Annotated in this window: 51 protein-coding genes (2 of these 51 cut by a window edge); 23 read left to right on the top strand and 28 right to left on the bottom strand. The window is 66.5% G+C overall.

The features are described 5' to 3' along the window. Both argH and P8R42_22725 read left to right on the top strand, forming a co-directional pair. A protein-coding gene (gene argH, locus P8R42_22720) for an argininosuccinate lyase (protein ID MDG2307411.1) crosses the window boundary here: on the top strand, window positions 1–393 show its 3' end. 1,059 nt of this gene lie to the left of the window's left edge; only the last 393 of its 1,452 coding nucleotides appear in the window; the start codon falls outside the window, past its left edge; its stop codon occupies window positions 391–393. After that, a complete protein-coding gene (locus P8R42_22725) occupies window positions 390–845 on the top strand; it encodes a hypothetical protein (protein MDG2307412.1) in 456 nt (151 codons plus the stop codon). The genes argH and P8R42_22725 overlap by 4 nt, the downstream gene beginning before the upstream one ends. On the opposite strand, the gene P8R42_22730 is transcribed toward P8R42_22725, so the two are convergent. Further along, window positions 835–2,130, bottom strand: coding sequence for a diaminopimelate decarboxylase (locus P8R42_22730; protein ID MDG2307413.1), 1,296 nt, complete (start codon window positions 2,128–2,130; stop codon window positions 835–837). The two genes, P8R42_22725 and P8R42_22730, sit on opposite strands and share 11 nt — an antisense overlap. 110 nt (window positions 2,131–2,240) lie before the next feature. Here P8R42_22730 and dapF point away from each other — a divergent pair, with 110 nt between their 5' ends. From dapF to folK, 4 genes are all read left to right on the top strand, one after another. Continuing rightward, the gene (dapF, locus tag P8R42_22735; GenBank protein MDG2307414.1) at window positions 2,241–3,086 is read left to right on the top strand and encodes a diaminopimelate epimerase; all 846 of its coding nucleotides are present in this window, start codon (window positions 2,241–2,243) and stop codon (window positions 3,084–3,086) included. After that, window positions 3,083–3,991 (top strand): 4-hydroxy-tetrahydrodipicolinate synthase, encoded by a 909-nt coding sequence (dapA, locus tag P8R42_22740; protein MDG2307415.1) that lies wholly within the window; start codon window positions 3,083–3,085, stop codon window positions 3,989–3,991. Before dapF ends, dapA begins: the two co-directional genes overlap by 4 nt. Next, window positions 3,988–4,809, top strand: a complete 822-nt coding sequence (gene dapB, locus P8R42_22745; GenBank protein MDG2307416.1) for a 4-hydroxy-tetrahydrodipicolinate reductase — start codon at window positions 3,988–3,990, stop codon at window positions 4,807–4,809. Before dapA ends, dapB begins: the two co-directional genes overlap by 4 nt. Window positions 4,810–4,965: 156 nt before the next feature. Next, window positions 4,966–5,466 (top strand): 2-amino-4-hydroxy-6-hydroxymethyldihydropteridine diphosphokinase, encoded by a 501-nt coding sequence (gene folK / locus P8R42_22750; GenBank protein ID MDG2307417.1) that lies wholly within the window; start codon window positions 4,966–4,968, stop codon window positions 5,464–5,466. Between the two features lie 32 nt (window positions 5,467–5,498). Here the strand turns inward: folK and P8R42_22755 are convergent, their stop codons facing one another. Continuing rightward, entirely contained in the window at window positions 5,499–5,924 is a 426-nt protein-coding gene (locus P8R42_22755; GenBank protein ID MDG2307418.1) for a hypothetical protein, read from the bottom strand. A gap of 35 nt (window positions 5,925–5,959) precedes the next feature. On the opposite strand from P8R42_22755, the gene P8R42_22760 reads away from it, so the two are divergent. From P8R42_22760 to P8R42_22770, 3 genes are read left to right on the top strand one after another with little or no spacing between them, the layout of a single operon-like run. Next, window positions 5,960–7,060, top strand: coding sequence for a response regulator (locus P8R42_22760; GenBank protein ID MDG2307419.1), 1,101 nt, complete (start codon window positions 5,960–5,962; stop codon window positions 7,058–7,060). A 13-nt stretch (window positions 7,061–7,073) separates the two neighbouring features. Beyond that, on the top strand, window positions 7,074–7,859 hold the full coding sequence (locus P8R42_22765) for a cob(I)yrinic acid a,c-diamide adenosyltransferase (GenBank protein MDG2307420.1): 786 nt from the start codon (window positions 7,074–7,076) through the stop codon (window positions 7,857–7,859). Then, window positions 7,856–8,542 (top strand): MBL fold metallo-hydrolase, encoded by a 687-nt coding sequence (locus P8R42_22770; GenBank protein MDG2307421.1) that lies wholly within the window; start codon window positions 7,856–7,858, stop codon window positions 8,540–8,542. Before P8R42_22765 ends, P8R42_22770 begins: the two co-directional genes overlap by 4 nt. Before the next feature lie 15 nt (window positions 8,543–8,557). Here P8R42_22770 and P8R42_22775 read toward each other — a convergent pair whose 3' ends face one another. The 11 genes from P8R42_22775 to P8R42_22825 form a co-directional block, all read right to left on the bottom strand. After that, complete coding sequence (locus P8R42_22775; protein ID MDG2307422.1) at window positions 8,558–9,724, bottom strand: RNA polymerase factor sigma-32; 1,167 nt, start codon at window positions 9,722–9,724, stop codon at window positions 8,558–8,560. Window positions 9,725–9,755: 31 nt separating this feature from the next. After that, on the bottom strand, window positions 9,756–9,956 hold the full coding sequence (gene rpoZ / locus P8R42_22780; protein MDG2307423.1) for a DNA-directed RNA polymerase subunit omega: 201 nt from the start codon (window positions 9,954–9,956) through the stop codon (window positions 9,756–9,758). Window positions 9,957–10,061: 105 nt separating this feature from the next. After that, entirely contained in the window at window positions 10,062–10,505 is a 444-nt protein-coding gene (locus tag P8R42_22785) for a hypothetical protein (GenBank protein MDG2307424.1), read from the bottom strand. A gap of 24 nt (window positions 10,506–10,529) precedes the next feature. Then, window positions 10,530–11,267: a TlyA family RNA methyltransferase gene (locus P8R42_22790; GenBank protein MDG2307425.1), complete on the bottom strand. Its 738-nt coding sequence runs from the start codon at window positions 11,265–11,267 to the stop codon at window positions 10,530–10,532. Further along, a complete protein-coding gene (locus tag P8R42_22795) occupies window positions 11,245–12,144 on the bottom strand; it encodes a polyprenyl synthetase family protein (GenBank protein ID MDG2307426.1) in 900 nt (299 codons plus the stop codon). The genes P8R42_22790 and P8R42_22795 overlap by 23 nt, the downstream gene beginning before the upstream one ends. Next, window positions 12,141–12,392, bottom strand: a complete 252-nt coding sequence (xseB, locus tag P8R42_22800; GenBank protein MDG2307427.1) for an exodeoxyribonuclease VII small subunit — start codon at window positions 12,390–12,392, stop codon at window positions 12,141–12,143. The genes P8R42_22795 and xseB overlap by 4 nt, the downstream gene beginning before the upstream one ends. Before the next feature lies 1 nt (window position 12,393). Next, complete coding sequence (xseA, locus tag P8R42_22805; protein MDG2307428.1) at window positions 12,394–13,917, bottom strand: exodeoxyribonuclease VII large subunit; 1,524 nt, start codon at window positions 13,915–13,917, stop codon at window positions 12,394–12,396. Window positions 13,918–13,942: 25 nt separating this feature from the next. After that, complete coding sequence (locus tag P8R42_22810) at window positions 13,943–15,313, bottom strand: S41 family peptidase (protein ID MDG2307429.1); 1,371 nt, start codon at window positions 15,311–15,313, stop codon at window positions 13,943–13,945. A gap of 130 nt (window positions 15,314–15,443) precedes the next feature. Continuing rightward, complete coding sequence (locus P8R42_22815; protein MDG2307430.1) at window positions 15,444–16,997, bottom strand: peptidoglycan DD-metalloendopeptidase family protein; 1,554 nt, start codon at window positions 16,995–16,997, stop codon at window positions 15,444–15,446. A gap of 10 nt (window positions 16,998–17,007) precedes the next feature. Continuing rightward, entirely contained in the window at window positions 17,008–17,691 is a 684-nt protein-coding gene (locus P8R42_22820; protein MDG2307431.1) for an ATP-binding cassette domain-containing protein, read from the bottom strand. A gap of 179 nt (window positions 17,692–17,870) precedes the next feature. After that, window positions 17,871–19,136 carry a prolipoprotein diacylglyceryl transferase gene (locus P8R42_22825; GenBank protein ID MDG2307432.1) on the bottom strand — a complete coding sequence of 422 codons (1,266 nt, stop codon included), beginning with the start codon at window positions 19,134–19,136 and terminating at the stop codon, window positions 17,871–17,873. Window positions 19,137–19,340: 204 nt separating this feature from the next. Between P8R42_22825 and P8R42_22830 the strand changes: the two genes are divergently transcribed. Further along, window positions 19,341–19,811: a DUF1285 domain-containing protein gene (locus tag P8R42_22830; GenBank protein ID MDG2307433.1), complete on the top strand. Its 471-nt coding sequence runs from the start codon at window positions 19,341–19,343 to the stop codon at window positions 19,809–19,811. 4 nt (window positions 19,812–19,815) lie between these two features. Continuing rightward, the gene (locus tag P8R42_22835) at window positions 19,816–20,265 is read left to right on the top strand and encodes a tRNA (cytidine(34)-2'-O)-methyltransferase (GenBank protein ID MDG2307434.1); all 450 of its coding nucleotides are present in this window, start codon (window positions 19,816–19,818) and stop codon (window positions 20,263–20,265) included. Here P8R42_22835 and P8R42_22840 read toward each other — a convergent pair. The 7 genes from P8R42_22840 to P8R42_22870 form a co-directional block, all read right to left on the bottom strand. Next, window positions 20,247–21,518: an O-antigen ligase family protein gene (locus P8R42_22840; protein ID MDG2307435.1), complete on the bottom strand. Its 1,272-nt coding sequence runs from the start codon at window positions 21,516–21,518 to the stop codon at window positions 20,247–20,249. The two genes, P8R42_22835 and P8R42_22840, sit on opposite strands and share 19 nt — an antisense overlap. Before the next feature lie 94 nt (window positions 21,519–21,612). Further along, window positions 21,613–22,587 carry a glycosyltransferase family A protein gene (locus P8R42_22845; GenBank protein MDG2307436.1) on the bottom strand — a complete coding sequence of 325 codons (975 nt, stop codon included), beginning with the start codon at window positions 22,585–22,587 and terminating at the stop codon, window positions 21,613–21,615. Further along, window positions 22,562–22,846 (bottom strand): hypothetical protein, encoded by a 285-nt coding sequence (locus P8R42_22850; GenBank protein ID MDG2307437.1) that lies wholly within the window; start codon window positions 22,844–22,846, stop codon window positions 22,562–22,564. Before P8R42_22850 ends, P8R42_22845 begins: the two co-directional genes overlap by 26 nt. Window positions 22,847–22,907: 61 nt before the next feature. After that, window positions 22,908–24,338, bottom strand: a complete 1,431-nt coding sequence (locus P8R42_22855) for a hypothetical protein (protein ID MDG2307438.1) — start codon at window positions 24,336–24,338, stop codon at window positions 22,908–22,910. Between the two features lie 8 nt (window positions 24,339–24,346). Further along, window positions 24,347–25,360 carry an aminopeptidase gene (locus P8R42_22860; protein ID MDG2307439.1) on the bottom strand — a complete coding sequence of 338 codons (1,014 nt, stop codon included), beginning with the start codon at window positions 25,358–25,360 and terminating at the stop codon, window positions 24,347–24,349. A gap of 22 nt (window positions 25,361–25,382) precedes the next feature. Beyond that, window positions 25,383–27,248 carry an ABC transporter ATP-binding protein gene (locus tag P8R42_22865; GenBank protein MDG2307440.1) on the bottom strand — a complete coding sequence of 622 codons (1,866 nt, stop codon included), beginning with the start codon at window positions 27,246–27,248 and terminating at the stop codon, window positions 25,383–25,385. Next, entirely contained in the window at window positions 27,245–29,086 is a 1,842-nt protein-coding gene (locus P8R42_22870; protein ID MDG2307441.1) for an ABC transporter ATP-binding protein, read from the bottom strand. The genes P8R42_22865 and P8R42_22870 overlap by 4 nt, the downstream gene beginning before the upstream one ends. 128 nt (window positions 29,087–29,214) lie before the next feature. Between P8R42_22870 and P8R42_22875 the strand changes: the two genes are divergently transcribed. The 3 genes from P8R42_22875 to P8R42_22885 are packed head-to-tail and all read left to right on the top strand — an operon-like array spanning window position 29,215 to window position 33,362. Continuing rightward, window positions 29,215–30,105: a class I SAM-dependent methyltransferase gene (locus P8R42_22875; protein ID MDG2307442.1), complete on the top strand. Its 891-nt coding sequence runs from the start codon at window positions 29,215–29,217 to the stop codon at window positions 30,103–30,105. A 24-nt stretch (window positions 30,106–30,129) separates the two neighbouring features. Further along, on the top strand, window positions 30,130–31,218 hold the full coding sequence (locus P8R42_22880) for an SGNH/GDSL hydrolase family protein (protein MDG2307443.1): 1,089 nt from the start codon (window positions 30,130–30,132) through the stop codon (window positions 31,216–31,218). After that, window positions 31,215–33,362, top strand: a complete 2,148-nt coding sequence (locus tag P8R42_22885) for a hypothetical protein (GenBank protein MDG2307444.1) — start codon at window positions 31,215–31,217, stop codon at window positions 33,360–33,362. Before P8R42_22880 ends, P8R42_22885 begins: the two co-directional genes overlap by 4 nt. On the opposite strand, the gene P8R42_22890 is transcribed toward P8R42_22885, so the two are convergent. Both P8R42_22890 and P8R42_22895 read right to left on the bottom strand, forming a co-directional pair. Then, the gene (locus P8R42_22890) at window positions 33,311–35,698 is read right to left on the bottom strand and encodes a hypothetical protein (protein MDG2307445.1); all 2,388 of its coding nucleotides are present in this window, start codon (window positions 35,696–35,698) and stop codon (window positions 33,311–33,313) included. The genes P8R42_22885 and P8R42_22890 overlap by 52 nt on opposite strands. Window positions 35,699–35,713: 15 nt before the next feature. After that, the gene (locus P8R42_22895) at window positions 35,714–37,726 is read right to left on the bottom strand and encodes a hypothetical protein (GenBank protein MDG2307446.1); all 2,013 of its coding nucleotides are present in this window, start codon (window positions 37,724–37,726) and stop codon (window positions 35,714–35,716) included. Window positions 37,727–37,777: 51 nt separating this feature from the next. Between P8R42_22895 and P8R42_22900 the strand changes: the two genes are divergently transcribed. Genes P8R42_22900 through P8R42_22940 form a run of 9 tightly spaced genes read left to right on the top strand, consistent with a single transcriptional unit; the run spans window position 37,778 to window position 48,349 of the window. Beyond that, window positions 37,778–38,599 carry a glycosyltransferase family 2 protein gene (locus P8R42_22900; GenBank protein ID MDG2307447.1) on the top strand — a complete coding sequence of 274 codons (822 nt, stop codon included), beginning with the start codon at window positions 37,778–37,780 and terminating at the stop codon, window positions 38,597–38,599. Between the two features lie 9 nt (window positions 38,600–38,608). Next, complete coding sequence (locus tag P8R42_22905) at window positions 38,609–39,040, top strand: DUF2304 domain-containing protein (protein ID MDG2307448.1); 432 nt, start codon at window positions 38,609–38,611, stop codon at window positions 39,038–39,040. Beyond that, window positions 39,037–39,684 carry a class I SAM-dependent methyltransferase gene (locus P8R42_22910; GenBank protein ID MDG2307449.1) on the top strand — a complete coding sequence of 216 codons (648 nt, stop codon included), beginning with the start codon at window positions 39,037–39,039 and terminating at the stop codon, window positions 39,682–39,684. The genes P8R42_22905 and P8R42_22910 overlap by 4 nt, the downstream gene beginning before the upstream one ends. Continuing rightward, entirely contained in the window at window positions 39,681–42,167 is a 2,487-nt protein-coding gene (locus P8R42_22915; protein ID MDG2307450.1) for a hypothetical protein, read from the top strand. Before P8R42_22910 ends, P8R42_22915 begins: the two co-directional genes overlap by 4 nt. 53 nt (window positions 42,168–42,220) lie before the next feature. Then, entirely contained in the window at window positions 42,221–44,434 is a 2,214-nt protein-coding gene (locus tag P8R42_22920) for a sulfatase (protein ID MDG2307451.1), read from the top strand. A gap of 8 nt (window positions 44,435–44,442) precedes the next feature. Continuing rightward, window positions 44,443–45,483, top strand: a complete 1,041-nt coding sequence (locus P8R42_22925; protein ID MDG2307452.1) for a hypothetical protein — start codon at window positions 44,443–44,445, stop codon at window positions 45,481–45,483. Next, window positions 45,480–46,799, top strand: coding sequence for an MBOAT family O-acyltransferase (locus tag P8R42_22930; protein MDG2307453.1), 1,320 nt, complete (start codon window positions 45,480–45,482; stop codon window positions 46,797–46,799). Before P8R42_22925 ends, P8R42_22930 begins: the two co-directional genes overlap by 4 nt. 2 nt (window positions 46,800–46,801) lie before the next feature. After that, window positions 46,802–47,590: a class I SAM-dependent methyltransferase gene (locus tag P8R42_22935; protein MDG2307454.1), complete on the top strand. Its 789-nt coding sequence runs from the start codon at window positions 46,802–46,804 to the stop codon at window positions 47,588–47,590. A gap of 18 nt (window positions 47,591–47,608) precedes the next feature. After that, the gene (locus P8R42_22940; protein MDG2307455.1) at window positions 47,609–48,349 is read left to right on the top strand and encodes a polyprenol monophosphomannose synthase; all 741 of its coding nucleotides are present in this window, start codon (window positions 47,609–47,611) and stop codon (window positions 48,347–48,349) included. On the opposite strand, the gene P8R42_22945 is transcribed toward P8R42_22940, so the two are convergent. The 6 genes from P8R42_22945 to P8R42_22970 all read right to left on the bottom strand — a co-directional run. Beyond that, entirely contained in the window at window positions 48,350–50,404 is a 2,055-nt protein-coding gene (locus P8R42_22945) for a hypothetical protein (protein MDG2307456.1), read from the bottom strand. 9 nt (window positions 50,405–50,413) lie between these two features. Beyond that, complete coding sequence (locus P8R42_22950; GenBank protein ID MDG2307457.1) at window positions 50,414–51,175, bottom strand: class I SAM-dependent methyltransferase; 762 nt, start codon at window positions 51,173–51,175, stop codon at window positions 50,414–50,416. Between the two features lie 151 nt (window positions 51,176–51,326). After that, window positions 51,327–52,835 carry a glycosyltransferase gene (locus P8R42_22955; protein ID MDG2307458.1) on the bottom strand — a complete coding sequence of 503 codons (1,509 nt, stop codon included), beginning with the start codon at window positions 52,833–52,835 and terminating at the stop codon, window positions 51,327–51,329. Window positions 52,836–52,873: 38 nt separating this feature from the next. Beyond that, complete coding sequence (locus P8R42_22960) at window positions 52,874–53,716, bottom strand: methyltransferase domain-containing protein (protein ID MDG2307459.1); 843 nt, start codon at window positions 53,714–53,716, stop codon at window positions 52,874–52,876. Beyond that, a complete protein-coding gene (locus tag P8R42_22965) occupies window positions 53,713–56,718 on the bottom strand; it encodes a glycosyltransferase family 39 protein (protein MDG2307460.1) in 3,006 nt (1,001 codons plus the stop codon). Before P8R42_22965 ends, P8R42_22960 begins: the two co-directional genes overlap by 4 nt. After that, window positions 56,715–57,671, bottom strand: partial view of a glycosyltransferase family 4 protein gene (locus P8R42_22970; protein MDG2307461.1) — the 3' portion only. It continues 213 nt past the right edge of the window; only the last 957 of its 1,170 coding nucleotides appear in the window; its start codon lies off the right edge, out of view; the stop codon is at window positions 56,715–56,717. The genes P8R42_22965 and P8R42_22970 overlap by 4 nt, the downstream gene beginning before the upstream one ends.

Consider the following 57,671-nt stretch of genomic DNA (forward strand, 5'->3'; position numbering starts at 1 on the left):
TGCCTCGCAGTCCTCGCCAAGATGCTCCCGAAGCTGCGGGTCCAGAAGGCGCGAATGCGGGAGGCGGCCGGTGGTTTGGCCCTCGCGACGGAGCTTGCCGACTACCTCGTCGAGCGCGGACTCCCCTTCCGCGAAGGCCACTCGGTGGTGGGGCGAATCGTCGGATTCTGCGTCGAGAACGACCGCGATCTGTCCACCCTCACGACGGCCGAACTCCAGACGTTCTCGCCGGACTTCGGCGACGACGCGCGGAAGCGGCTCCGGATCGAGACGGCGCTCGCACGACGAAGCCTGGTCGGCGGCACCGCTCGAAGCAATGTCGAACGACGGATCGGGGAGTTGGAAACCTCCGTCGCCGGTCGCCGCCCGAAGCGCGCGCGGAAACGCCGATGAGAAGCGGCGCCGTAATCGCCGCGGCGCTCGCGGCGACTCTCGCGGCCGTCGCCGGGATCGGCTGTGGAAAGATGGGCCCACCTCGCCTGCCCCAGCTCGCGATCCCGCTCGAACCGCAGCCCGTTCAAGTGCGGAACGTCGCAGACGGAATCGCGGTGACGTTCCGCCGACCGCGCGAGTATCGCGACGGTGTTGCGCTAGACGACCTCGGCAACTTCGAGATCTCGAGATCGTGCGCGCACGCGCCGGGCCCGATTCCGGTCGCCAACATTCCGGTCGTCGACCACGGCCGCCTCCAGAAGCAGAGCCAGATCACGCTGGTCGACTTCGATCCTCAGCCCGGCCAAACCTGCACCTATCGCGTCGTCGCGGTGACGCTCGACGGCTACCGAAGCGCGCCCGCCGACAGCGAGCCCATCAAGCGCGAGATCCCTCTGGCCGTCACGCCGTAGTCGAGAGCGGCACTTCGCACTCGGCAGCCAGAATGTCCTCGAGAGTCTCTCGCCGCGACATCAGCACCGCGCGGCCATCGTCCCACCACACCTGCGGTGCGCGCCCCAGCGAATTGTAGTTCGAGGACATGGCCGCACCGTAGGCACCGGCGTCATGGACGAGCAGGAAGTCACCGGGCTCGGGCGTCGGAAGATCCCGGGGCTGGATCAGCTCGTTGTCGTCCCGTGTGAAGACGTCACCGGACTCGCACAGCGGACCCGCCACCGCCCACGGCTGAACGGGACCAAGGGAATCGCCGACGACGGTCATCCGGTGGAACGAGCCGTACATCGCGGGCCGCACGAGATCCACGAAGCCGGCATCGACCATCACGAAGTCTTGTCCGGAACCCTTCTCGTTGGTCTGCGTGCTCTTGCGGCCCGTGACGCGCGACACCAGCGTGGTCGACGGCGCGACGAAGAAGCGGCCCGGCTCGATCTCCACGCGGATCTGGCGACTTGCGCTTTCACTGAAAGAGGCCTGCGCATCGCGCAGAGTTCGCGCGAGGGGAGCGAGGTCAGGCACGAGGTCGGGATCCTGGTAGGAATGCGGCAGACCGCCGCCGAAGCTCACCGCACCGCAGTCGGGGAGATTCGGGAGGACATTTCCGAACAGAAACGCGAGCCGTCCGACGTTCGCATTGAACTCATCTTGCTGCGGCCCGCTACCGACGTGCGCGTGCAGCAAGGTCACCGGCAGGTGGTGCGCAGCCGCCGCTTCGATCGCCCCGGGGAGGTCGTCGATCCAGATGCCGTGCTTGGAACTCGGGCCACCGGTGTCACATGCCTGAACGTGACCGTGCCCGAACCCCGGGTTCACCCGCAGACCGACGGGCCCGCGGTACCCCGCCCCCGCGAGCGTGGCGAGCTGGCCAATCGATCCGATGTTCGGCAGCACCTTCTCTTGCTTGATGACCTCGATCGCATTGTCCCGAAACACATCGGCGGTCAGCATCGCGACCGGCGGCTCCGCTCCCATCGCAAATCCGGCCCGCTTCGCCCGCAGGATCTCGTTCCCCGAGACGGCGTCGATCCAGATTCCGCTACCCAGCATCTCCTTCAGGATCAGATGCGCCGAGGACGCCTTCATCGCGTATCGCGAGTTGAGCCCGGGCGCCGACGTCAGGTCCTTCACCACACCGATGCGCGCGCGGAGTACGTCGGCATCGCAGAAAAGGAACGGAGTACCGATCTCGTCGGCCAGTCGGCGAAGAAAGGCGGGATCCTGGAGCGGGTGATCAGCCATACCGCCTTCCTAGCGGCCGGCCCGGATGCGGTTCAAGGGCTCGGCACCCACCTTGGACGATCGTGGAGCTTGGATGACGTAGGCGGGTGGGGAATGGTAGGAACAGCGCGATGCGCCTCCCCTTCACCAAGATGCACGGGATAGGCAACGACTACGTCTACGTCGATGCCTTCCAGACGACCGTCGAGGACCCCCCTGCGGTCGCGCGGCAGGTCTCCCCGCGCAACACCGCCATCGGCTCGGATGGCCTGATCCTGATCGCCCCTTCGGACGTCGCCGACTGCCGAATGGAGATGTACAATGCCGACGGGAGCCGGGGCGAGATGTGCGGGAACGGCATCCGCTGTGTGGGCAAGTACGCCTACGACCACGGGATCGCGCCACGCAAGACCCTGCGGGTAGAGACGGATGCAGGTGTGAAAGAATTGACCCTCCGGGTGCGGGACGGACGGGTCTACGAGGTCACGGTGGACATGGGAGAGCCCGGCCTCGACCCGGCCACCCTCCCGATGAAGGCCGACGGCCAGGTGATCGACTCGCCGATAGAGATCGACGGGCGCCAGGTGAACCTCACGGCGGTTTCGATGGGCAACCCGCACGTCGTCACCTTCGTGGACTCCACCGAGGACGCGCCGGTGACGACCTTCGGCCCCGTGGTCGAACGCGACGCTCTTTTCCCGCGGGGCGTGAACATCGAGTTCGTCGAGCTTCTCGCCCCGGCACCGAGCGCCCGTCTGCGCATGCGGGTCTGGGAACGGGGCTCGGGAGAGACCGCGGCCTGTGGAACCGGCGCGTGCGCTGTTGCCGTGGCGGGCGTACTCACCGACCGGGGAACGAGAGACGTCGAGATCGAGCTCCTCGGCGGCAACCTACAGATCGAGTGGCGAGAGTCCGACGGACATGTCTACATGACCGGCCCGGCGGCCGAGGTATTCTCGGGGGAGATCGACGTATGACCAATTCCAACTGTCCTTTCACCGGGTCCTTCGTGGCCCTCGTCACACCCTTTCGCGACGGCAAGGTGGATCACGAGGCGCTGAAGGCGCTGGTCGATCGACAAATCGCCGCCGGGCAGAGCGGGCTCGTCCCGTGCGGCTCGACTGGCGAATCGGCGACGCTCGACCACGAAGAGCACGGTGCGGTCATCGAAACCGTGGTGAAGCACACCGCCGGCCGCGTCCCCGTCATCGCGGGCACCGGCTCGAACGCCACGGCCGAAGCCATCAGCCTCACGAAGGAGGCGGAAGCCGCCGGAGCCAACGGGGCCCTGCTGATCTCGCCGTACTACGTGAAGCCGACGCAGGAAGGTATCATCGACCACTACCGCGCTGTCGCCGAATCCACGTCGCTGCCGCTCATCGTCTACAACATCCCGGGCCGTACGGCCTCGACGATCGAGGTTCCGACGCTCGCCCGCCTCGCCGAGGTGGAAAACCTGGTCGCGGTAAAAGACTCGACCGGCTCCCTCGACAGCGTCATGGACACCATCGCCGCGTGCGGAGACAAGATGGCGGTGTTGTCCGGGGACGACTCCCTCTCCCTTCCGCTCATCGCAATGGGGGCGACCGGTTCGATCTCGGCCATGGCGAACGTGATTCCGAAGGAGATCGCGGACCTTACGTCCGCCGCCCTCGCCGGGCGCTGGGACGACGCTCGGAGGATCCACTACCGGATCCTTCCGCTGATCCGTGCCTGCTTCCTCGAGTCGAACCCCATCCCGATCAAGGCCGCCGTCGCCATGCTCGGGGGCTGTGAGAACTCCGTTCGGCTGCCGCTGCGCCCGCTCACCGACGGCGCACGAGAGAAGCTGACGGCGGCGATGAAGGACTTCGGACTCCCGACGAATGGAGCTGGGGTATGAGCACGACGACGGGCGTTCGCGTCTCGATCGCCGGAGCCGGCGGCCGCATGGGCCGTATGCTGCTCAACCTTGCGACCGCCCACCCCGACCTGTCCGTGGTCAGTGCCTTCGAGGTCGCGGGCCACCCCGTGGTCGGCGAAGACGTGGGAACACTTGCCGGAACCAACCCGAGCGGTGTCGCGGTCACGGATGACGCCGCGGCGGCCCTGGAGGCCGCCGACGTCGTGATCGAGTTCACACTCCCCGAGGCCTCGCTCGACCACATGCGGCTCGCCGCCGAGCGCGGCTGTGCCGTCGTCCTGGGCACGACCGGGTTCAGCCCCGAGCAACTGAGCGACATAGAGGGGCTCACCAAGCGGATCGCCCTCCTGCAAGCCTCCAACATGAGCGTCGGTGTGACGGTCCTGACGCAAGTGGTTGAAGACGTGGCACGGCGGCTCGGCTCCGCCTTCGACATCGAGCTCGTCGAGACCCACCACCGCAAGAAGAAGGACGCCCCCTCCGGGACCGCCCTGACCCTCGCCGAAGCGGCCGCGCGGGGACGCGACGCCGACCTCGAGAAGTGGGCCACGCACGGCCGCTCGGGCATCGTCGGCGAGCGCCCCGACGAAGAGATCGGCATCATGGCGCTGCGCGGCGGAGACGTCGTGGGGGACCACACGGTCTACTTCTACGGCACGGGGGAGCGGCTCGAACTCACCCACCGGGCTCAGAGCCGCGAAGCCTTCGCATCCGGCGCCCTGCGCGCCGCGGCCTGGATCGCCGGCCGGCCGGCCGGCTCCTACTCGATCCGGGACGTGCTTTTCGCGGCCTCGTAGGGCGGGCGGCCCCGCCCCGGGGGCTCAGGGGCGATTCACTTGTCGGGTCGCCCGCGATCCGCTATAAAATTCATCGGTAACTCGGTGGTGGAGCCGTCGCACACGACGCCGCATCCCACTGTGTATCGATGAGGAGTTTGGGGAGGAGCGCCTAGGATGCCGCACCGCGGGTTTGTCGGCGTCGGGTCGAATCTCGGCGACCGAACGGCGAATATCAACGAAGCGATCGACAAGCTGTTGGCGCTTCCAGACACACGAATCGTGCGTCTTTCGTCTTTCTACGAAAGCGAGCCTCACGGCGACGCGAAGACGTGGTTCGTCAACGCCGCCCTGGAGATCGAGACCGAGTTCAAGGCCACCGATTTCCTGAAGCAGCTCAAGGTGATCGAAGAGGCGATGGGCCGAAAGCGGGTCAAGGGAAAGAAATGGGGGTCGCGCATCATCGATCTCGACATTCTCTTCTTCGACCAGGAAATCGTGAATTCCCGGAATCTGAAGATCCCGCACCCCCGTCTGGCCGAGCGCCGATTCGTGCTCCTGCCGCTGGCCGAGGTCGCGCCCCAGCACAACCACCCCGTTCTGAGCCAGACGGTGTCCCAGATTCTGGCGACGTCCCAGGACACGAAGCGCGTTACCCTCCTGCCCCCCGGCGCATGAAGCCGTCTCGCACACGGGGAGGGCGCCCGGAGCTAGGAATCGGCCTCGCGCTGAAGCTCGATCCGCGTCGCCGCAATCGCCTTCTCGAGGGCACTACGGCGTCCTTCCAGTTCCTCCACCACACCCGCGCGGCCGAACATCGTCGGATCATCCACCAGGACCGCATAGCGCTCCAGCGCCACGCGGAACTCGGCCAGCGAGGTGCGGTCCGGGAAGCGCTGCGCGGCGATTCGGGCGAAGTCCTGTGCCCGCTCGAGCGGATAGACGAACTCGTTCCAATCGGCCATCGGCACTCCACCGTCGTTCTTGGCCAGGTAGACCAGCTTCCCCGAGAACTCATCGAGGAGGACCAGGTGGGTCTCCATCAACTCCGGATAGCGGCTCCAATAGCACCCGGCGAGAACGAGAAGCACGGCAAGGAGTCGGGTCCCCCGCGAGTTCAGCTTGACCCTCTCCATCCACGCTCTTAGCATACACTCTGTTCCCCGGGGCCATGTCCGCTCTACCGCCCATTTACTTCGAGCGCTTGCTCGAAGACTCTCCCGATATCATCGTCGCGGTCGATCGGCACGGACGCATCGCCTTCTTCAATGACGGCGCCCATACCGCGCTCGGCTACAAAGCCGCCGATGTCATGGGTCGCCCGGTGGAATTCATCTACCCCTCGACCGACGAAGCCCGCTCCGTGATGACGGCCATGCGCGACCCAGAGGTCGACTCTGCGGGCAAGGTGCAGAACTTCCAGACGACGTTCGTCACGAGCGAGGGCGAGAAGATCGCCGTCGCGATCTCCGGTGCCTTAATCTACGACTCGGAGGGGAACGCCTCGGGGTCGATCGGCTTCGCGAAGGACCTCCGGGAGATCCACCGACAAGATCAGCTCGCAACGCTCGAAGAGATCGCCATCAGCGTCGCGCACGAGATCAACAACCCACTCAGCGCAATCCTCAACAACTTGACGCTTCTGGGTGGGGAGATCCGCCAACTCGCCGGCGACAGCGATTGCGACGTCGAGCTCGAGCGCATCGACTCGATCGAAAACTCGGTGGGCAAGATCCAGACGATCGTGAACCAACTCGGCGCAATGGCCGGACAGCGGCGGTACGGCACCCGTGAGTACCTGCCGGGCACTCGAATGGCGGATCTCTCGTGGGAAGATCCCGGCACCGCGGAGGGCGCGCAAGCCCCGGCGGCCTCCAACGTCGAACAAGGATCACAGCTCGCCGGATTGCGGATCCTCGTCGTCGATGACGACCTCGCCGTGTGTCACTCCGTAGGCGATCTTCTTCGCGCACAGGAGTGCGACGTGACGACGGCGACGTCCGGCAGCGTCGCCCGCGACATCTTGCTGGAGCGCACGTTCGACCTCGTCTTGAGCGACGTCGTCATGCCCGACGTCGACGGGTACGATCTCTTCATGTTCATCCAGGAACGCTACCCAGAAACGCCGGTCATCCTGATGACCGCCTTCTTTTACGACCGCGATCACGTGATCAAACGATCGAAGCTGGAGGGACTCGAAGGAGTTCTCTTCAAGAAGCCGGTCGAGCCGGCGCGGCTGATCGAGATCGTACGCGAGCGCTGCGGTCGCTGAGGCTGCCCTCATCATGGCCATCCGAATCAATCGCGTTTACACGCGCACGGGCGACAAGGGACAGACCCGTCTCGTCGGCGGCGCGGCCGTTCGCAAGGACTCCACGCGCGTCGAGGCCTACGGAACCGTCGACGAACTGAACAGCGTCCTCGGGCTCGCCCGCACGTTCAACGAGGAGGCGCTGCAGGCACGGCCTGCGCCGAGTCGCCGGGCCCGCAAAGCGGCCCAGGAGCTCGACGAGATTCTAAAGCGACTTCAGAACGAGCTCTTCGACCTCGGAAGCGAGCTCGCCACGCCGCCGGGCGAAACCTACCCCGGCATGATGCTGGTCGGCGACGGCGAGATCCGTGCGCTCGAGGGGGCGATCGACCGCTGCCAGGAAGATCTCGACCCCCTGCCCTCGTTCATCCTACCGGGCGGAGGCCGCGTGTCCGCGTTCCTGCACCAGGCGCGCACCGTCTGCCGCCGCGCGGAGCGAGACGTGCTCCGCCTTACCTCCGAAGAGAACATCGAGAACGGCCCTCTGCGCTACCTGAACCGCCTGTCCGACCTCCTGTTCGTACAGGCGCGCTGGATCGCGCTGCACACCGGGTCGCCCGAATACCTCTGGGAGCGTGGTGTGCGCCTCGGACCTCCGATGCGCGAGGCACCGCAGAAGACGAAGAAGAAGGCTGTCGCCAAGAAGAAAAGCACCGGAAAGAAGGCCGTCGCGAAGAAGAAGAAGAAGAGCCCGGCGAAGAAGACGCCCGCGATGCGCAAGAAGGCTCCCGCCAAGCGAAAGAAGGAATCCCGCCGATGAGCGCCGAATCCCGTCTGTACCTGAAGCAGGTCGAAGTCGGCCCGATGCAGAACTACGCCTACCTCGTCGGCGATAGGGAGAAGCGCGAGGCCGTCCTCATCGACGCCGCTTGGGATGTCGACGGCCTGGTCGACATCGCCGAGAAGGACGACATGAAGATCACGGCGGGACTCGTGACCCATTTCCACCCCGACCACCTCGGTGGCTCGATGATGGGCATGGATATCACCGGCGCGGCCGAACTCATTGCTCGGATCCCCGTGAAGATCCACATGCACAAGTCCGAGGGGTCATACGCCCAGAAGGTCTCCGGTCTCTCGTCGTCCGACATTGTCCTCACCGAGGGCGGGGACGACTTCAACGTCGGGGACATCCAGATCAAGTTCCTGCACACCCCGGGACACACCCCGGGCTCGCAGTGCTTCCTCGTCGACGGCAACCTGGTTTCCGGCGACACGCTCTTTATCGGCTCCTGCGGGCGCGTCGATCTTCCCGGCAGCAGCCCCGAGGATCTCTGGCGAAGCCTCACCGGCACGCTGAAGGTCCTGCCCGAGGCGACGATCCTTTACCCGGGCCACAACTACAGCGACCAGATGACGTCGACGATCGGCGACGAGTCACGGAAGAACCCATACATGCGCTTCGGAAAGCTCCAGGATTTCCTGTCCATGATGGGGTACTAGAGAGCCCCGACCACCCTACGACCGGCGGTCGGAAAGCGGCATCCGCACGTCGACGTCGGCGATGTCGGGGATCTGCTCGACGAGGTAGGCCCGCAGCCGACGCTTGATCCGCTCTTCGATCTGGCGGATCCGCTCGCGGCTCACGCCGTACACCTCCCCCAGCTCCTGCAGGGTCTTCGGCTCGTCCGAGATCATCCGCTGGTCGAAGATGACCCGTTCCTTGTCCTCGAGCGTGTCACCGAACTCGCGGATCCGCTGCTGGATCATCGAGCGCAGCTCGCCTTCGCCGAATTCCTCCTCCGGCTGCGCCGAACCGTCGGGGAGAAAGTCCAACATCGAGGAGTCACCGTCGTCGCCCACAGGCGCGTCGACCGAGACGTCGCGCCCCGACAGGCGCTGTTCCATCTCGATGACCTCCTGCGGCTTCACCGACAGGCGCTCGGCGATCAGTGCGGGATCCGGCGTGTACCCTTCCCGCTCCAGCTTCTCTTTCTCGCGCTGCAGATTGAAGAAGAGCTTTCGCTGCGCCTGCGTAGTTCCGAGCTTCACGACACGCCAATTGTTCATGACGTATCGGATGATGTACGCACGGATCCAGTAGACGGCGTATGACGGGAAGCGAACGCCTCGGTACGGGTCGAACTTCTTCACCGCCTCGAGCAACCCGATGTTCCCTTCTTGAACGAGATCGAGAAGGTTCTTGAACGCCTTCTGATACTTTCGCGCCATCATCACCACCAGGCGCAGGTTCGCGGTCACGAGTTCAGCCGCGGCCTCACGGTCCCCGTGCTCGACCCAACGTACGGCGAGCTCGTGCTCTTCGTCCGGATCCAGCAGCGGGTGGCGGCGAATCTCCGCCAGATAGCGCTGCAGAGCATCGGCGGGAACGAGCGAGCCGTACCGGTCCTCGCTTACGTCGGCGGAGGCAACCTTCGGATCACCGTCAGCGCCGTCGTCGTCTCCTGTGGATTCCGCGGCCTCCGCACCGGAGGCGCGACCGACCCGCTCGGCATCGTCTCCCACCGGGTCAACGATCTCCGCTTCCAGGATGACCGGGTCGGCGGACGGCTCCCTCAGCTCGAGGCCATCCACGGGCTCCGCCTCGACGACTACGGGTTCGTCGTCCGGGCGCGCGGCTTCCTTCTTGGGCCGAGCGGCTCCCTTGCGCGGCGGGCGCTTCATCGGTTTCCGCCGGGGGGTCAAACCGACGGGCCTACGGCTCCTCCGGCGGGTACACGACGCTGACCTTCTCTGCCGCGACTTCGCGCAGCGCCGTCACGACTTCCTTGTTGTCGGACTCGACGAGAGGCCGAGAGCCCTTGAGGAGCTGTTTCGCCCTCCGAGCGCCCAACAACACGAGCTCAAAACGGCTCGGGACCTTCTCCAGGCAATCCTCAACGGTAACGCGGGCCATGAACGACTCCTCTGGCCCGTGAATCGACAGGCGACGAGCCGACGCCCTGGAAGTCCCAGCGTAACGAATGGGCGCCCGGGAGACAAAGCCCCCTCTGGGCGGGCCTCAGTCGAGGGCGTGCGGGTCTGAGCGGGCCACGAGATCGCCCACGATGGTCCGGCTCGCGACAGCCGTGTCCCGGACGGAGGCCAAGAGCTGGGCATCCTCGGGGTGCTCGTCTTCCCACCGGACCGAGAGAGGCTTCAGCTGCCGGATCAGGTCACGGTAGCCGTCCTGGAGCCGCACTAGGCGCTCCCAGCAGTTTCGGCCATCGACCAGTGTGTCCGCATCGGTCTCGTCTGCGTGGCGGCCCAGAGCCGCCAGACGCGCCGCCACGGCAAGAGAGCTGCGCTCCTCGTTCGCGCCGAGCTTCTGGAGCCGCTCGGTGATGAACGTGTACGGGGCACGATCGGCCTGATCCTCGAGCTGCAGGCGAAGGGCACGCAGCTGGATGTGGATCTTCTGAAGCTCGTCGGCGACTCCAGCGGGTTCGGTCCGTAGCCAAGACACGGGGGCGATTTAGCGACGGGCCCCTCACCTTTCAAGGTGAACGAAGACCTCGACGTTTCCTTTCTTGGCTCCGGGAAGACCCGAATCCACCACACCCAGGAGCCGAAAACCAAGCTCGGAGGCCGCCGCGACGACCTGATCCACAGCCATCTGGCGCGCCGCGGGATCCCGCACGACCCCGCCCTTGCCGACCTTGCCCTTGCCGACCTCAAACTGCGGTTTGACGAGCGCCACAACCTCGGCCGGAGGATCGAGCTGTTCCGCGGTTGGCTGCAGGAGCAGACGGAGCGAGATGAACGACGCATCGATCACCGCGAGGGTTGGCGCCGGGTCCAGACTTCGGGGGGCGAGCTTCCTCATGTTCGTCCGCTCGAGAACGAGGACGCGCTCGTCGATCCGGAGCTTCCAAGCGAGTTGGCCGTAGCCGACGTCCACGGCGTGAACCAGACTCGCGTCTCGCTGCAACAAGCAGTCGGTAAAGCCTCCTGTCGACGCGCCAACGTCGACGCAGATGCGACCGGCCGCGTTCACACCCAACGCGTCGAGGGCCCCTTCGAGCTTCACCCCGCCGCGCGACACGAAGGCGTGATCCGGCCCCGCCACCTCGACGGGCGCGTCATCCGCGACGCGCGTGCCCGCCTGGGTCACGACCTTTCCGTCGACGGACACGAGCCCCGCGAGGATCATGCCGCGCGCCCTCTCCCGACTCGGGGCGAGCCCCCGCGCCGCTACGAGAACGTCAAGCCGCTCGGTCGACGACATGGCGAAGCAGGCTCTCGAGCGCGGCGCCCCGGCGGCCGAACCCTTCGATCGCTCGGTACCCCTCTTGCGCAACCCGGCGCGCCTCCCGCCGAGCGCCGTCGAGTCCAAGAACACCCGGATACGTCGCCTTCCCGGCAGCCTTGTCGCCGCCTGCGGGCTTGCCCAGCGTCTTGAAGTCTCCGACCTCATCGAGGACGTCGTCGGTGATCTGAAACACGAGCCCGAAGGCCTCTCCGAACGTCGTCAGGGAGCGAAGGTCCTTCGCCTCGGCTCCCGCGGCCAACGCACCCACGCGGACGCTCGCACGCAGGAGCGCACCGGTCTTCAATCGGTGGATGGTCTGCACGGCCGCGAGACCGACGCGCCGCTTGCCCTCGCTGTCGATATCCTTCACCTGTCCGCCCACCATGCCGGCCGAACCAGCGGCGGCAGCGATCTCCGAGACCACGGCCAGAGCCTGGGGGGCATCAGAGGCCCGCGCCCCGGCCGCCACGGCAAACGCGTCGGTGAGAAGTGCGTCTCCTGCGAGAATTGCGGCGGCCTCTCCGAACTTGGCATGAACCGACGGCCGACCCCGTCGCATGTCGTCGTCGTCCATCGCGGGGAGATCATCGTGTGCCAGCGAATACGCGTGGATCATCTCGATCGCGCAGCCGGGCCGAAGTGCCTTCTTCCTCGCGCGAGCCCCCGAGACGGCTTCGGCCGCCGCGACCGCCAATACCGGTCGCAGCCGCTTCCCCGGCCCCAGCACCGCGTAGCGCATCGCTCGCACGAGCGACGGAGGACGGCCCGCCGAAGGCGCGACACAGCGGCCGAGCTCCACGTCGATTTCGCGCCGGCGCGACGTGAGGTACTTCTCCAGCTGAGGACCGGTCACGAGCCCGCGTCGTCCGCTTCGCGGGTCCGCAGCACGCCGTCGGCGTCCCGGACGAGCACCTCCACACGACGCTCGACCTCTCCGAGCTTCTCATGCAGCGCGCGCAGCAGGTGGATCCCCTTCTCGAAGGCATCGAGCGACTGCTCCAGAGGGAGGTTGCCCTGCTCGAGTCGAGCAACGATGCCCTCGAGGGATTTCATACCCTCCTCGAAGCCCGGCCCTTCCTCTTTCGTGCCCTTCGACGCCATCTCAAGTCTCCTCTTCGTCCGCGGGTCCCGCGGTGGAATCCATAGCATCCGACAAGGCTTCCACCTCCTCGACCCGCGTCCGGGCCGATCCCCTCGCGAAGCGCAGATGGAGCGCATCACCCGACGTGAGGCTCGCCGCGTCTCGCACGATCGCCCCGTCGTCGCGGCGCGGCACGGCAAAGCCACGGCCGAGAACCGCCAGTGGCGAGAGCGCGTTGACCTGCGACGCCCTCGCGCCAAGATCCGCCCGCGCCTTGGACAGCGACGTCAGCATCGCCGTCTCGAGGCGGGGGCCGAGCTGTCCGAGGTTCTCCATGTGAAGATCGGTGCGGGGCAGCCGCGCACGGAGGCCCCCCATCGCCCGTTCGAGCCGAATCCGCCGAGCCGGCGTGAGCGCCACGAGCGCTTGGCGTGCGCGGGCAGCGAAGCCATCCAGCCGCCCCCGCTGGTCCGGCGTCAGACTCACCAGAGCCTGCCGCGACCGTGACGCCAGCGCCTCGAGGCGCAGTCGCCGTTCGGAGACGATCGACCGTGGGTCGGCCAGCGCCGCATCACACAACCGCAAGCGGGCACGCGCAAGCTCGACGCGCTTGGCGACGGCGTTCCGCAGCCGACCATCGTGTTCCTCGAGTCGCGCCTCGATCTCGCGCCGATCCGGCAGGCAGCGTTGGGCCGCTGCCGTCGGCGTGGCCACCCTGAGGTCGGCCGCGTAGTCCGCCAGAGTCGTGTCGACCTCGTGGCCGACCCCGGCGATGACGGGAATCCGCGACCGTGCGATCGCGCGGACGACCGCCTCCTCGTTGAAGCACCAGAGGTCTTCCATCGACCCACCGCCACGGCCGAGAATGATCACGTCCGCCGTTCCGTCGCGATTCAGATCGTCGAGCGCCGCCGCGATGTCTTCGGCCGCTCCCTGCCCTTGCACGCGACACGGCCGCACGAGCATCCGACGCTCGGCGAACCGCTGCTGGAGAATCTCGAGGATGTCCTTCAGCGCGGCGCTCTTGGGAGCCGTCACGATGCCGACGACTCGCGGCAGGGCCGGCAGTGGAAGCTTCCGCGCGTCCTCGAACAAGCCCTCTTTGAGAAGGCGAGCCTTCCGCTCCTCGAGCGCCTTCTGCAGCGCTCCGACGCCGTGGGGCTCGAGATCGTCGACCTGAAGCCGAAGACGGCCCGACGGGCCGTAGTAGTCGACCCGACGTACGAGGGCGAGCACCTGACTCCCGTCCTCCGGTGTGAAGGCGAGCCGCGCGCGCTGGTCGGCCCACATCACCGCCTCGACGGTGTCCTTCGCTTCCTTCAACGAGAAGAACGCGTGGCCGTTGCGGATGACCTTGTAGCCGGACACCTCGCCTTCGAGCCAGAAGCGGTTCGGGAACACCTCTTGAAGGCCGGTCTTCAACTGCTGCACGAACCGGCGGACCGGAATCGAGCGGCGAGCCTTCTCCGGCGCGCTCTCGGGTGACGGCGCGGATGCGGCGGGTTTCGCTCGAGGACCGAAGTCCAGGCCGCGCTGCGTGCTCAACGGAGGCTCCCGCCGCCGCCCGGGTTCACTTCTTGGCCACGAGAGTCTTGAAAACGTGCCAGCTCTTCAACAACTCGAGTGCCCGATCCAGCTGTGGGTCCTGGCCGAGCTCGCCGAGCACCCCGCTGGGGGCCGCCGCGGCCTGCTTTTCGGGCTGCGCGCCCTCCTCGTCATCATCGTCGTCCGAGCCGTTCTCGTTCTCGAGATGCTTCGGGAGATTCGCCTCGCGCAGGAAGTCCTGCGGAAGGGGCCGTCCATCTTGGCGAACCAGGCGGACGTTGTTCTCCATCTCGATGTCCGGGACGATTCCCGTCGCCTGAATCGAGCGACCGCCCGGCGTGTAGTAGCGCGCGGTCGTGAGACGGATCGCGGACGAGTCGTCGAGCGGCAGGATGGTCTGGACCGACCCCTTGCCGAACGTCTGGGTGCCGAGCACCAGAGCACGCTTGTGATCCTGCAGAGCTCCGGCAACGATCTCGGCTGCGCTCGCCGTTCCGCCGTTCACGAGAACCACCATCGGGAAGTCGGTGGAGCTACCCTGCTTGTGCGCGAAGTACTTCTGGTTCTGACTGTCGAGGCGACCGTCGGTGTAGACGATCATGCCCGAGTCGAGGAACTCGTCCGTCACCTTCACCGCCTGCGACAGCAAGCCACCGGGGTCGTTGCGAAGATCGAGGACCAGGCCGAGGATCGCGCCGCCGTTGGCGGCGGCGATCTCACTGAGGGCGTTGTCGACGTTCTGCGCGGTTCGTTCCTGGAACTGGGTAATGCGAACGTAGCCGTACCCGTCGCCGAGGTCGCGCGATTTGACGCTCTGGATCTGGATGTCTTCGCGCGTGATCGTAAAGTCGATGAGATCTGCGGTGCCCTCGCGCTTGACCGAGATCTTCACCTTCGAGCCGGGCGGACCGCGCATCTTCTTGACGGCGTCCATCAGGGCCAGGTCTTTGGTGAACTCGCCCTCGATCTTGATGATCTGGTCGCCGGGCTGGATACCCGCGCGATACGCCGGGGTGTCCTCGATCGGCGAGACGACGGTCAGCACGCCGCTTCGATTGGTGATCTCGATGCCGAGGCCGCCGAAGCTGCCCTTCGTGTCGACCTGGAGCTCCTTGTAGAGCTCGGGCGTGAGGTAGGCGCTGTGCGGATCCAGGGATCCGAGCATGCCGTTCACCGCGCCTTCGAGAAGCTCCTTGGTGCCGACTTCCTCGACGTAGTTCTTCTGAACGATCGTCAGAATGCTGGTGAACGTCTCCAGCCGGTCGTAGGCATCACCGCCGACGGCGGAAACTCCCTGAACCGCCCTGCCACCAGAAAACAGCACTGCCATGATCAGGCCGAACGCCAACATTGTGAGCCACGCCCGACGGCGCGACTTTCGTACGCGTCCGGTCATCCTGCCCGCTTTCCTCGTCGCCGTACTTCGGGTTGCCTCATCTTCACCACTGTACCTGTAAGCGAGGGCATTGCCTACCGGAAGCCACGAAGTCGGCCGCAGGCGACGTCCGGAATTCTTGCGCTGTGCCTTAGCTTTTCGGGGCGCCTGCGACCCAGTCGAGGGGATCCACCGCGCGTCCTCGATGGCGGACCGAAAAGTACAAGAGACCGGTACCCGCTCGGGCGACCGTCTCTCCCGCATCGACTTCCTGGCCGACGCGGACGCGCGACGGGCCGATCTTCGCGTAGACGCTGTAGGTTCGACGTCCGTGGTCGATCACGACGACCGATCCGGAGCCCGGCAGCTGACCGGAGTATGCGACCCGTCCCGGGGCACTCGCCCGGACGGACTCGCCTCGGCGCGTGCGAAGCGCGACGCCGTTTCGAAAGCCTGCGGTTCCGGGTTTCCGACCCGCCTGCCCGTACCGAACGACCACCGTGCCCTGGACCGGAGCCTGACGGGGGCCGATCGCGGGGCCCAACAGCCGCGTAGAACGGAGCACCTCGCGAAGGCGGAGCCGTTCTTCCGCCAACGCCGCGCAGCGCTCTTCTGCCCCACCGAGCGCCACTAGATCCTCCGCTCGTTTCGCCGAGGCGATACGGAGCAGAACCTCGTCGTCGTGCGCCGAGGCGACGACGGCCTGCAGCTCCGTCGTGGCCAGACCCTTGCGCGCGACGTGCAGCGTCCGGCGGCAGACCGCGAGATCTCGCGACAGCGCGCGTAGGAGGACCGCATCCCGCGCGGGTCCTGGCTGCTGCGTTCGCGCCTCCAGATCGGGCGGTCCGAGCGCCGTCGCTCGAGGCGCGGGCACAAAGACGAGCAGGCAGGCAAACCCTGCCAGAACCGTCGCACGAGCCGCCTCCGCGACCACGCGACGGGCGGCGCCGAACGCGAGTCCCAACGTGCCGACGAGAAGCGCGACGACCGCCGCAAGCATCCACCATCCAGGAAAGGCTGCCTCGCCGGGACCGGCGAGGACGAGGAGCGCCGCCGCGGAGAACGACAGCAAAGCCCCCGCCAGGGCAACACCACCAACGACGAGTCCGAGCGGCCCCCATAGCCCTTCCGCCTCGGCACCGAGGAGAACGCGAACGCCAATCTCGTCACGGCATTCTCGTCCCGCGGCCTGCGTCGTCGTGATCGCCGCGGAAACAAACACGACGCAGCCCAGAAGAAGGAGGCCGCCGCCGGCCAGGCCTTCACGCAAGGCGTTGGTGGAAGTGAGCTTGGCGCGGTCCGCTGCGTTCAGATCGATCACGTCAACAACCCCGGCCGCCGCGCCCAGGAGCCCATCCGTCGACCCGGACCGGCCGACAGGGACCAGTACCTCGAACACCGCGAGGTGCTCCGGCCCGGTTTCCGGCGGCCCGGTCTGCGCGAGGATCTCTCCGGCGCGCCGTTCCGCGAGGATCTCAATACCCGACACGAGCGCGAGGTCGCCGCGCGCGGCTTCGGACTCGGCAGCCCGCACGACGACGTAGTATCGGGCTCCCTCCGGAATCCGTTTCGCGAGACTCTCCGCACGGGCGAGCAACATCGCGCCGACGCTCATGGCGCCGGCGGCGAGGAACGCGACCGCGAACAGCAAGCCGAGCGATCCGCGCAAGCGGCGAAGCGGCAACCTGCGTCCGTCGAAGTTCAATGGAGACTCCTCACGAGGCCTCCGACGCGGCGGCGCCGCTGGAGTCCCAGGCGACTCGTCCCTGTTCGAGGAACAGAACGCGGTGCTCGCCGAGACCAAGCAACCCGGGCTCCTGGCTGGCAACAATCACCGTCGCACCCTGCGCGGCCTGTTCCGCGAGCAGCCGACCGACCCGCTGCCGGCCGACCGGATCCAAGCCCGCGGCCGGCTCGTCCGCGATCAGCAGCTTCGAGTCGTCTCGCGCGAGGGCCCGCGCCAGGCAGACCAGCCGGCGCTCCCCCGCCGAGAGGGAGCCTGCGGAGCGATCGGCCAAACCGGCGATGCCCACCCGCGCCAACGCCTCGCCGGCGCGCTCGTGCACCTCACCAAGGAACGCTTCCTGGAGCTCGAGCGCCAGAGCCACGTTCTGGATCACACTGCGATCCTCGATCAACAGCGAGTGCTGAGGAACGATCGCCAACCGTCGCCGGTGGGCGGCGAGCACATCGCTCGCAGTGGGAGCGAGCGGAAGCCCGTCGACCGTGATCCATCCCCGCGTCGGCGCTTCCAAACCGCACATTAAACGCAAAAGAACGGATTTGCCGGCGCCCGCCGGGCCCGCGATCACCGCAGGTTCCCCGCCGAGCGAGAGCGTGACGTCAGCGAGAACTTCCCTCGCTCCGTACGCACGCGCCACGTGAAAGAAACGAACCATCGGTAGCCAGGTGCGGGCTCATACCGCCCGACCGCATACCAGAGCAACCTCCGTGGCCTCATCAATCCCACAAGCCCGATCCCGACAGCGCGTCGTACGAGTCGACCGGCCGCGCCGGGCTAGGTCAAGCGAGGGTTCGGGCACCCGACCGGCGCCGGGACCGATCTTGGGTCGGGTTTCTAATTCCCGTCGGGCCCGCGCACCCACCGACCTTCGTCGATCAGGGTGCGGAGGTCCTTCTCGATCTGGGGATCGGTCCAATCCCTCGGCCCGATGTACCGGGCAACCTGCTTGCCCTTGCGGTCGATGATGAACGTCTCGGGATAGCCCGTGATGCCGTACGCGCGACCGACCGAGCCCGTGGGATCGATCAGCACGGGGAACTCGATCTTCATCTCGTCCACGAACGCCTGGACCTTGCTGGCATCGTCATCCTCGCTCACCGCGATCATGACGAAGCCCTGCCCGTCCAGTCGCTTCGCGAGACGCTGCATGGCCGGCATTTCCTCGCGACAGGGTGGGCACCACGTGGTCCAGAGATTGAGGAACACGACCTTGCCTCGATGCTGCGTGAGCCGCATCGCCTGGCCCTTCAAGTCTTGGGCGACGAACTCGGGCGCGGTCTTCGGACCGCTACAACCCAAGACCGAAACGGTCAGCAACACGGCGACGGCGGGCGCCAGCGCCGCCGGCCGCCTCACCCACAACAGACCGATCGCTCCCGTCGCGATGGTCCCAAGCCCGATCCATTGCGCCTCGGTCAGATCGAGCCAGAGACGCGGCTCGATCCGGATGAACTCGACGAGGAAGCGCGCCACTCCGGTCAGCAGCAAATACGCGAAAAAGGGTGTGCCGTCCGCCTGTCGACTCGTGTCGCGCGATAGATGAAGGAGCCACAGGAAGATCCCGGAGTACATGAGACTCTCGTACACCGGCGCCGGCTGCACCAAGACACCCGGAGCGTAGTCCCATCCGAAGATCGCGCGCGTGTACGCCATGGCCCACGGCAGGTCCGAAACGTGGCCCCAGTCGCCGTCGCCGGAGAGCTGGCAGCCGACACGGCCGATGGCCTGGCCCAGCACCAGTCCGACCATCACGGAGTCCGCGACCGCGAGCCACGGAAGGCGCCGCAGAAGCACGTAGGCCGTGACGGAAAAGGCCCCGCCGATGAGCCCCCCGTACCAGACGAACCCCGCGCCGCTGAAGATGAAATCCAGGGGCGAGTCGAGGAACTGGCTCCAGTCGTTCGCCAGCGACAGGATGCGCGAGCCTATGATCCCGCCGATCGCCGCCCACCAAACGATGGACGATGCGTGCCGACGGTCCAGGCCACGGGCCTCGAGTTGGTTTCCGACCACGGCACCGCCCGCAAGAAAACCGAGGGCCAGCATCGCGCCGAAGCTGTAGAGCGCGACTGGCCCGAGTTGAAGCAGAACGGGAACCATCAGTTCGAACCCGAGCCTATCGGAACAGACGCCAACTCGAAAGAGCAGTCCCCCCGCAACCCCGCCGGCCCGCCCTCGAGACCCGAGTTGACGTCTGCGATCGGGGCGCGGGGCCCACTCCCGCGCCCGGCCGAGATCAGCAGAAGCTCCCGACCCGAGAGCCCTGCCTTGCGACACACCGGCGCCGGTGGGATACCGATCCCAATGGCACAAGCGGGATTCTGGGCGATCGAGTCGAACACCATTCGCTTCGGTCGCGACGGCAACTGGTACTCGGACGATGAGCCCATCGTAAACCCCCGGATCGCCCGGCTGTTCTCCCAACACGTGACCCGGGGCGACGACGGAGAATGGTGGCTCGTGATCGGCGACGAGCGCGCTCGCATCGTCGTGGACGACACGCCTTTCGTCATCCACCGGGTCGACGGATCCCCGACGGACGGCTTCTCGATCGAACTGAACGACGGAACGACCGAAGCCCTGCCTGCCGGCTCGCTCGAGGTCTCCGCGCAAGACGTCCTTTACTGCTCCGTGAAGGACGGCGCCTTTCGTGCCCGGTTCCTGCGCGCCGCACAGGCCGAATTGCTGAGTCACACGAAGGAAATCGACGGCGCCTTCGTACTCCCGCTTCCCGATGGGCAATCCGCCCGGCTCGCGGCCATCACCCTGGACTGAACCGATGCTCGTCGCCCTCGTCGAACCCGAGATCCCGCAGAACACGGGGTCCGTCGCACGCCTGTGCGCAGCCACGGGGACTCCTCTCCACCTGGTCGGCAAGCTCGGGTTCTCCCTCGAAGACCGCTACCTGAAGCGCGCGGGGCTCGACTACTGGCCGTTCGTCGATCTCCACGTCCACGATGCCTGGTCCGCCTTCTCCACCGAGACGGCGAACGTGCGACGTTTTGCCTTCAGCTCTCACGGGGAGTCGTCGTACACCCGGATCGCGTTTCAGGAAGACGACGTCCTCGTCTTCGGCGGTGAGAGCCGCGGATTGCCCGACGACGTGCGCCGTGAACTCGAGCCCCTCCACTGCATTCCGATGCCGGGCGAAGGGGTCCGTAGCCTGAACCTCGCCAACGCCGTTTCGATCGTCTTGTACGAGGGCCTGCGTCAGCTCGGGCGCGTCTGAGCCCAGTTCGCCCAGCCCTCCATCAAGCCCCACGCGATCGCCAGCGGGAACAACAGCCGCTCGTGGTACAGCGGCATGTCGCCGACGCCGAGGAGGAAGAACACGATGACCGTCGCGGCGAACCCACTTCCGACTCGACGAATCTGAGGATCGGATTGAGAGTACTGCACGGCGCGCCACGCGGTCGCGGCGAGCCGAGCGAAGAACCAGGCGCCGCAGACGCCGCCAACGAGTCCCGCACCGACCAGCACGTCCACGTACATGTTGTGCGAGTGGTAGAGCCAGAGTCGAGTTCCGAACATCTCCTCGTAGCGATCCGGGAAGAATGCCTCGAGGTTCTCCACGCCGTAGCCGACGCCGAACAACCAGTGCTCGGCGAAGAGCGTGAGCGAGGCGTGGATGATCCGCAGCCGCTGCCAATCGGCCTCGAATCGGCCGAGCGAGAGATAGCCGATGGTGCCGAAGACGATCGCCGCCGCCCCTAAGCCCAGCACGGCGACGCGCATGGGGTGTCGCCGCAGCCAACTCGCCAGCAGGACGGTCGCACTGCCGACGAACAAGCCGGCCAGCGAGAGGCGCGAGAACGTGAGCGCCGCACCCAGGACGACACACAGCAGGTAGAGCGGAGCCATCCGGCGCGCGCTCTTGTCGTCGAGGGTGCCGATGAAGATGGGCGCCAGAAGCGCGAAGAACCCACCCAGCGTATTCGGATGGGCGGTCACCATCGTGTTCCGGAGTGACTCGCGGAACTGCAAGATTTCCGGATTGCGGTAGATCTCGGCGCAGACGGTGAAGACCACCAGCGCCCCCAACCAGTGATAAAGCCAGCGTCGGCCGTCTGCCGAGTCCGCGATCGACCGAGCGCCGTAGAACAACCCGATGCTGAATCCGAACACGCGAACGTCCGCCCAGCGTCCCCCCTCGAGCGCCACCGACAACCAGATCGCCGCGAAGAAGAGCAGCATCGGGACCGTCAACGTCGAACGCGGCCGCGGCATCCCGCGCGCGCCCACCCAAACGCCGAGCACCATCAGGATCGCGATGTTCCGCGCGAAGCTCCGATACCCGAACGAGATGTCGAACGGCAGTTCGAACCGATTGAGGACGACCAGGGGCAGTTGCACACAGAGGAGCGCGAGCACGAGCGGCCGCCAGTACTCGAGGGCGATCCGCCGCGCCGATACCGCGATCGATCCGGCGCCCGGGCCGGGACCGGGGCGAAGGGGCGAGGTCTCTTCTGAAGGAACGTCCATCGGCGCGAGATCGCTGTGCCTGTTCGAGGCTCCACGGACGGGACGAACCCCACCGAAATAGCAACAGTCTCCCTTTAGCGTAGCAGCCGAGGGCTTAAAGGCCCGAGAAGTGGCGCGCCATCGCGCCGAGCATGCCGAGGCGATCTCCGACCGAGCCGGAGGCCCGGGCCGCGATCCGCCCGTAGTGCCGCAACTGGCGCAGGTCCGGCCGATCGATGCGGGCGAACTCCTCCGGGGCCCGCGCCGCCAGGTCCTCGAGATGCAGCCGCCGGATCAGATCCGCCAGCAACCGGTCCAGCGCCGCCTCTCGCTCCGCCTCGTACGCGCCGTCGAACTCCCGGCCGTACCAATGGTTCTCCCCGTGAATGCGGTAGCCGACGAGCGGAGCGGCCGAGTACGACTTTCGCGCCCCAGCGAGAGCCGAACCGAAGAGAAGGCAGTCGTCCGCCCGGGTCCGCCAATCCTCGGGCCTCGGAAGCGGTAGAAACCGCTCGAGAACAGCGCGCCGCATCGACAGCGTGGACGTTGGAGAGACCCACAGCTTCGCCAAGCTCCGCGTCAAGGCCAGAACGGCCGAGTAGCCGAGGTCGCGACCTTCCGGGAAGCGCTGCACCGCGCCCTCCTCCCGGCCGAACGTTCGGTAGGCCGAGACCACGAAATGACACGACAGCTGCCGGCGGTAGAGGTCCTCGATCGTCTCGAGGTAGGTCGGCTCGTAGACGTCGTCGGCGTCGAGGAAGAAGATCAAATCCCCGTTAGAGGCCTCGAGCCCGCTGTGAAAGCACGACAGCTGCCCCCCGTTTTCCTGCTCGACCACCCGCACACGGCTGTCGCCAGCGAACTCCGAGCGGAGTCTCTCCCGCGAGTCGTCGGTCGAACCGTCGTCGACGACGATGATCTCAGCGAACGACCGGGTCTGTTCCAGAGCGCTGCGGACCGCCGCCACGACGTACGGCGCGTAGTTGAAGTTGTTGATGAGACAACTCGCGCGGTGTTCGAGTCCGGAGTCGACCGGCTCCATCCAGAGCGCGGTCGCCGCGGGCTCAGCCCCGGGAGCCGCAGCCGCCACTCGCGCAGCCTGTCCCACAGCCGCCGGCGAGCGGATCCCAGGTCTCATACCCCACCTCGGAGAGTTCCTGTTCATCGACCCAGTCGACGCGCCGAAGCGGACCATCGCAATGCACGCAGGCAAAGCGCTCCGGGCTTTCCGGCAGGACATAGCCGAGCACTTCGCGCTCGCACGCCGGGCATGGCCCCACGGGCAGGCTCGCCGCGTCGGAGAGCCGGCTCACGGCCCGCCGCCCGGTGTGTGCTTCGGTTTCGGACATCGCAGTTGCCTTCATAGCGCGACCGGCACGCGGAGCGAAAGGGGCCCTGCCCGCTTCGCGCTCAGTGGACGCACGACTGTGGACCGGGGAGCAGGACCTTCTGGAACAGGAGCGTGCGGGGCAGCGCCTCCAGGAAGGCACGGCCCTCGGGGTTTCGGCTGAGGCGGGTGAGCCCGTGCTCGCGGCCCTGGTACCGGATCCACACGTCGACGTCCTGGCCGTGGACCAGGTGGTAGTAGACCCGGCGGCGGAACTCGTACGGCGGGAAGCTCGCGAGGAGCAACTCTCGGTCCGGATCCGTCGGCTGCCCGCCCTCGCGGTGGATCTCCAGCGCCGTCACCTCGATGAACGGATCCTCATCGACAAGACGAAGCCACTGCGGGACGACATAGCTGTTCCACCGAACGCCGTCCGCACGGAGGTTGCTCAGCATCGAAAAACTGAAATGGTACTTGTAGCCGAAATACGGTGTGAGCCCGTCGACGACTCCGATTACCGCGACCGCGACGAGAAGGATCCGAACCCCCCGCGAACGCGGACCGTCCAAACCCACCGCGGACCGGAAACCGCCCAACCGCCGACCACGCAAATCGCGCACGAGCTCACTTGCAACGCAGACCGCCAGAAACGCGACCACGACCGCGTAGAACGCGAACTGCCCCCAGGGATACTCCGGCGGGCCGGCGTACGTCCGGGCCATGTACGCAACCAGAGCCACCGACGAGGCGGCGAACGCAATGGGCCACCGACGAGGCACCCGATAAAACGACTCCGCCGTCGTTCCCCGAACGAACGAAAACGCGGCGGCGATGCTCACCGCCGTGAAACCGGTCGGCCCGACCACTGCGAGGCCGAATAGAAAACCGAGAGTGAGCAGAAGTCCGAGGGGCCAGTAGACCACAGCGAGGAGCGCCGTGCCGCCCTCCAACGCGACCACCACCGGCGGGTCGAGAAACCCGGCCAACTCGGCGACCGGCGTGTCCCACCACTGCGGGAGCATCTGGTTCAGAACCGCCGCGCACGACAAGGCCGGATCGAAGAAGTCCTGGTTCATCTTGTGCAACGCCGCGAAACCCATCTCCACGACGAACGCGATCCGGTAGAGAGCGAGAAGCCCCCGCGTCAACTCCGCGGGGTCCGGCTTCCCGCGCGACGCGACCGCCCACAGAACGATCGACCCGACTGGCAAGGCCATGAAGAGCGGCAGCTCCGCGCCAGGGAAGTTCAGAAGCTGGCTCGTTCCCGAGGCCGTGATCCACAGGAGACTCGACGTGACGAGGCCCGTAGCGAGAAGGAGCACCGGCCGCGCGCCGAACAGAACGAGCAGGAGCGAGCACGCCGTCAGTCCGTGAATGACCCACGGTGCGTACGTGAACCACTCCGACCAGGACATCGGGCCCCCGAGGACCCACAGCTGCTGCAATCCCGCCCACCCATAGAGGCGCCATACGAGCGTGACCCGCCAATCGGGAATGGGCCGAAGGAACGACATGAGCGACTTCAGGAGTCGACGTCGGCCGGCGGGGCGCAGGTCCCCAGGGCGGCGAACGGGTCGCCCTCTGCAACCTCGCTCTCCGTCCGGATACGCGCGAGCGCGCCGGCGACGTCGCCATCCTCCTCGTCGAGAACGCACTGAAAGCGTTCGAGGTGCGACAGGTACGCGTAGCTCGCGAGGAGGACGGCGTTGTTGATCTCCTTCGAGGATCCGAACTCCGCAAAGATCTCGCTGCGCGCGGCGAGAACCTCTTGCTCCGTACGTTCGCCCGCCGCACCCTCACGGTAGAGCGCGCGCAGCCGCTCGATCGAGTCGCCCCATCGCTCGGACCGCGCGATCTGTTTTCGCCACGCGTCGCGCGCCTCCGTCGCCCGCTCGGACTCGTTGCCGTCGAGGGCCGTGAAGAACGACGCCGCACCCGTGCTCCCGACGAACGTCGCGAACGATTCGTTGAACGTCGTCTGCCCGGGCAAATAGGTCGTGCGATGCAGGAGCTCGTGGATCACGAGCCGGACGAGCGCAACCGGCTCCGATTCGAGCCACGTCGACAAAACCGGATCGTCGAACCAACCCAGCGTGCTGAACGCCGCCGACTGTCGAACGTACGTGTCGTAACCCTGCTCCCGCAGTTCGACGGCCTCTGCATCAGCATCCTCGCGGTGGAAGAAGCCCTTGTACGCCACGTCCCCCACGATCGGGAACCACCAGGTGTAAGACCGGAGTCGCATGCGCTCCGAGGCCGAGACCACCCACAACAGGGCGCCCGGCGGCACCTCCGCAAGCGAACCGTACGCGCCTCCGACGTCCATCCCGAGGCTCTCCTCGGCAAAAACACGCGCGTCGGAGACCAACTCCAGCTGCGCCCGCTCCTCCGGAGTGATCGCGTCGGCGGCGAGAAGGTCCTCGATGGGCTCGCGGCTCCACAAGATTCGTGTTTCCTCGTAGGCCGCCCGCAACACGTAGGACGGTGAGCACCCACCGCAGCCGACGGCCGAGACCAGGAGCGCCCCGAGCACCACGGCGAGCGGGGTCCTTTGCGTCTTAGGCCGAGACATCACCCACCGGCGATTCGGTAGAGCGGGCGCGCGCGCCGGCGTACTGCAACTCGTAGAGTCGAGCGTAAATCTCACCGCGCTCGAGCAACTCTGCGTGGGTCCCCACTTCGCGGACCTCACCCTTGTGCAACACCACGATCCGGTCCGCCCGCTCGACCGTCGAGAGTCGGTGCGCGATCACGATTGCCGTCCGTCCTTCCAGCAGGTGCTCGAGCGCTTCCTGAATCCGCTGCTCGGTCTCGGTATCGACACTCGAGGTCGCCTCATCCATGACGAGGATGCGCGGGTCGTAGGCGAGAGCTCGCGCCATGGCGAGGAGCTGGCGTTGCCCGGCCGAAAGGTTGTTGCCGCGCTCTCGGATGGGCTCATTCATGCCGCGCGGGAGCGATTCGACGAACTCCCCGAGGTTCGCCGCACGCACGGTGCGCCAGAGATCGTCCTCGGTCACGCCGTCTCGACCGAGCGCGACGTTGCTGGCGACGGTCCCGGTGAAGAGGAAGGCGTCCTGGAGTACGATGCCGACTTCCTTGCGCAAGCCGCCGAGGTCCCACTCCCGCACGTCGCGGCCCGAAACCCGCACGGCTCCGCGTCCCACCTCGAAGCTCCGCCCGAGGAGCTTCGTGAGGGTCGTCTTGCCGGATCCCGTCGCGCCGACGATCGCAACCGTCTCCCCGGGGCTTACCGAGAGACTCACGTCCCGTAGGACCCAGTCCTCGCCATTGTACGCGAACCACACGTTGTCAAAGACGACCGCGCCCGCCTCGTGCGGCGAGACGGGCTCGACGTCCGCGGGTGTGGTCTCGGTCTCGGTCTCGGTATCCAGGAGCTGGAAGATCCGCTCGGCTGCCGTCATCGCGGACTGGAGGACCGCGTATTTGGCCGAGAAGTCCCGGATCGGGATGAAGAACTTCTGCATGTACTCGATGAACGCGACGAGCGTCCCGAACGCGATCACTCCGGCGAGGATCTGGCCCGAGCCGTACCAAACCACGATCGCCATCGAGACCGAGCTCACGGCTTCTACGATCGAGAACAACGACGCTTCGTAGATGTTCGACAGGTGATTCGCGTCACGGTGCGCACCGTTGTGCGCAGCGAACTCGTCGTAGCTCTCCTTTTCGTGCGCGAAGAGCTGAATGATCGACATGCCGGAGATCGCTTCCTGCAAGAAGCTATTGATCCGGGCGATCCGTTCTCGAATCGTGCGGTAGGTGACCCGCGCACGCTTGCGGAAGAAATTGATCGCGAGTAGCAAAATCGGCACGACAGTCAGCGTCGCGAGAGCGAGCCGCCAATCCAGCCAGAGCAGGAGTGCAACGATCCCGCTCAGCGTGAGGAGATCCATGAAGATCGTCATCGCGCCGGTCGCGAAAGCCTCGTTCAGGACGTCGACATCGGTTGTCACGCGCGTCACGAGCCGACCGACGGGATTGCGATCGAAGAAGGCCTGCGGCAACCGCTCCATGTGATCGAAGAGCTCGCGCCGAAGGTCGGCCAGACTCCGCTGCGCCACCGACATCGTGAGGTAGTACTGCAGGTAGAGCGCCGCGAACTCGCCGAGGACGGCCGCGAAGAAGATGGCCGCGACCCCGGACAGGCCGGCGACGTCTCCGGTCTCCACGTACCGATCGATTCCGATCTTGAGCAGGTAGGGCTGCAGCAGCATCAGGGCCGAAGCGACCGGCAGAACGGTGAGGAGGGCCCAGAAGATCACCCGATACGGACGGACGTAGTGCCAGAGCCGCCAGAGCAGCTCGGAGTCGGCCACGCGCTCGAGATTGTCCTCGGCGTGAATGCTCGGCCCATTCCCACCAGCGCCGGCCACCTTCGACTTCTGCTCGGGAGCGCTCAAATCGCCTCCAGCTCTTCGCTCAACCGCTGACGGCGGAACAGATCGGAGTAGAGTCCGTCCTGCTCGAGCAGGGTCGCATGGTCGCCGCGAGCGATGATCCGCCCCTCGTCGAGCACGAGAATCAGGTCGGCATCCTGCACGGTCGACAACCGATGGGCGACGATGAGGCACGTTCGACCGCGGCGGCGCTGCTCTAGCGCCGCGAGGATTCGTTCTTCGGTGTGCGTGTCCACACTGGAGAGCGAATCGTCCAGAAGCAGAATCGGCGAGTCGATGAGGAGCGCACGAGCCAACGTCACCCGCTGCTTCTGTCCCCCGGAAAGCGTGATGCCGCGCTCTCCGACCATGGTTTCGTAACCGCGCGGGAAGCTCTCGAGATCCTGTGCGACGGCGGCCCAATCCGCGGCAGCGCGGATGCGACGCTCCCCGTCCTCGCCGTCGCGACCGAGCTCGGGGATTCCGAACGCGATGTTGCCGCGAATCGAGGTAGAGAAAAGGAAGGGCTCCTGCGGTACGGTGCTAATCGAACGCCGCAACTCCGACAGGTCATAGTCGCGCACATCCCTACCGTCGATGCGCACTTCGCCCTGGGACGCCTCGAACAAGCGAGGCAGCAACCGGAGCAACGAGGTCTTCCCGGACCCCGCTCGACCGACGAGCGCCACGGTCGCTCCGGCTGGAATCCGAACGTCGATGTCATGCAGAACCGGCGCGCCCGGCGCGTCCGGGTACGCGAACGTCACCCCGCGGAGCTCAATCTCGCCCGACTCGATCCGCGGTGCCGGTTCCACCGCATGCCGTGCCGGATCCGCAATCGACGGAGGCTCGTTGAGGACCGCCTGCAACCGCTGCATACCGGCCCGGCCGCGCTGGACCATGGCGAACATCCACCCCAGAGCCATCGTCGGCCACGCGAGCGCGTTCAGGTAGCCGATGAACGCGACGAGATCGCCGATCGTCAGGTGCCCTTGCGCTACCCGCGTCCCGCCCATCCAGAGGACGACCAGAATGCCGAGCGCGCTGACCACCCGCATCGTCGGGCCGATGATCCCGCGTACCCGGGCCAGCTTCAGGCTCGCTTCGCGAAGCCGGTCGTTCTGCTTCCCGAACCTCTGCGCCTCCACGTCTTCGAGCGTGTACGACTTTACGACGTGGATGCCGCTCACGTTCTCCTGGATCGTGGCACTCATCTCCGCGAGACCTTCTTGTACGCGGAGCGTACCCTCCATGAGCCGCCCGCCGTTGTGCCTCATGACGAGGATCACCAGCGGGTACGGCGCGAGCGCAGCGAGGGTCAGCCACGGGTCGATCGCCGCCATGATCGTGATGCCGTAGGCGTAGTAGATCGGGGTATTGAGGAGGTTCAGCACCGCGGGTCCGAGCATGAGCCGCACGGCCCCGATGTCGTTCACGAGCCGCGACATGAGATCGCCGGTGGTCTGGCGGTGATAGTAGTCGAGCGGCAGCTTCTCGAGATGGGCGAACAGGTCGTTTCGCAGGTCGTACTCGACGTCGCGCGCGACGTTGAAGATCAGAAACCTCGAACAGGCCCGTGCGAGCGCCTGAACGAGCGCGATCGCGACGATGAGCAGAGCGTAGTCGCTCACATCTGCGCTGGTCAGGCCGGGGAAGCACGGCTCGCTACCGGCCATACCAGTGGGCGCCGCCCCGTCGGGCGCATCCGCAGCGCGCCCCGGGAGGCCGGCCGCCATCGCGTCGACCGCGCATTTCAGCACCAGCGGCACGCTCATCGCGAGCGATGCGGTCACCACGAGGCACAGGCACCCGGCAACGAAGCGAGCCCGATAGCGGCCCAAATAGCCGAAGAGGCGGCCCATCCCCGGGGTTGTAGCCGCTGGAGAGCGAATTCTGGAATCGAGTGCTTCGCGCCTCTTTGCGCCGTCTACGCGGGGGCTTTCGCCGCGGCCTTGCCCAACCGGCGCGAACCGGCGAGATTCACGGTTCCGTGAGTAATCCCTACCTCGACCCCCCTTCCCCGTCCGGAGCGGCCGCCGCCCCAGCGACGTGCCTCCTGTGCGGCGGCGACAGCTACACGACGGTCTTCCACAAGATGGGCTACGACTTCGTCCGCTGCGGGAGTTGCTCGCTGATCCGCCTCGACCCGATCCCGGACGAGAAGGCCCTGGCCGAGGTCTACGAAAGCTCCTACGACGGCGGCGCCTACGCGACCTTCGGGGCCGAGTACGACATCCGCCTCGCCCACGCCGAAGCCCGCGTGAAGATCGTTGCGCCCCATGCTCCGGAAGGCCCCTGGCTCGACGTGGGGTGCTCGACCGGTGCCTTCCTCGACGCCGTCTCTCGCCGAGAGATCGACATCGACGGGATCGACGTCTCCGCGTCGGCCGTCGAGGTGGCCCAAAAGAGAGGGTTCTCCGCCTTCCACGCGGCGGCTGAGACCTTCCAGCCGGAACGCCGTTACTCGTACATCACCGGGTTCGACGTCCTCGAGCACGTCGTCGACCCCGGCGCCTTCCTCGATCGGCTGCACGGCTGGCTCGCGCCCGGGGGCCGGATTGCGCTCACCGTGCCCGACATCAAGAGCGTGCATGCCCGGGTGATGGGTCGACACTGGTACTACTACTGCCCACCGCTCCACATCACGTACTTCAATCGGGAGACCGCAACGAAGCTGATGGAGAACCACCAGTTCTGGCCGATCGCGATCGCGAATGCTCCGAAGGTGATGACGATCGACTACATCACGAGCCAGCTCGAGTACTTCAATCCGTGGATCCACCGCGCGGTCGCCGTCGCGGCGCGGCTCGTGCCTTCCTCGCTCCGGCAGCGAGAACTCCCCATTCCGACCGGCGAGATCCTCCTCGTCGCCTCGGCCTGACCGCGGCGAACGCCCACGCAGACCATGCCTGCCTCGACGGCGCGACCGAACCGCCTCAGACGCACCGGCCAGATTCTCGCGGTGATCCTCCTGGCCGGCGGGCTCTTCTTCGCGCTGGGCGAGGTCCTGGCCCGCTCACTCAACCTGGTAGACCGACTGAACGGCTTTCCCCGCCAGCTCTACGAAACGACCGACGACGACGCACTGCCCTACGTTCTTCATGCCTCGCTCGACACGACGGCTCGCGGCGAACGAGTGATCATCGACGAGAACCGCATGCGAGTCTCGGGGACCGAGGCGGCGAAACCCAACGCTCGTCGCATCCTCGTGCTCGGTGACTCCGTCGCGTTCGGCTACCGCCTGCCCTTCGATGCGACCCTCGGCGCGAAACTCGAAACGGAAATGGAAACGCGCAGCGGGAAACCGCATCACGTGCTGAACGCCGGCGTCGAGGGCTACAACACCCAGAACCAGCTCGCCTGGCTCCGCACCTACGGCCTTGCATTCGAACCCGACGCCGTCGTCGTGGTCTTCAACTTGAACGACTACGACTACGGACCGGTCATGGGCCCCAACGGCGTCCTCACGACCAATCGCAGCGAACGCGTTTCCACCTGGTCTCTGGCGAACCTTTCGGACTTCTACGTCCTCCTTCGATGGCTGGCCAAACTCGGAAGCAGCCGGCTCCTCGCGCCTGCCCCCGAGCCGTCCGAAGCTCCCGTCGAGGATGAACAGGGCTTCCTCAAGTTCGATCGCTTCATCTCGATCCTCCGCAAGCGCTACTACGAGAAGCCGGACGACGAGCGGTGGGAACAGATGGTCGAAGCGCTGGGCGGCCTGCGCGACGAGACGGCCGGCCGCGACATCCCTTTGCTCATCGCAATCCTTCCGGACGGCGACCAGATCGGCGTGTCCGAGCCCAACCTCATTCCTCAGGAACGGCTGGCACAGATCTGTGACCAGGAGCGCCTCGACTGCCTCGACCTTCGGCCCTTGTTCGACGCCCATGCCGACGAGAGGCCGCTCTTCCTCGACATCATGCACCCCAACGCAAAGGGACACACGATCGTCGCGGGCGCCGTCGCGGATCGACTCGCCGGGGCGCCCGAATGACGCTCACGACGACGCGGTACACGGCCGTGTGGGCGGCGGGCGGCTACGCCCTGCTCGTCGCTTTCCTCGCCTGGACGCTCCCGACACAGCTCGGCAGCGCCGTCGTCGATCCACTCGCGTTCTCCGAGCCGGGCGCCATCTGGACCCGCAGCGACGTCGACCTCCTGATGTGGATTCTCGGGTGGACAGCACATGCGCTGATCGAGCAGCCGCTCGAACTGTTCCAGGGCAACATCTTCCATCCGGCACCGGACGCGCTCGCGTCGTCCGAACACCTTCTGGGACTCCTCCCCGTGAGTGGTCCGACGTTCTGGATCTCCGGCAACGCGGTGCTCACCTATAACCTGACGACGCTCGCGGTGGTGTGGGCCGCCGCGTTCACCACGTTCCTGCTCGTGCGTGCATGGTCGGGCCTTGCGACGGCAGGCTTCCTCGCGGGTGCACTCTTCGCTCTCGGCGGCGATATCCCCTTGTCGTTTCTTCGGCTGCACTCGTCGGCACTGCACCTCTACCCGCTCGTGCTGCTCCTCGCGTGGCGTGCCGCCGAAGCGCCGCGCGTCCCGACTCTGATCGCGCTCACCGTCATTGCCGCGATTCAGGCCTTGTCGGGCATCTACGTCGCCTTCGGACTCGGAGCCCTCTGCGCTGCCGCGCTCCCGACGATCGTGAGGCACGCACGACGCAACGGCCACAGCGGGATCGCACCGGTCGCCGCACTCGCGCTCGGCGCCGCTCCGCTCGGACTCGTCGCCAGCGCGTACCTCCGCGTGCAAGCGCGGGGCCTGTTGCCCGACCCGGCGGAGTCTTTGGCGGTCGTGACGCGCGCGTCCAGCTCGGCCGCGACCCTGCTCGGGCGAATCGCAGAAGAGCTCACGGTCGCCGGGGTCGTGCTTGCGGTCTTGGGCGGATTCTTCCGCCGGGCTCCCGTCGGCGCCCGAGCTTGCCTGTTCTCCGTCGCCGGGGTCGGGTTCGTACTCGCCCTGGGAACCCGTGCCACGCTCCCCGGCTCGGAGCTGCCGAGTGTTTACGAGATCCTCATGCGGGTCGTCCCGGGCTTCGCGGGCATGCGCGCACCGGGGCGGTTCCTCTACCTGACGCAGCTGGCGCTGGCGGCACTCGCCGGGCTCGGCGCGGCGGGCCTGGTCGAGGCCTGTACCGCGCGATGGAACGAGACGGGTCGCAGAGCGACACTGGCCCTGATTCTCATCCTGGCTATCGCCCTCGTTCCAGCCCGCGCGGAACGCTGGCCCCTACCCCTGTCCGCCGATCCGCTCGCCGGCATCTACGTGGGAAGCCACCGATGGCTCGCAAGCCACGGGACCCCGGGCCCGGTACTCGACCTACCGGCGCGAACCTCCCCGCTGGATGGCCGCGCGCTGTTGTCGACCGGCCGCGCCATGGTCGGCTCCACATTGCATTGGTTCCCGCTCATCAACGGCTACTCGGGGCACCCGCCCGCCAGCCAAACACTCGCCATGGTTCTGGCGCAGCGTCTTCCGGAACCACAGGCGCTGGCCGACCTCTGCCGCCTTACTCAGCTTCGGTGGATCGTCGTCCACCACGGGCTCATGCCCGGGCGCGAAGCCGCGTGGGAGCGCGCGGAAGGCTCACTCCCGATCACTCTCGCGGTGCGGCGAGGACGCGATGCCATCTACGAAGTGCAGTGCCCGCCTGGGGCCGAGGCCGCCGGCGAGGCACCTGCGGCCCTGCCCAGTTCGGCCCGGCAGGCACGACTGGACTTCGCCGTCCCTGACGCCGGGCCCAGCGAACTCGTACGGATCTGGACCGATGTGACCAACGTGAGTAACCGTCGCTGGTCCGGCGTTCATCCACTCGGTGAGGGCGTCGTTGCGACCCAGATCCGCTGGCACGATGTCGAATCCGGCGTTCTCGTTTCCGAGACGCCGCTCTCCCCCCTCGGTTGGGATCTCGAACCGGGAGAACGAGGGACCGTACTCTTCGAAACTTTGTCCCCGCCCCCCGGCGAGTACACTCTCGAACTCGTGGTCCGCCAACCGGGCGAGCCTCCGTTCACGATTCACGGACCGAGCGCACGACGCCCCGTCCGAATTCCCCCAGGCGCCGACGGTGATCAGACGACCGGAACGGGAACGCGACGGAAGGCGGCGATTCCGACCAGATAGATCACGAGGCCCATCAGCATCACGGCGTTGAAGCCAAACGTCATGCTGAGGAGCGTGGCCAGGACCGAGGCCATCACCGAGAAGAAGCCGTTGATGGCCCAGCACCAGGCGACATACTGGTCGCCGTACTTCGTCGTCTGCGCGACCGACCCGAGGCCGAGGGGCATGAACGCGCCGAGGCAAAGTCCGAGCGGCGCGAGACAGACCACGGTGAACGCGACCCGCGCGCCGAAGCTCCAGCCCATCCCAACATCCACCGCCCACGGCAGTACGAGCTCGTATAAGCCGATGAGCGCGACAAGGGCCACGACCAGAACGGTGAAGGCCTCATTTCGTCTCGTCGCGTAGCGCTCGCTCAACAGACTGCCGACGCCCGTCGAAACGAGGAGCGAGAAAAGCGTGACCGTGAGCGAGTACGTCGGATACCCGAGGAAGAGCGTGAGTCGTTGGATCAGACACACCTCGAGGAACATGAACCCGAGGCCCAGACACGCGAAGTAGACACCCGCGTTCCACTTGTAGGGCATCTCACCCCAGACGCCGCGCAACACGACGAGCGGCAGTAGGAGGAAGATCGCAGCAAACAACATCGCGATCAGGAGGAACACGACGAGCAACCGCTCACCGACACCCTCTTCCACGTTCCACGCCTTGGCGTCCTCCCCCCCGAACAGCGCGTCGGGGAAACCGACGAAGTGCCAGAAGAACGGAGAATCGTCCGTGATGGGGTGCACCTTGTAGGTGTGGCTCGCGTAGAAGTTCTCGAGCTCTTCCGGACCGGCAACCACAGCGGTCGTGATCTGCGTGCCGGGCTGAGGATCGTTCCAGACGAAGCTCACGCGCGCGCCTTCGACGCGACCCGTCGACGCGCGGAACGTCTCGATGTCCGCCTCGGTGAACGGGGACTTCTTCACGACGATCGTAGCGGTCTCGAGCCGTCCGAATCCGGGCGAGACGCTCACCATCACGTGACGATCGAAATCCGCAATGCCCAACTCCGCGAGGGCGCGGCGCGCGGTACCGAGGTAACGGACCACGCGATTCGGCTTGGTGTCGAATCCGATCTCGCCGAACTGCGCGCACAGGATCCCGTCGTCGGTCAGGTGCTCGACGGCCTCCTGGATCATCTCCTGCGTGTAGAGGTAGCTCTCCGAGAGTACGAAGGCGCCCGAGGTCGCCGAGTTCATCGCGGCATAGCTGTCCGGGGCAACGAGCCAGATGAGATCAAACGTCTCTCCGGAGCCCTTCAGGAACGCACGGCCCTCGGCGTTGACGACCGTGACCTTCTCGTTCTCGGTGAGATGCCCAGTGAAGTCGGCGAAGTGATCTTCAAGGAGCGAAACGGTCACCGGGTTCAACTCGATGCCCGTGATCTTGCTCGCACCGAAGTGCAGCGACGCCAGAATCTCGTTGCCGCCCGCCGAACCGACGATCGCGACAGTCGGCTCGGGTTCGAGCAGACGGAACGGGTGGGCGCGATCCATCGTGTCGTAGCGTCCGAGGGAACCGAGGTCGCCATCCCAGGAGGTCATGGACGAGCCCAACGTTCCATCGTGATAGAGCAGATGAAGCGGCGGATCGCCGAACGAAGGCACCACGTCCACGCGGAAGACAGGGCTCCATCGCGTGAACGAGCTGCCGGTCGCCTCGCCACCCTTCACGCGATCGCGAATCGGATCCGGAAGGACACCCGGCGCAAGCACGCCGATCAGAAGGACGACGGCCGCAGCCGCGCCCACCTTGCCCCACGGGCCCGGCACCTCGGGCATGAGACGCGCGCCGGCGAGCGCGAACACGAAGCCCGCAAGAAAGACGGTCCCCGGAGGCGTGATCCAGCTCAGCGCGGGAATGACGATGGCCGCGCCGAGAGCGGCGCCGATCAAGTCGGCAAAGTACAGCCGTCCGATGCGTTCCGTGTGCGCGGCAAAGATCGTCGACAGCGCGATGCCCGCGGCGAGAAACGGAATGAACAGGACGAAAAGGACGAGCGAGAGCTTCGTAAACGTCCACAGCGGTCCGGCGACCATCCCGTGCGCCAGACTCATCATCATCCGGAAGAGATGAAGTGGAACCAGCGCGACGAGGAAGTAGCTCGCGATCACCGAGACCGCGGCGACGACCATGCTGAGCAGGATCACCCGCTCCGTCGGCATCTTTCGAAGACGCTCGAAGACTGCGACGAACACCCCGCCGGCGCCGAGTCCTAGCAGCGAAATTCCGATGATGAGGTAGGTGAAGTAGTAGACGAGCTTGTACGAGAAAACTCGCGTGTAGCTCACCTCGAGCAGGATCACTGCGAGCGCGATGAGGAAGGTTTCAGGATAGAACCGGCGCATGGCGAATCCGCGTGACTACCCGCCCGCCTGTTTCTTGTCTACAGCAGGATTCGCCGGAGCTAGGGAAGGCACGCGGCGCGGCGTCGCGAGGAAGTCGTACGCGGCCGCTCTCACCTCGGCGTTGTCTATGAGGTTGTGCCCAAGCGAAGGCCAATGCCGGCGCTCGCTCCGCGGCCCTCGGATACGGCCCGGAGGCTCTCCGTGCAGGTCGTACGCATCCCCGAGCCGCGCCTGAAGCAGCGAGAAGAGGACCCCGTCTTCGCCGGCCGTGAGGAGCAAAGCCGGCGCGTGACTTACGGCGCCGGTCCGAACGCGCGACGGCCCGAGCGGTTCGGCATCCGCCAGGACGAGGCCGAAGGGTAGATCGAACAGGAACGCCATCCGGGCGAAGTACGGATCTATCCAGCAGACTCCGGGCCCAGAGCACACCCGGCTGTCAAAGCAGCTCTCGCCGTCTTGTGGCCCACCAACGCAGGTCAGCACCGGCGCATCCAGGTAGTTCGGGAAGTGCATCATCAACCAGCCTGCGAGATCGCCCGCCGCCGCCACGAACACGGCCGGACCGAGCGACGGCCACAACGACCGGACCGTGATGCCGACGAGACTTCCAAGGGAGTACCCGAGGTACCGGAGGTCGGAGGGCCTGTAGGTCGTCCCGTCCTCGAGGGCGAATCCACACGCCGTCGCGGAGTGGATCGCAGCCAGCACGTCGACGACCGACTGTCGGTAGTTCACGCCCAGCCGGACCGGGTCGAGCACACCGAGGAACTCCTTTTCAGCCGCGCCGCGCTCCCCGTGGTCGGGGTATTCGACGGCAAGCACGGCGAGGCCGCGCGCGAGCAAGGCCGCGCCGTGTACAGACAGGAAATCCGCGGCGGTGCCACTATGCCCGTGCACGGCGACGACGAGAGGCGTGGCAGGCCCGACCTCCGGCGGTAGCGCCAAGAGGTACGGGAGGGCCATGTCCGTCGCGTCAACGACGCCGACCTCCACCCTTCGGCCGTCGCTCTCGCGTCCGATCTCGAGCGACGGGTACGTCCCCTCCAGGACCAGCGCGGGAGAAGGAAGGATGCCCGCGCGAGAGCGCGCCGGCGCGGACACGCACGGCTCGGAAGTGAGGCGATCGACGTATCCGCCCAGGCTCGAGCGCAAGTCCAACACCGGGAGAACGACCACTGTTTCCTCGGCGGGCGCATCGTGGGCGGGAACGAACGTCGCCACGATCCGCTCGAGATCCGCGGAAGAAAGAGGCGCCGGCAAACGCACCTGGACCCCCGCGACCGGACTCGTACCCGTTCGGCCACGGATGTCCTGCTCGAGCTGCTTCGCAAGAGCGATCGCCCTCTCGTGATCCATCTCACTGGGGTCGTCGCGCATGCCAAAGACGACCGGGCCCGAGAAGCTCCCGGCCGGAACTTCCAGCCCGGCCTCTCCCATTTTCGGAACGACGGTCTCCCGCAGCGCCGCGAGCTCCGTCGGCTCCAGCCCCTCGACCACCAGCGCCCAGCGCCGGCCGGGGCGAAGTGCCCGAAGAGGCCGGATCCGCAAGGTTCGCCCGTCGCCGTGAACGAGAACCTGGCTCGCCACTCGCCCGGGCGGCGCAAGTCGTCCGGGGTCCCCGGCTTCGATGACGGAGCGGGCCGCTGTGAGCCGCAACGCGGCATCGGCGACGCCCCACGCCACGAACCAGCCAACCCCGCGACGCCGCGGGTCGGTCGGCTCAGCGGCCCACAGTTCGCCATAGACGTCGCCAAGGGCTGTCGCACACCGCCTGAGCGCCGTCGCGTCGCCCGCATCGATCCGATCCTGAATCGCGGCACAGGCGGAGAGACCAGCTACGTGGGCCCCGGTCACTCCTATGCTGGGACCGATGTCGCGAACGGAGTCCGCGACCTCCTCGACTCGGGCCGCGAGCCCGGCCGACGTGGTCTGGAGCGGCACGTACCGCGCATACGCCAGCTCGCTCGCTTGGATCAGCCCGACTCCCACGAGGAGCACCCAGAACCGAAAATGGCCCGCCCCGGACACAGGTCATGTGTCCTAGCCGCTTCTCTGATCATTGCAAAGAGGCGGACCGGCGTGTCAGCATCGGCGGATACACCGATTTTCCGCCGCGAGGCCCACTCCGGGCATCGCCCCATCACACCCATTTCGGACCCGCCCGCACCCATGCACCCCGCCAAGCGCAGCCGCAGCCTTCTGATCATTCCCGCGTTGAACGAGGAAGCGTCGATCGGCCGAGTCATCGATGGCGTACGCGCCACCGGGCTCGACATCGACATTCTCGTGATCGACGACGGGTCGCGCGACCGAACCGCCGCGATCGTCACCGAGCACGGCGGCCTGGTCGTCTCTCATCCGTTCAATCTCGGGTACGGAGCCGCCATCCAGACGGGCTACAAGTTCGCCGTCCGCCACGGCTACGCGGAGCTCGTGCAGATGGACGCTGACGGCCAACACGATCCCGCCTACGTCCCGAGCCTCCTCAGCCCGATCCGCGCGGACGACTTCGACATCGTGATCGGGTCGCGGTTCGTACAGGAGTCCGGGTACGAGATGGGATCCGCTCGCTCCGCGGGGCGCGTGTTCTTCCAGCGGGTCCTCGCCTTCTTCGGCGGGCCGCACATCGCCGACCCGACGTCGGGCCTGCAAGCGCTCTCGCGAAAAGCCTTCGAGTTCTGCTGCTCGGACTTCTATCCGTCGGACTTCCCCGACATCGACGTCCTGCTCCTCCTCGACCGCCAGGGGTTCCGCATTCGCGAGGTCCCCGTCGAAATGGCGCCGAGCCCGCCCGGACGCAAGACCATGCATGCTGGGCTGAAGACAATCTACTACCCTTACAAGATGTTGCTCTCGACGTTCCGCAGCTGGCGCACGCCGGTCTCGCGCGGAACCAGGTGAGGAGGCTCGATGGATCCCACAACGCTCGACCTCGACACCCTGCGCCAACTCGCCATCCTCCAGCCGGAGTCCGCATCCACGCGCATTCTCTCGATGCTGCTGTGCGCCGCGTTCCTGACCGCCGTCCTCACCCTGGTGTACCGCGGCAAGCTCCGCGAAGAGTACACGCCGATCTGGACGATCGTCGCCGCCGGAATGATGGTCGCGATCACTTGGTTTGACTCGGTACGATTTCTCACCCGCGCCGTCGGAGCGTGGACGCCGAGTTCGACGCTGTTCTTCTTTGGGCTGCTGTTCCTGCTCGTGGTGTCGCTGAACTATGCGGTCCGCCTGTCGGGCATGAGCCTGCAGGTGAAGCTGCTCGCCCAGGAGGTGGCTCTGCTGCGAGAGCAACTGGCCGCTCACCGCGACTCTGCGAAGACAGACGACGCCCCCTCATGAGTGAACAACACGCCTTCTGGGACGAAGGCGGTCTCTACCGCTCGAACACGCACCCCGTCGTCGAGCTCTTTGCGAAGCAACGCATCGAGCATCTCGAAGAGCGGGGTGCGCTCGACAGCGTGAGTACCCTGCTCGACGTCGGCTCCGGCAGCGGCTTTTCCAGCATGTACTACCCGGCGAGCGTCCGCGTCGTAGCCTGCGACTACGCATCCGGAATGCTGGAGACGAACCCCGCCCCCGGGCGCGTGCGCTGCTCGGCCGACCAACTCCCGTTCGAAGACGGTGCGTTCGACGCCGTCACCTGCTGGGAGTTGCTCCACCATCTACCCGACCCGGTCGCGGCCCTGGCCGAGATGTGGCGCGTCGCACGTCGTCGCGTCATCGTGTTCGAGCCGAATCGGATCAACCCGGGACACATCGTGCTCGGACTCACGCGCGAAGAAGAACGCGAGTCCCTGAAGTTCACGCCCGGACACCTTCGACGCCTCATGCAAGCCGCCTGCGGACGCACCGGCCTGCACGAGCGCTGCGGCCTGCTCTTCCCGAACATCACTCCACTTCCGATAGCTCGAGCGATGATCCGCCTGCCCTACAAGATGCCGGTGATCGGAATCTCGCAGCTCATGGTCGTGGAAAAGGAATGAGCCTCGCGCCCGGCCGTCGTACCTGCGCGGCCCTGGCCATCGCGGCCTATCTGATCGTCGCGCTGTTCACGTTCCGGAACGTACTCAGTTCGCCGTCGGAGCTTCTGCCCTACCCATCCGTCATCAACGACCAGATCAACATGGTCTATCTCGACCATTGGGATCAGGCGATGGTGGTCACGACGGTCGTGCGCAACGCGAACCTCCTCGTCAGCCGCCCCTGGGACCTCTTCGCCGACGTGGGCCAGTGTTTCCCGATGCCGGGCGCTTACACGCTCGGGGAGCACATGTTCGGCGTCGGGCTGCTCGCGGCTCTTCCGTACGCCCTCACCGCCGACCCGATCCTGAGCTACAACTTCGCACTCGTTCTGACGCTGTGGATCCCGGGAATCACGATGTACTTCCTGGCGCGGCGGTTCACGCGAAGTCCCGGGGCGGCGTTCGTCGCCGGGCTCGCCTTCGCGTTGGTGCCCGGCCGGTTGATCGACCCTTCGCATCCCTACGTTCACGGAGACCTGTGGGCCCCCGCCGTCCTGCTGTTCCTCCACCGGCTGTTCGTGTCGGGCAAGTGGCGCGACGCGCTGGGGCTCGCGTTCTTCCTCAACCTCGAGGTGTTCGAGAGCCTCTACCCGCTGATCTCCACGTGTTTGCTGGCGTCGGTGTACGGCATCTATCTCCTCTTCCAGCACCGCGCGAGACTGACCGTCGTGCTTCCCAAGCTCGCCGCCGCCCTCGCACTCACGCTCGTCGGGGTCTGGATCATCCTAGTGCCCTACCTCGACACCAGCGAGGCCTGGGCGCTCCTCTCCGGGCGCGCATCGCTCCTGCTCAGCGCACGCGACTTCATGCCGGGCCAGGGCGACTACTTCCCCGGCTTCGTCGTGCTGCTCTTCGTCGCCATCGCGATGCTCGATCGCCTTCGCGGACCGAGGCTCGCCTACGGCGAAGACCCCCGGCTCGCATTCTTCCTCGGCGGACTGCTCATCGCATGGTGCTCGCTGGGGCACGTTCGAATTCCCGGCCTCGGCGTCGCGCTCGAATCGCCGTTCTTGACCTTTCGCGACGTGATCCCCGGACTCTCCGCGGTCCGTGCGCTCGCATCGGTAGCCATCGGAACCGGTATCGCCACTTCGTTTTTGATGGGCTTCGCCGCGCTCGCACTGACCGAGCGGCTACGGCCTGTCCCGTGGGCGCCGGCCGCCGGTGCCGCCGTCTGCGCCTTCCTAATCCTCTCGGTCCGGTTCGTTCCCGCGCTCGCCGAGGCGTCCTTCGGGCGGACGTTCCAGCTCACGTCCTACATCGCTCGGCCGCCCCAGGAAGACATCGACCTGATCCGCAAAGTGGGACGGGCGCCACAACTCGACTTCCCGCTCGGCGCGCAGCATCAGCCCACCAAACGACTGGACATCGCCGGCGCGCTCCTCCTGTCGAGCTACGACCCCCGGCCCATGGCGGCCTGCTACAACTCCTTCCAATCGCCGGTGAACGACCAGGTGATCGGGCTCGCCGCGCAGCTCCCCTCCGTCACGGCCTCGGAGGCTCTGGGGGCACTTGGCTTCGAAACCCTGCTCGTCGATCGCAACCGCTCGATGCGAGGGCAGATCGAGGCGTTCGACGACGCGCGAGAGAACGACGCGAACGCGGGAAGTCGCCTCCAACCGCTCGGCCAGACGAAGTCGATGGATGCCTACCGGCTCACGCCCTTGGATCCGGTTACGAACGACTTCCGCGTACTCGAACCGGCCACGCAGAACGAGACGCAAGAAGCACTCGTCCCCGTCGCCGAAGTCGATTTCTCGATCGCAAACCGTGGGACGGCGACCTTTCGACACCCGGAACCGCTCGGCCTCAGCGATCTCGTCATCCAGTGGCGCGGGCGCAAGGGACTCGTCGCTCACCAACAGACATTGCGGGCGCTGCTCCCGATCGCGCTCGGCTCTGGAGGCATCCTCCACCTACCGCTCGAGCTGACGACGCCCGACGAACCGGGCCGCTACGAGGTCGTACTCCAGCGGGCCGCACGACCCGATCAGGAGATCGGGCGCCGCAAGGTCTACCTCCGCCCGCTCGAGGAGGTGATGAGCCCGTCCGAGATCGCGATCCACATGAATCGTGAGTACGTGAAGCGAGAGCTCGTGCCGCACGGCACGACCATCATCTTCCCCCCGATCGAAGCCATCGAGATGATCCTCGGGCCGAACGCCACCAGCGCTGCGGAGCTCCGCGGACACCGGAAGCTCGCGGCCCACTGGTACAACGGCTTCGACGAGACCTCGACGACCGAGATCATCGATGCCGACGTCGAACCGACGGGCACGGCGGGACGGATCCGCGTCCGCCTGCCCATCCCGACCACACTCGGCCTCTATACGCTGCTCATCACGCCCACCGACGACCCACGGACGATCCTCGCCGGCAAGATGGTCTTCCCCGACATCGAGACCGCCCGGGCGGTCGAAGCGGCGGCCGGGGAGACACCCTGATCTCGAAAAGCCCTGACTTTTCCGGCCGGTTTGCTGCTGGTACAATCCGCGGGATGATTCGGCGGCTCGTCGTTCTGCTCGTCGCGCTGATGCCGGCCGTGTCGTCCCTCGGAGGCGTCGGCCTCGCGGCGGACAAGCCCACCTTCGACCTGGTCGAGCGTGTGGCGGCCGACCCCAGCCTGCCCGAAGGCGTACGGGTCGTGTTCCGCGGCGCGCACAAACAGACCCGTACATCTGTGCGAATGCCGCTTCCGGGGTCTCTTTCCTACGATGTGGAGATTCCGCCGAAGGCTGCGCTTTCGCTGGGGCACACGTTGTCGGCCGCCGCTTTCATGGTCGAGACACCGGACCTGGCGGCACCTGCGCGATTCCTCGTGCGCTTCGACGAAAGCGACGGCACCGAGCACATCCTCCTCGACCACCACGTCGATCTCCGAAACGTCGTGGCCGACCGCCGCTGGTTCGACGAACGAATCGACCTCGCCGCGCTCGCCGGGAAGAACGGGAAGCTCACCTTCGCCGTCGAAAACCAGGGCGACCCCGAGAAGGCGAAGCAGGACGACATCTTCTGGTCCGCTCCGCGCATCGTGGTCGACGCCGGCCCGGAAGAGACGAATCTCGTCTTCATCACGATCGACTGTCTGCGCGCCGACCACATGGGCAGTCACGGGTACCATCGCGACGTGACGCCGACCCTGGATGCGCTGGCCGCCACGGGCGTGCGCTTCGAGAACGCGTACGCAAACGCGCCGATGACTCTGCCGTCCATCCCGCAGATCTTCACGTCGCGCGTCTTCCCGACGCGGGATCAGGACATCCTCACACACCCCATCTCCCGATCGGGCATCTCCAACGCCGCGTATGTGAACAACGCCTGGATCCCCTTGTGGCTGAGCCAGGGGGGACACGCGGAGCCGCCCGGCACGTTCGACCGACTGGTCTCCGGGGATCTCGATGCAACCGCAATCACCGACGCCGCCCTAGGGTGGCTCGAGCAGCATCCGCGCGAGCGGTTCGCCCTGTACCTCCACTACCTCGACGCACACACGCCGTACCGGCCGCCGGACTCGTACATCGAGCGTTACTCCGACCCGAACTACGAGGGCCCCGTCGGCGACACGTTCAACGACTCCCAGGGCGCCGACACCGGCAAGTACGACGACGCGGACAAAGCGAAGATCATCTCGCTCTACGACGCATCGATTCGTTACGTCGACGATCAGATAGGTCGACTCTTCGAGGCCCTCGAAGAATCCGGCCGACTCGACCAAACACTAGTCGTCGTCTCCGCCGATCACGGCGAGGAGTTCTGGGACCACGGCCGCTTCTTCCACGGGCAGAGCCTGTACGACGAACTCCTGCACGTCCCCTTGCTCGTTCGACTGCCCTCCGGTGCTCATGCCGGGACGGTCGTCGCGCGTCCCGTTCGGTCGATCGACATCGCGCCGTCGATCCTGGAGTGGCTGTCGTTGCCACGCCCCGATGGCTTCACGGGCGGTTCGCTCGCCGAGGCCATCGCCGCACCGGAGGAGGATGGCGAGCCGCTGTTCGCCACAGCCACGCAAGCGCAGTTCCCAACCCGCTACGCCGTCCGCACGCGGACCCAGAAGCTGATCGAAAGCATCGATTCGGGGACGCGCGAGCTCTACCAAGTCGGAACCGATCCCGGCGAGAAGCGAAACGTCGCTGCCGCCGAACTCGAAGCGTCGACCGGACTCCTGCAGAGCCTCGAGGACGCTCGAGAGATCCTTCGCGAACGCGGTTACCAGGCACGACTCGTCGGGCCGGAGAGCGGTACGGCCCAGGTACAGATTCGCCTCGAAGGACATCCGAAGAGCGGCACCTTCCTCACGCTCGACCGACGCAGCGACGACACCCGCCCTAAGATCTCAATCAGCACCGACGGCATGAACCTCGAGGCGAGCGCCGCGGTCGACGCGACCGGAACCGGTTTCCGCTTCGACCGCCTACCCGACCCACGAAATCTCGGACGCAAAGACCTGGTCCGTCTGACGATCGAGGTCGATGGGGAGCCGGCCGAACGCGGGGTCGTCGCCCTCGGGGCCGAAGGCCGCGCGCCCCGCACGGCGCTGATCGATCTGCGCAACCGCAGCCTGGAAACCCAGGAAGAACCGGCCTGTGTCGCGCCCGAGACCGGCATCCGCCTGTGCCTCTGGCGATTCCCTGGCGAGAAGTTCCTGGCCATACCCGAGATCAAGGATCCGGCCGTACGCGAGAAGCTTCGCGCGCTCGGGTACCTTCAGTAAGAGCCGGCATGGCGTTCACCGGGCCTCATCGACGTGCACCGCGCCGGATCGCCGCGGCGGGTGGCCTGATCGCGGCTCTTCTCCTGCTGGAAGTGGTCGCGCGACTCCAAGGGATTCCCGTCTGCGCCGACGCCGAGGGCGTGCTGCTGCAGGCCGACGCCGACGTCGGGTGGACGTTCACACCCGACATGCGCATCAGGCTCGACGATTGCCGCGGCGACGCGTGGAACGCGACGGTCGCGACCAACGCAGAAGGCCTCGCCGATCAGCATTGGCCGCACGAGAAGCGACCCGGGGACGTCCGGGTCCTGCTCCTCGGAAACCACGTCGCCGACGGCCTCGGGATCGCGCGGGAGGACCGCCTCTCCGTCCGCATCGCCCACCTCGCCGATCAGACGCGCGGGTCGAGGCTCTCGGTCGTCAACGCGACGATCCCGGGTTACGCCACCGCGGACGAGATTCGTTGGCTCGAAAAGCGCGGGCTTCCGTACGGGCCCGACGTCGTCGTGCTCGTGCTCGATCCGAGCCGTGATCTCGCGGCGAACCTACACCCGCCGGCCGTCCGCCCCGTCGAGCCCGATCTGCCGCCGGCATCCGGACTTCTCGCACTCTCGGGTGCCGCACGCTGGCTTGCCGGACATCACGGCGCCTCTCCCAACCAGCCGGTCGCCGTCGACGAGCCGCAACCGCTGGAAGGCAAAGACGAGCATACAAGAGCGCTCGCGAAGACCCGCGATCTCATCGCGCGACTCGCCGAAACCAGCCGCGCGGCGGGCGCGAGCTTCGCGGTGCTGGTCGCTCCCAGCTGCCCACCGGCAGCGACGCACGAACCGATCTGCGAAGAACTGCAAGACATCGCGCCCTGTATCGACCCGACCCCGACGTTCGACGGCCTTCGCCGCACGACGACACGCCCGCTCGAGCTGTGCCTCGATTCGCACGGGCGGTGGGGACGCGACGCCCACTTCCTTGCGAGTCACGCGCTCTGGGATCTGCTGATCCGCGCCGGCGTGTGGCCCGACGGCGTCGTTCGCGGGCACCGCCTGTGAGCATCGCCGACGCTCTGTCGTGGCTGCAGTGGGAGTTCTACGACCTCGCGGTCGGTGCCTGGGAGACACGCCACAGCCTGTTCATGCGGTTCTCGCTCTTCGGCGCCCTGCTTGCGGCACTCGTCGTCGCGGCGAGCGCGCTGCCCGCCCGGGTTCGCGTCTGGGTCCTCGTCGCCGCATCGCTCGCCAGCATCGCGCTGCTCGGGTCGCCGCTTCTCGCCGGCATTGCGCTCGCCTTCTCAATCGTCCTGCACACCGTGATCGAGCGCGTGCCCGGTCCGTTGGGCACCGGCCTGTCGTGGGGACTCATCGTTGCGCTCGCGGCATATCCGGCCCTCCTGCCCGCCGACATCCTCGTCGGGAATACGAGCGACATGGCCGAGTTCTGGGCGTTCGCGACCAACGTCTGGTGGCTCCGGTGTGTCGCGTATGTGGTCGACCGACGAGCGAGGAACGTCCCGGCACGGCCGCTCCACGAGTTCCTGACGGCCACCCTCTTCTTCCCGACGTTCGTGAACGGCCCGATCGAAACGACGGAACAGCTCGCCGAGCATCGACGGAAGGGGCCGGTCGTCGACACCTGGGACGAGCTTCGCGCATACGCCGCACGGCTCCTGCCCTGCGCGGGAAGATTCGGCTGGGGCATGGGCAAGGTCCTGCTCGCGACGTTCTATTTGGGCCAGGACAACGACACGATTTTCGCCACCTCCGGGACGAGCGTCGGACACGTCCGTCTGTGGCTCTGGGCCGCTGAGCTGTACTTCACGTTCTACGTCATCTTCTCCGGCTGGACGGACATCTCGGTCTCTCTCGCACGCGTCATCGGCTTCGACATCGGAGAGAACTTCGACAAGCCGTGGAAGTCGCGATCGGTCGGTGAGTTCTGGCGGCGATGGCACATGTCCTTCGGCATCTGGCTGCGCAACTACGTCTACATTCCGCTGGGCGGCAACCGGCGACACGCCGCACTGAACGTTCTCCTCACCTTCCTCGCGAGCGGCCTGTGGCACGTCTGGGGCGCACTCAAGGTTCTGGGGATCGAGGGCTACCCGCCCATCGCCTGGACCGGCTTCATCGTGTGGGGCCTTCTCAACGGCGGGGCCCAGATCGCCGCTCGCCAATGGAACAACGTCCCGGCGCTCGCACCGGTGCGCACCCTGGTGCGCACGCGCATCCCCGCGCCGCTGCGCGACCGAGCCAACCAGGCCATGGCCTTCGGGTTCGTGGCGATGGCCTGGATTCCCTTCTTCCTGCCGCCTTGGATCGCCCCTGACACCTTCTGGCGAATCTTCCAGCGCATGTTCTACTTGGCGTGAGTATGTCCGACGACCACGGAGAATTCGTTGCGAAGCAGGACGAGCACTTCGCCGATGCCGATGCGACCCACTTCGCTTGGCAGACGCGCGGGGCCGGCTTCGCCGACCGCGAAGCCGGCTTCCTTTCGAACCTGCTGGTCGATTCCGGGCGGCCGTTGCTCGAGATCGGGTGCGGCGAGGGCGCGAACCTCTTTCACATCGAGAGCACCCCGCACGACGACGGCCTCGCCGTGGGGCTCGACCGCTCCGCGGGAAAGCTCCACTTCGCATCCGCGGCGATCCCCTCTGCGCGCTTCGTGTGCGCCGACGGCTCTGCGCTGCCCTACGCCGACGACACCTTCGAGACGGTGATCATCCGCGACGTGCTGCACCACATCCCCACACCGGCCGAGACCCTTGCGGAGTCGGCGCGTGTCCTGCGGCCCGGGGGCCACTTCATCCTCGCGGAGCCAAACGCCCAGAGCCCCCTGATCCGTCTCCAGATGGCCCTGGTCCCCGCCGAGCGCGGCGCCGCCCGGTCCAACGAGGCCTGGCTCCGAGAGCTCCTCTCCGGCCTCCCCCTGACCGACTTGCGGTTCGCCATGGCGGCGCCCTTTCCGCTCGATCGTGTCCTCCTCCACCCGACATTCGGTATGCCCCGCCTCGGGCGGAGCAAGAGGACCCTGCGGGCACTCGACGCGGTCGAAGCTCTGATCGGCCGCCTTCTCGGCCAGGCCCGGTGGTCTTACGTGGTCGGACACGCCCGCGGGGCGGTTTGTACTGGTGAGACTCCAAGCCGTATGCGACCGTAACCAACTTCACTCCTGACCATGCGCACCCTCGTCATCACACCAACTTACAACGAGCGAGACAACATCGAAGGTCTCGCCGAAGCCGTCCTCTCCGTCCCGGCAGAACTCGACTACCTCGTGGTCGACGACAACTCGCCCGATGGGACCGGCGATCTGGCAGACCAGATTGCGAGTAAGACGCCACGCTTCAAGGTGCTCCACCGTGCCGGGAAGCTCGGCCTGGGTTCTGCGTATCGCGAAGCGTTCACGCTCGCGCTCGAGCAAGGCTACGATGCAGTCATCTCGATGGACGGGGACTGGTCTCACGACCCGAAGTACCTCCCGTCGCTCGTCGACGCGGCAGCACGCGCCGACCTGGTGATCGGCTCCCGGTACCTGCACGGCATCAGTGTCGTGAACTGGGAACTGTCGCGACTCATCATGAGCACCGTGGCGAACCAGTATGCTCGGCTCGTCACCGGCATGCCCTTCCGCGACTGCACGAGCGGCTTCCAATGCCTCACGCGTCGCGCGCTCGAATCGATCGGGCTCTCCGCGATCCAGACGAGCGGCTACTCGTTCCTCATCGACCTGAAGTACCGGGTGGTGGATGCGGGCCTCACCGGCGTCGAGGTTCCGATCGTGTTTACCGATCGCCGGGCGGGGACCTCCAAGATCTCTCGCTCCGAGATCGCACGATCGATGGTCACCCCGTGGAAGATGCGACTCGGCCTCTGGAACAAGGGTGTTTCCCCCGGCTCCGGACCGAGTGAGCGCTAATCACGGCCCCGCCGGCCCGGGACCGGGCTCCCAGTGCCCTTTGTAAAGATGTAAAAACGCACGCCGGTTGACCTTCTTTTCTGGGGGCCGATCGTACGTCACCTCCAAAGTTGGTGCGTGCCACACGTAGCTCGAAAGACGCTCCAGTCGAAGCCCTTCGGGCAAGCGCGCCAACTCCGCGGCCGCCTCATCATCTCCGCCCTGCGGTCCGACGACGGCTCCCGCGACCACGAACACGGGCGCCTCGCCGCGCGACGCGAGCAACTTCTCGAGTGCCGCATCGTAGCCGGGATACCCCTCCTCACGCATGACCAAGGAGTGGCGTCCATGCCCGAGCCAGAGGGCAGACCCGATCTGGAGCCAGTCAAGAGGTTTCACGAAGACGACCGTACTCGACGGCGGAATGTCCTCCGCTAGGTCGGCGACGAACTCATACCCACCCGCCTGGAACGGGACACCGAGAACCGGCCGAAGTCCGAGAGCGCCGAGAAGAATCGCCACTACGACAAACGAACGCGCCGCATACGCGCCCACGGTGCCGCCCCACTCCGCGCGAAACGCTCCCCGAACGGCGATCAGCGCGAGGACCGGAAGCCCAACCGTGACGAGTCGTCGTGACGCCCAGATGTGTTCCGGGCTCACGCGCCCCCAGACGACCTGGTCGATGGCCTCGAGGATCACCGCGAGTTCCAGCGCCGGCACACCCAGCAACCCAGGAAGCCCGAAGAACACGGCACCCCAGACCGGCCACGGGATGTACCAAACCAGGGAGTCCAGACCGGGGAACGCAGACGGCAGCCCGCGCGAATAGAGTTCGACCAGCCACACGAAGGTCACCACCGCGAGCAGTGGCCGCAGCAGCGACCCCGGCGTCTTCCGCGCGAGCCTCCTCCCCCACCACAACAAGACACCAACCCCGACGAGCACGCCCGCCGGCACGACCCACTCCAGGACAAAACCCAGGACGTACCCGTCGCCCCGGCTGAGCCGCAGCATCACCAGAACGAACTTGAGGTAGACCGCCTGCGCGCTCTTGTAGATTCGATTGCCGTAGTCCGTGGGAATCCACCAGAGGTGGAAGACCCCCTGCACGGACGTGAGGACCAGCGGGGCCAGCGCTCCCGGCGGCAGCACCCAACGCCCCGGGTGTACGAAGACCCGGACGAGGAGCAATGCGGGAATGAAGACCCAGAACTGCTCGAGACGTGCGAACGCCGCCACGCCGAGGGACAGCCCCGCGATCGCACCGGCGACCCAGCCCGCACGACGAGACGCCGCAGATACAGCGCCCTCGCTCACCCGACCGACCGAGTCGAGGCCCGCGCCATCCATGGCAAACCGCGACGCCGCGACGCCCGACCAGACCAAGGCCTGGGCCAACATCTCGGGCATCAGGAACCGCCCGAACCAGTGCTCGGGCAACCACGTCGCGAGAAGACCGAGGACCGCGGCGGCGCCCCAGCCTCCGCCATCGCGCCACGCGATCAGGCCGATCGCCCACCACGCGCTGAAGGCGAACAGCGATCCAAGCCAACTCGGGCCGTGCGGACCGAGCACGGAGACCGCGATCGCCACCCAGACCGACAACAAGTGGGAGAAACTCGGATACGCGACGGTCTCGTCGAAGTCCGGGATGACGACGCCGCCGGGCACCCGCACGAGGGAGATCCGCTTGTCGGTCGTACTCCCTCCGCTGAACAGCGCGAGCCGCTCCTCGGGAGTGATCGACTCGAGAGCGGGATCGGATATCGCGAGCGTTCCGTGCCGAGCGAGCCAGCGCCCTGCGGCCACGTGAACACTCGCGTCCTGGGAGAACAGCGTGGTGTCAATCGCGGGAAGAAGCGTCGTACAGAGCAGCAACGCCAAGACCGCGATCCACCGCATCGCGCCGGTCGCCGCCGCACCAGGCGGGACAAGGATCGCGGTGATCACCGCCGCGAGCAGTCCGCCGACGAGAGCGCCGGGGCCCGAGAAGACGCCCGCCTGCATCAGCATCATGCCGGTCCACGACGTTCCGGCCAACCAGGCCACCCAGCAGAGAAATCCCAAAGGCATCGACGCCGCTCAGCCGGGACTGCGCACGCGGGCCGCCACGGCCATCACGTTGCCCCGATCGGGCACGTCGAATGTAAACGCGCCCAGTGCCGAACTCGCAAGCGAGCGGCACGCGTTGCCCCAGATCCCATCGCCGAGAGCCCGACCCAGCTGGAAGCTGAAGTTCCGCACGGAAACGGATCGACCAAGGTGGCCAACCGCAACCGGCGCGTCGAAACCGCTCGCCACGAGAAGCGTCTCGATACTCGAGGGGCTGAAGTATGTCAGATGCTGCGGAGGGTCGTAGTAGTACCAGCGGGAACCGACCACGCGCGGGAGAAGAGCCTCGAAGTCGCCCGTCTCGATGACCACCATCCCGCCGGGCCGGAGCCAACGCCGAATCTGCCGGAGCGCGACCCCGGGGTCCGCCACGTGCTCGATCACGTCCATGAGTGTGACGACGTCGAAGCTCTCCGGTTCGATCACCGCCTCCTCGACGGTCCCGGCGAGCATCGAGATTCCGAGTTCCCGACGCGCCCACTCGACACAGCCCGCTGCCGGCTCCAGACCCACGGCATCGAAGCCCGCTTCGCCGGCGGCCTGCACGAGGAACCCGTAGGCGGCTCCGACGTCGAGCAGCCGCTTCCCCTGCGCGTGCGGCTCGAGCCAGTTCACCCGGCGCGCGAAGTTGTCGACAATCAGCTGCCGATCGTCGAGGTACGCCGGATACCCACCGAAGCTATCCCCACCAAAGTAGCCCTCGTCGTAAATTAGCTCCGGAACATCCCCCACCACGAAGCGACAATGGCACGCGTCGCACTCCGCAAAAAGGAATCCGCGCTTCGAAAAGACGGCCTGTCCGCATTCCCCACAAGCCCGACATCGCAGCACGGCGCGACCATCGGGAATCACTCCGCGCGCAGGCCGCACCCGCAAAGCCCCGTCAGTGGTCGCCCGACGCCCGGGACAGCTCGCCGGACTCGCCGGCCACCATGGGCCGCTTCGCGACACTGATGAGGGACAAGCCGAACGGCAGATTCAGCTTGCGCTCGAGCTTGAAGAAAGGCACCAGTCGGTCCGCGACCCGCGCCTGCATTCCAGGCACGCTGTTGCGCTTCAGCAGTCGGCCGTTCACGTACCAGCCGAGCGTCGAAAGCGCGTTCACGAAGAAGAGCTCTTCCGTCTCGAAGCCGACCCCCGCGAGCAAACGAGACAGTGGGTCCTTCTCATACCGGCGATGGTGGCCGATCGCCTTGTCGATGTCGCCGTACAGAACCCCATGCGCCGGCACCAGCAAAACCAGCTTGCCTCCCGGCTCGAGGAGGTCGAACATCCGCTGCAGTGCGCCGCGGTCATCGGCGATATGCTCGAGGACGTTCAGGCAGATGATCGTGTCGTACGTGTTCGCAGCGACAGCTGCGGGCGCAGGCTCACCCAAGTCGAACAGCGCCGCATCGACGTTCTTGTAGTTCTCGAAGCGCCGCCGAAGGAGATGCAGGTATTGCTCGTCGATGTCGGTCGCGAGCGTTCGGTCCCGATCTCGCACGAACTGCGTGATCGTCCCCGTACCGGCGCCGACTTCCAGAACGTGCTGCCCGACGAAGGGCCGAATCTGCTCGAAGAGGAAGGTGTTGTACCGATCCAGCGCGGCCATGCGACGCAGGGTCGCGTGAAGCGGATCGCTCGACTCACGATCATCTGTGAAGGCGCAGCGGAACATCGTCCAGATCGCGGACACCGCGTCCTTCCAGCCAATTTTCTTCCCCTCGCTATAGGAACGGCCGCTGTACGAGATGGGCACTTCGTAGATCCGGGCACGCAGCCGCGCGAGCTTCGCCGTCATCTCCGGCTCGATGCCGAACCGATTCGACTTGAGGACCATCGCGCGGACCATCTCCTTGCGCATGGCCTTGTAGCCGGTCTCCATGTCGGTGAGGTTCAGGTCGCAGAGCATGTTGGACAACGTGGTCAACAGCTTGTTGCCGAGCGAATGCCAGAAGAAGAGCACCCGGCGCGGATAGCCGGCAAATCGACTTCCATAGACCGCGTCCGCCCGCCCGTCGCGCAGCGGAACGAGCAGCCGCGGATAGTCGTCGGGGTCGTACTCCAGGTCGGCGTCCTGCGTGAGGAACACGTCGCGGTCGGCGACTTCGAAACCGGTCCGCAGGGCGGCGCCCTTGCCCCGATTCTCCCTGTGATAGCGCACCACGATCTCGGGGAGGGGTCGGCCCCGGCCCCGCCGCAACTCGGGCCAGCCCGCAGCTTCGCCGGCGCGAAGGACATCACCGGTGCCATCCGCGGAGCAGTCGTCGACGATGACGAGTTGATCGACCTCGGGGCGTCGCACGACGCGCTGGAGAATCTCCCAGATCGTCGCGCGCTCGTTGTATACCGGCACGATGACGCTCAGGGTCAGCTCTAGCACTTCCGGAATCTCGCCAACTTCATTCATCGAAGGAACCTTATCTTGCGTGCAGTCCAAGAAGTAGGTCAAGAAGCGGCGTCCTCGCCACGGCGGGCGAAGGCCACGAGATCTATCCACTGGGGAGGCTCAGCGTCGGCGATGGAGAAGTCGTCGGGCGTCATCTCGATGAGGTCGCCATCCTGCTGTGCAACGCGACTGCGCACCAGCAAGGCGAGACGTGCGAACACGAACTTCACGAACGCCTCCGGGAGCAGGTTGCGCAGCCCGAGTGGGTCGAGTCGGAGAATCTTCTGCGCCTGCTCGCCGCGCGCCTTCTCGAACGCGTACACGCGCTCCGTCCCGACGATACCCTTCACGTCAACCGTATCGAAGAACGGCTGTAGCGTCTCTCCGAGTTCGTCGCCGACGTACTCGTGCACGTGGTACGGGTTCTCGGAAACGCTCGCGAGACGATTCGGCGTCGTCAGGATCAACGTCCCACCCGGCCGCAGACATGCTGCGGTGGCCTTCAGGAACGGCCGTGGATCGTCAAGATGCTCGAGGACCTGAAAATTCGTCACGACGTCGAACTCGCCCGGATTGCTCTTCGCCAGCTCGAGAAGGTCGATCGTGCGGAACTCGAGATTCTTCACTCCCGCGTTGCGCTCGCGAGCGAAGCCGAGAGCGACCTCGTTGTAATCGACGCCCACGACCGAGGCGGCATGCTGCGCCATTAGGCCGGCGCCGTACCCCTCCCCGCACCCTGCCTCGAGCACTTTCTTGCCCGCGACCAGCGGGCCGATCAGGTAGTACGCCGCGAGGTGCCGCGCCATATCCGGCGCGAACCGCGCATCTTCGGCGGCCAATCGCTCACCGGTGTAGCCCTCAGGAACCGACCACCGTTCGGCGGTCTTGGCGGAATCCGTCACGACGTACCTCCCGGACCAACGACGCGACTCTGTGCGAGCGGGTGTCGGCCCATTTTCTCAGCGGCCCACGTCGCAGCGCGACGGACGGCCGGGTCGGAATCCTCGCGCGCGAGCGCCAAGGCCTCTCGGGCCTCGGGTGCGCCGAGATAGGGAATCATCCAGGCAACGGTTTCCCGCTCCTCCACCGTGCCGACACTTAGCGTCTCCAGCAGCGCCGCAGCGAGCTCGTCTCGCTCGACGAGATCGGAGTCGAGCATCAACGAGGGTACGTACTGCGCCGCGAGGGTTCCGGTGTTGAGCGCGTCCAGCATCGTCCGCAGGTGCTCGGGCTGCCCCAGTTCGACGAGCGAAAGAGCCGCGATCATTCGCCACCAGGTCGTCTCGCGCTCGCTCTCGAAGTGCTCGAGGTCGGGCGCGAGATCTCGGCGCCCTGCATGTGCCGCCGCGATGGCTGCCAGCGGCCCGATGCGCTGCCGCTCTACGAAGTCGTCGATCAGGGCGACCATCTCTTCGCTCGGAAGCTCGGCGGGAAGATCCCACAGAGGCCCGACCGGGGGATCGTACAAGCGGAAGCGGTCGGCGAGCTTCCGCGCGAGCACGTAGTTGATCGAGCGCGCGGCCTCCCACCGGATCCGGCCGTCGTTCTCGAGGAACACCTCCTGAAGGTAAGGCAGTGCACGGGTATCGGCATACTCGCCTAGCGCCCGAACGAAGAGAAGACGAGACCTTCGGTCCGGAGCGACCACCGCCTCGACGGCGGGAAGACCTCTGGGCTCGCGATCGGCAATCGACTGGAACGCCTGCGCCCAAACCCCACGAACACCGCGATCCACGTCGGCCAAGCGCCCGCCCAGGCCTTCCAAATCCTCGGCACGACCCTGAATCGAGAGGCGCCGCGCCGACCGCGCTTCCTCCCGGAAACGACCGCGGGCGAAGGCCATCGAAGGTCCGTCCACCACGCCGGTCTGGCGCAGCGTCGCCCAGGCGGGGTCGTCCTCGGCCAGGTCACGGCGCGCCAGAACGTCGAAGCGGCCGAACCGTCGTACTAGGACGTAGTTCTGCAGGACGAAGTCGCGCAGGATGAAGTAGTAAGCCGGCGCCGCCGAGAAGTACCCGAGCCGATCGTTCAAGGTAACGACGAGGGACGGCGCGACCTCCGCGATGTGCTCGACCATCTCCGCCTCGTCCGCGTGCGACGGCCGACCGGCGAAGAAGTAGTCGTGGGGGACCGGCGTCGAGCGATCCGTGAGGAACGGCACGATCCCGAGCGCGGGGAACGTGACGATGGGTTCGCCGGGCTTCGTCGAGGCCTCGACGAAGCGGGCGGCGGCCGACAGTTCCCGGATGTCGTGATCGCGGTCGCGCTCGATCTCGATCGGCATCGAATCGAAGTGCAGCCGCGTCATCCGGCGGGGCCCGAGATCCCCCTCGAGGGACAAGCGCGCATCGGCGAACGGCAGGGCGCGCGCTCCCAAACCGACGGCGAGCGGAACCAGCGCGGCCACACGGATCGCCGCCCAGACACGACCATGGGGGATGTCCGGAACTTCCGGGTCTCCGAGTTCCCGCCACCACCAGCGCTCTAGTCGGTACAACGCGCCCGCCCCGAGAATGAGCGCTGACGGCATCGAAATCACCACGTGCATGAAGTCGATACGCGGGTAGAGCTGCAGGAAGAGAAAGACGCCGAACACGACCAGTGCGATCACGACCCCAAGCCGCACGGGAAGCGCATCTTCACGGCCTCCCGAAAAGGCGGCCGGTTCGCCCAGCCGCAACAACACCATCGCGACGCTCCCCGCGAGGAGAAGCGGGATGACGAAGTAGCTCACGTTCTCGAGTTGCATGGCGATCGAGATGATGAAGCCCTCGGGAGCAAGCCCGAACACCGCCAACGCGAGAACCGCCGCAGCCACCACGACGGCCGACCCACCGAGGAGCACGCGCTTCTGAATCCACCCCTGCGCGATCGCCCGCGGGAGCACCCAGGCACTGACCAGCGCCGCGAGCACAGCGAGGGTCCATCCGCTCACGTCGGGGTAGTAGAGAAGATAGATCCGTTCGACGCCCGCCCCGAGAAGCAGGACCTCCCGGCCGAAGCGTTCGAGCCCGAGAAGCGGCAGGAAGTACGCCAACCAGGCGCCTACGACTAGCGTGAAGCCGAGCAGCAGCACGCCGACATCCTTGAACCCGTCCGCGACCGGACGCAGATGCGAGCCCGCTGCCGCATGGGCACGACGGCGCAGATAGCCCGACCCGGCGACCAGCAACAGAATCGGCACGCCGAGAAAGAGGAACTGCTCAGTGAAGACCTCGAAAGTGAGCACGGCGAACACGCCACCGAACGCAATCGCGAGAACCGTCCCCTCGAGCCATGCGCCCAGCCGTCCGGCCAGCGGCGCCATCGTGATCAGGCGCGTGAGAACCACCGCCCCCAACGCGAGGACACCCGTATTCGGCTTGAACGAGAACGCCAAGCCCGCAAGCGCGCCGGCCGTCGCGAGCCAAGCCCGCTTGTTGGTCTCGACGGCCTTCACGGACGCGAGCTGCGTAAGCAGCCAGGCCGTTACGCCGTACCAGGCCGGATATGGGATGTTGAATGAAGCGAATTGCCCGGCGAAGAACGGCAGGAACAGCGCATACGTCAATGCCGCAAACGCCGATTCTGCCGGCGGTGCAACGCGGAGCGCCAGACGGAAGATCAGAAGCACCGCGGCCGTATTCACGCCGACGAGGAAGAGCCGCAGCGGCATTACGGAAACGCCGAACACCTCCATCAGTCCTGCATTCAAGTAGAACATCGCCGGCGTGTAGCCGGTGTGGAAGTCGATGTAGGGAAGCTGCCCCCGATACGTGCGCAGAATCTGGTAGAGGATCGTCCCCTCGTCATCGAGGTTCACGCCGTATCGGACGAAGCTCAAGTAGAGGCCCGCGGAGAAGACACCGAGAAGCACCGTGGCGAGCGGGTGCTTCGGTACGACGTACGCGCGTTCGTCGCTCACGCGACACCTCCGCGCGCGGAGGACGCGAGGAAGTCGGGAACGGCAGGCAACTCATCGCGGGCCGCGACGGCTCGAGCCACGTCGGCGAACGCCGACGCGAGTTCGTCGTGGCGAAACCGCTTCACCCATTCGATGGAAGCGGCAGAGAGCCGCTCCCGTAGCGTCCCATCGCCCAGGACCCGGACGAGCCCTGCGGCGAGTCCGGCCGCGTCGCCCTTGGCGACGAGCAGCCCGGTCTCACCGGGCCGCACGGCATCGCGAAGGCCCGGCACATCCGTAGCGACGACCGGCGTCCCGCAGGCATTCGCCTCGAGGACCGTCAGACCCCAGCCCTCTTTGTGCGAGGGCTGAACCACGACGGTGGCCCGGCGCATCCAGTCGATCTTGGTATCTTCGGCCACGAATCCTTCGAAGGATACGCTCGCGCCCAGGGCCCCGCTACTCGCGGTTCGCCGCATCTCCCCTTCGGCGGTCCCCGATCCCACGAGAACCAGGCGCGCCCGCGGACGCTCCGCCAGAACCCGGGGCCAGGCGTCCAGGAGCACGTCGACTCCCTTGTAGTATTCGAGGCGGCCTACGAAGACGACCAGATCCTCGTCTGGCGCCGCATCGCCTGGCACGTACTTCGCTTGGTCGAGACCATTGGGAATGACGATGATCTTGTCGCGCGGAAGTCCCCGCCGAATCAGATCGTCTCGCGTGCTCGGCGACACGACCACGAACGGCCACCGTCGGTAAACGAGCGGCAGCAGCGCTTCCGTGAGTGCTACGTAGGCTGCGATCGGCGCCGCGACCTGGCGGAACGCACTCAGCCCGAAGAGGTGATGCACCAGAGCGAGACGGGGGATGCCGGGCAGATAGAACGAAGAGAAGAAGAGAAGCTTGCAGAGGTTCTCGACCACGAGGTCGTAGTTCCCGGTCGCCAGTTCCTTGCGTGCTCGTCCCGGGAGCAT

The sequence above is a fragment of the Candidatus Binatia bacterium genome (assembly GCA_029243485.1).
Taxonomy (GTDB): Bacteria; Desulfobacterota; Binatia; order UBA12015; family UBA12015; genus VGTG01.

Excerpts from the sequence above, each read along its gene's own strand:
- P8R42_22765 (MDG2307420.1), top strand. The coding sequence starts at position 7,074 with ATGGCCATCCGAATCAATCGCGTTTACACGCGCACGGGCGACAAGGGA.
- P8R42_22770 (MDG2307421.1), top strand. The coding sequence starts at position 7,856 with ATGAGCGCCGAATCCCGTCTGTACCTGAAGCAGGTCGAAGTCGGCCCG.
- P8R42_22825 (MDG2307432.1), bottom strand. The coding sequence starts at position 19,136 with ATGGTTCCCGTTCTGCTTCAACTCGGGCCAGTCGCGCTCTACAGCTTC.
- P8R42_22790 (MDG2307425.1), bottom strand. The coding sequence starts at position 11,267 with ATGTCGTCGACCGAGCGGCTTGACGTTCTCGTAGCGGCGCGGGGGCTC.
- dapB (MDG2307416.1), top strand. The coding sequence starts at position 3,988 with ATGAGCACGACGACGGGCGTTCGCGTCTCGATCGCCGGAGCCGGCGGC.
- P8R42_22870 (MDG2307441.1), bottom strand. The coding sequence starts at position 29,086 with ATGGGCCGCCTCTTCGGCTATTTGGGCCGCTATCGGGCTCGCTTCGTT.
- P8R42_22850 (MDG2307437.1), bottom strand. The coding sequence starts at position 22,846 with ATGTCCGAAACCGAAGCACACACCGGGCGGCGGGCCGTGAGCCGGCTC.
- P8R42_22955 (MDG2307458.1), bottom strand. The coding sequence starts at position 52,835 with ATGAATGAAGTTGGCGAGATTCCGGAAGTGCTAGAGCTGACCCTGAGC.
- rpoZ (MDG2307423.1), bottom strand. The coding sequence starts at position 9,956 with ATGGCCCGCGTTACCGTTGAGGATTGCCTGGAGAAGGTCCCGAGCCGT.
- P8R42_22755 (MDG2307418.1), bottom strand. The coding sequence starts at position 5,924 with ATGGAGAGGGTCAAGCTGAACTCGCGGGGGACCCGACTCCTTGCCGTG.
- P8R42_22760 (MDG2307419.1), top strand. The coding sequence starts at position 5,960 with ATGTCCGCTCTACCGCCCATTTACTTCGAGCGCTTGCTCGAAGACTCT.
- P8R42_22810 (MDG2307429.1), bottom strand. The coding sequence starts at position 15,313 with ATGACCGGACGCGTACGAAAGTCGCGCCGTCGGGCGTGGCTCACAATG.
- P8R42_22920 (MDG2307451.1), top strand. The coding sequence starts at position 42,221 with ATGATTCGGCGGCTCGTCGTTCTGCTCGTCGCGCTGATGCCGGCCGTG.
- P8R42_22730 (MDG2307413.1), bottom strand. The coding sequence starts at position 2,130 with ATGGCTGATCACCCGCTCCAGGATCCCGCCTTTCTTCGCCGACTGGCC.
- dapA (MDG2307415.1), top strand. The coding sequence starts at position 3,083 with ATGACCAATTCCAACTGTCCTTTCACCGGGTCCTTCGTGGCCCTCGTC.
- P8R42_22905 (MDG2307448.1), top strand. The coding sequence starts at position 38,609 with ATGGATCCCACAACGCTCGACCTCGACACCCTGCGCCAACTCGCCATC.
- P8R42_22925 (MDG2307452.1), top strand. The coding sequence starts at position 44,443 with ATGGCGTTCACCGGGCCTCATCGACGTGCACCGCGCCGGATCGCCGCG.
- P8R42_22820 (MDG2307431.1), bottom strand. The coding sequence starts at position 17,691 with ATGGTTCGTTTCTTTCACGTGGCGCGTGCGTACGGAGCGAGGGAAGTT.
- P8R42_22940 (MDG2307455.1), top strand. The coding sequence starts at position 47,609 with ATGCGCACCCTCGTCATCACACCAACTTACAACGAGCGAGACAACATC.
- xseB (MDG2307427.1), bottom strand. The coding sequence starts at position 12,392 with ATGGCGTCGAAGGGCACGAAAGAGGAAGGGCCGGGCTTCGAGGAGGGT.
- P8R42_22945 (MDG2307456.1), bottom strand. The coding sequence starts at position 50,404 with ATGCCTTTGGGATTTCTCTGCTGGGTGGCCTGGTTGGCCGGAACGTCG.
- P8R42_22890 (MDG2307445.1), bottom strand. The coding sequence starts at position 35,698 with ATGCGCCGGTTCTATCCTGAAACCTTCCTCATCGCGCTCGCAGTGATC.
- P8R42_22910 (MDG2307449.1), top strand. The coding sequence starts at position 39,037 with ATGAGTGAACAACACGCCTTCTGGGACGAAGGCGGTCTCTACCGCTCG.
- P8R42_22855 (MDG2307438.1), bottom strand. The coding sequence starts at position 24,338 with ATGTCGTTCCTTCGGCCCATTCCCGATTGGCGGGTCACGCTCGTATGG.
- P8R42_22935 (MDG2307454.1), top strand. The coding sequence starts at position 46,802 with ATGTCCGACGACCACGGAGAATTCGTTGCGAAGCAGGACGAGCACTTC.
- P8R42_22835 (MDG2307434.1), top strand. The coding sequence starts at position 19,816 with ATGCTCGTCGCCCTCGTCGAACCCGAGATCCCGCAGAACACGGGGTCC.
- P8R42_22775 (MDG2307422.1), bottom strand. The coding sequence starts at position 9,724 with ATGAAGCGCCCGCCGCGCAAGGGAGCCGCTCGGCCCAAGAAGGAAGCC.
- P8R42_22840 (MDG2307435.1), bottom strand. The coding sequence starts at position 21,518 with ATGGACGTTCCTTCAGAAGAGACCTCGCCCCTTCGCCCCGGTCCCGGC.
- P8R42_22885 (MDG2307444.1), top strand. The coding sequence starts at position 31,215 with ATGACGCTCACGACGACGCGGTACACGGCCGTGTGGGCGGCGGGCGGC.
- dapF (MDG2307414.1), top strand. The coding sequence starts at position 2,241 with ATGCGCCTCCCCTTCACCAAGATGCACGGGATAGGCAACGACTACGTC.
- P8R42_22880 (MDG2307443.1), top strand. The coding sequence starts at position 30,130 with ATGCCTGCCTCGACGGCGCGACCGAACCGCCTCAGACGCACCGGCCAG.
- P8R42_22725 (MDG2307412.1), top strand. The coding sequence starts at position 390 with ATGAGAAGCGGCGCCGTAATCGCCGCGGCGCTCGCGGCGACTCTCGCG.
- P8R42_22915 (MDG2307450.1), top strand. The coding sequence starts at position 39,681 with ATGAGCCTCGCGCCCGGCCGTCGTACCTGCGCGGCCCTGGCCATCGCG.
- P8R42_22830 (MDG2307433.1), top strand. The coding sequence starts at position 19,341 with ATGGCACAAGCGGGATTCTGGGCGATCGAGTCGAACACCATTCGCTTC.
- folK (MDG2307417.1), top strand. The coding sequence starts at position 4,966 with ATGCCGCACCGCGGGTTTGTCGGCGTCGGGTCGAATCTCGGCGACCGA.